33 protein-coding genes (1 of these 33 cut by a window edge) are annotated in these 57,671 nt (G+C 62.1%); 10 read left to right on the forward strand and 23 right to left on the reverse strand.

Translation table 11 applies throughout. The features are described from left to right. The 5 genes in view from CGA22_RS13285 to CGA22_RS13305 are tightly spaced (at most 52 nt apart) and all read right to left on the reverse strand, a layout consistent with a single transcriptional unit that may run on beyond the window. Window positions 1–75, reverse strand: the 5' portion of a protein-coding gene (locus tag CGA22_RS13285; RefSeq protein ID WP_041021498.1) for an aspartyl beta-hydroxylase. Its footprint begins 867 nt before the window's first position; the window shows 75 of its 942 coding nt (coding positions 1–75); the start codon lies at window positions 73–75; its stop codon lies beyond the left edge, outside the window. Beyond that, complete coding sequence (locus CGA22_RS13290) at window positions 63–848, reverse strand: aspartyl/asparaginyl beta-hydroxylase domain-containing protein (protein ID WP_041021497.1); 786 nt, start codon at window positions 846–848, stop codon at window positions 63–65. The genes CGA22_RS13285 and CGA22_RS13290 overlap by 13 nt, the downstream gene beginning before the upstream one ends. Window positions 849–860: 12 nt before the next feature. Continuing rightward, the gene (locus CGA22_RS13295; RefSeq protein ID WP_041021496.1) at window positions 861–2,372 is read right to left on the reverse strand and encodes a TolC family protein; all 1,512 of its coding nucleotides are present in this window, start codon (window positions 2,370–2,372) and stop codon (window positions 861–863) included. Window positions 2,373–2,417: 45 nt separating this feature from the next. Continuing rightward, complete coding sequence (locus CGA22_RS13300; RefSeq protein WP_188258610.1) at window positions 2,418–8,738, reverse strand: Ig-like domain-containing protein; 6,321 nt, start codon at window positions 8,736–8,738, stop codon at window positions 2,418–2,420. A gap of 52 nt (window positions 8,739–8,790) precedes the next feature. Beyond that, a complete protein-coding gene (locus CGA22_RS13305) occupies window positions 8,791–9,627 on the reverse strand; it encodes a sulfotransferase (RefSeq protein ID WP_041020327.1) in 837 nt (278 codons plus the stop codon). Window positions 9,628–9,916: 289 nt separating this feature from the next. Between CGA22_RS13305 and CGA22_RS13310 the strand changes: the two genes are divergently transcribed. The 3 genes from CGA22_RS13310 to CGA22_RS13320 all read left to right on the forward strand — a co-directional run bounded on the left by CGA22_RS13310 (window position 9,917) and on the right by CGA22_RS13320 (window position 11,731). Beyond that, window positions 9,917–10,504, forward strand: a complete 588-nt coding sequence (locus tag CGA22_RS13310) for a phage tail protein (RefSeq protein WP_041020326.1) — start codon at window positions 9,917–9,919, stop codon at window positions 10,502–10,504. Window positions 10,505–10,550: 46 nt separating this feature from the next. Beyond that, complete coding sequence (locus CGA22_RS13315; protein ID WP_041020325.1) at window positions 10,551–10,862, forward strand: DUF6916 family protein; 312 nt, start codon at window positions 10,551–10,553, stop codon at window positions 10,860–10,862. Between the two features lie 281 nt (window positions 10,863–11,143). Further along, window positions 11,144–11,731: a phage tail protein gene (locus tag CGA22_RS13320; RefSeq protein ID WP_041020324.1), complete on the forward strand. Its 588-nt coding sequence runs from the start codon at window positions 11,144–11,146 to the stop codon at window positions 11,729–11,731. Window positions 11,732–11,813: 82 nt separating this feature from the next. Here the strand turns inward: CGA22_RS13320 and CGA22_RS13325 are convergent, their stop codons facing one another. The 14 genes from CGA22_RS13325 to CGA22_RS13390 all read right to left on the reverse strand — a co-directional run bounded on the left by CGA22_RS13325 (window position 11,814) and on the right by CGA22_RS13390 (window position 30,317). After that, the gene (locus CGA22_RS13325) at window positions 11,814–12,305 is read right to left on the reverse strand and encodes a GNAT family N-acetyltransferase (RefSeq protein ID WP_041020323.1); all 492 of its coding nucleotides are present in this window, start codon (window positions 12,303–12,305) and stop codon (window positions 11,814–11,816) included. A gap of 9 nt (window positions 12,306–12,314) precedes the next feature. Further along, window positions 12,315–14,411 (reverse strand): efflux RND transporter periplasmic adaptor subunit, encoded by a 2,097-nt coding sequence (locus CGA22_RS13330; protein WP_041020322.1) that lies wholly within the window; start codon window positions 14,409–14,411, stop codon window positions 12,315–12,317. Window position 14,412: 1 nt separating this feature from the next. Further along, complete coding sequence (locus CGA22_RS13335) at window positions 14,413–15,732, reverse strand: efflux RND transporter periplasmic adaptor subunit (RefSeq protein ID WP_041020321.1); 1,320 nt, start codon at window positions 15,730–15,732, stop codon at window positions 14,413–14,415. Further along, entirely contained in the window at window positions 15,729–16,508 is a 780-nt protein-coding gene (locus CGA22_RS13340) for an efflux RND transporter periplasmic adaptor subunit (protein WP_041020320.1), read from the reverse strand. Before CGA22_RS13340 ends, CGA22_RS13335 begins: the two co-directional genes overlap by 4 nt. Window positions 16,509–16,880: 372 nt before the next feature. Beyond that, the gene (locus CGA22_RS13345; RefSeq protein WP_188258611.1) at window positions 16,881–19,316 is read right to left on the reverse strand and encodes an alpha/beta fold hydrolase; all 2,436 of its coding nucleotides are present in this window, start codon (window positions 19,314–19,316) and stop codon (window positions 16,881–16,883) included. Window positions 19,317–19,325: 9 nt separating this feature from the next. Next, a complete protein-coding gene (locus tag CGA22_RS13350; RefSeq protein WP_041022869.1) occupies window positions 19,326–20,768 on the reverse strand; it encodes a TIGR01777 family oxidoreductase in 1,443 nt (480 codons plus the stop codon). Beyond that, entirely contained in the window at window positions 20,761–21,249 is a 489-nt protein-coding gene (locus tag CGA22_RS13355; RefSeq protein WP_041022868.1) for a hypothetical protein, read from the reverse strand. The genes CGA22_RS13350 and CGA22_RS13355 overlap by 8 nt, the downstream gene beginning before the upstream one ends. Before the next feature lie 227 nt (window positions 21,250–21,476). Then, window positions 21,477–22,343, reverse strand: coding sequence for an ABC transporter permease (locus CGA22_RS13360; protein WP_041022867.1), 867 nt, complete (start codon window positions 22,341–22,343; stop codon window positions 21,477–21,479). 10 nt (window positions 22,344–22,353) lie between these two features. Continuing rightward, window positions 22,354–23,214 (reverse strand): ABC transporter ATP-binding protein, encoded by an 861-nt coding sequence (locus tag CGA22_RS13365; protein ID WP_041022866.1) that lies wholly within the window; start codon window positions 23,212–23,214, stop codon window positions 22,354–22,356. A 5-nt stretch (window positions 23,215–23,219) separates the two neighbouring features. Next, window positions 23,220–24,245 (reverse strand): ABC transporter substrate-binding protein, encoded by a 1,026-nt coding sequence (locus CGA22_RS13370; protein WP_188258612.1) that lies wholly within the window; start codon window positions 24,243–24,245, stop codon window positions 23,220–23,222. Window positions 24,246–24,281: 36 nt separating this feature from the next. Beyond that, window positions 24,282–25,187, reverse strand: coding sequence for a TauD/TfdA dioxygenase family protein (locus tag CGA22_RS13375; protein ID WP_041021443.1), 906 nt, complete (start codon window positions 25,185–25,187; stop codon window positions 24,282–24,284). Window positions 25,188–25,416: 229 nt separating this feature from the next. After that, the gene (locus tag CGA22_RS13380) at window positions 25,417–26,784 is read right to left on the reverse strand and encodes an HlyD family type I secretion periplasmic adaptor subunit (RefSeq protein WP_041021442.1); all 1,368 of its coding nucleotides are present in this window, start codon (window positions 26,782–26,784) and stop codon (window positions 25,417–25,419) included. Then, window positions 26,774–28,930 (reverse strand): type I secretion system permease/ATPase, encoded by a 2,157-nt coding sequence (locus CGA22_RS13385; protein WP_188258613.1) that lies wholly within the window; start codon window positions 28,928–28,930, stop codon window positions 26,774–26,776. Before CGA22_RS13385 ends, CGA22_RS13380 begins: the two co-directional genes overlap by 11 nt. Before the next feature lie 37 nt (window positions 28,931–28,967). Further along, window positions 28,968–30,317: a TolC family outer membrane protein gene (locus CGA22_RS13390; RefSeq protein ID WP_041022773.1), complete on the reverse strand. Its 1,350-nt coding sequence runs from the start codon at window positions 30,315–30,317 to the stop codon at window positions 28,968–28,970. Between the two features lie 361 nt (window positions 30,318–30,678). Here CGA22_RS13390 and CGA22_RS13395 point away from each other — a divergent pair, with 361 nt between their 5' ends. Then, window positions 30,679–43,311 carry a retention module-containing protein gene (locus tag CGA22_RS13395; protein ID WP_188258614.1) on the forward strand — a complete coding sequence of 4,211 codons (12,633 nt, stop codon included), beginning with the start codon at window positions 30,679–30,681 and terminating at the stop codon, window positions 43,309–43,311. Window positions 43,312–43,493: 182 nt separating this feature from the next. Then, entirely contained in the window at window positions 43,494–43,832 is a 339-nt protein-coding gene (locus CGA22_RS13400) for a hypothetical protein (RefSeq protein WP_041021529.1), read from the forward strand. A 400-nt stretch (window positions 43,833–44,232) separates the two neighbouring features. Here the strand turns inward: CGA22_RS13400 and lapD are convergent, their stop codons facing one another. Continuing rightward, entirely contained in the window at window positions 44,233–46,179 is a 1,947-nt protein-coding gene (lapD, locus tag CGA22_RS13405; protein WP_041024526.1) for a cyclic di-GMP receptor LapD, read from the reverse strand. A gap of 14 nt (window positions 46,180–46,193) precedes the next feature. Next, the gene (lapG, locus tag CGA22_RS13410; RefSeq protein WP_265067677.1) at window positions 46,194–46,817 is read right to left on the reverse strand and encodes a cysteine protease LapG; all 624 of its coding nucleotides are present in this window, start codon (window positions 46,815–46,817) and stop codon (window positions 46,194–46,196) included. Between the two features lie 264 nt (window positions 46,818–47,081). On the opposite strand from lapG, the gene CGA22_RS13415 reads away from it, so the two are divergent. The 5 genes from CGA22_RS13415 to CGA22_RS13435 all read left to right on the forward strand — a co-directional run bounded on the left by CGA22_RS13415 (window position 47,082) and on the right by CGA22_RS13435 (window position 54,207). Then, window positions 47,082–47,771: a GntR family transcriptional regulator gene (locus tag CGA22_RS13415; protein ID WP_041024524.1), complete on the forward strand. Its 690-nt coding sequence runs from the start codon at window positions 47,082–47,084 to the stop codon at window positions 47,769–47,771. A gap of 687 nt (window positions 47,772–48,458) precedes the next feature. Beyond that, window positions 48,459–49,235 carry a DUF3050 domain-containing protein gene (locus tag CGA22_RS13420; protein ID WP_041024523.1) on the forward strand — a complete coding sequence of 259 codons (777 nt, stop codon included), beginning with the start codon at window positions 48,459–48,461 and terminating at the stop codon, window positions 49,233–49,235. Beyond that, complete coding sequence (locus CGA22_RS13425; RefSeq protein ID WP_041024522.1) at window positions 49,232–50,164, forward strand: diiron oxygenase; 933 nt, start codon at window positions 49,232–49,234, stop codon at window positions 50,162–50,164. The genes CGA22_RS13420 and CGA22_RS13425 overlap by 4 nt, the downstream gene beginning before the upstream one ends. A 10-nt stretch (window positions 50,165–50,174) precedes the next feature. Then, on the forward strand, window positions 50,175–53,711 hold the full coding sequence (locus CGA22_RS13430) for a non-ribosomal peptide synthetase (RefSeq protein ID WP_041024521.1): 3,537 nt from the start codon (window positions 50,175–50,177) through the stop codon (window positions 53,709–53,711). Window positions 53,712–53,742: 31 nt separating this feature from the next. After that, window positions 53,743–54,207 (forward strand): SRPBCC family protein, encoded by a 465-nt coding sequence (locus CGA22_RS13435; RefSeq protein ID WP_041024520.1) that lies wholly within the window; start codon window positions 53,743–53,745, stop codon window positions 54,205–54,207. Window positions 54,208–54,296: 89 nt separating this feature from the next. On the opposite strand, the gene CGA22_RS13440 is transcribed toward CGA22_RS13435, so the two are convergent. Beyond that, window positions 54,297–56,177, reverse strand: a complete 1,881-nt coding sequence (locus tag CGA22_RS13440; RefSeq protein WP_041024519.1) for a methyl-accepting chemotaxis protein — start codon at window positions 56,175–56,177, stop codon at window positions 54,297–54,299. A gap of 324 nt (window positions 56,178–56,501) precedes the next feature. Continuing rightward, window positions 56,502–57,575: a fatty acid desaturase gene (locus tag CGA22_RS13445; protein WP_188258615.1), complete on the reverse strand. Its 1,074-nt coding sequence runs from the start codon at window positions 57,573–57,575 to the stop codon at window positions 56,502–56,504. Window positions 57,576–57,671 lie beyond the last annotated feature (96 nt).

The following is a 57,671-nucleotide window of genomic DNA, read 5'->3' on the forward strand; positions in this document are numbered from 1 at the left end:
CCAATCGACCCGCCACTGCCCCGCCTCTTGCCACACGCGGATCGGCAGCCAGCCTTGCAGGTTCAGGCCTTCCATTGGTCGCTCCACTGCCGACGACCGTTGCGCATGGCCGCCCGCAATTCCTCCCGGCGCACCTGCAGCCCTTGCCGGGCAGCCAACGTCATGGCGCATTCGATGAAAGCGTCCGGGTCTGTCAGGCCCTGCAGGGTCCGGGTGAGTTGCGGATCGTTTGCCACCATCTGCTGAAAGCGCAGGAAGTCGCCGCCTTCGTCGCCGGCCGCTGGGGTGGTGGGCAGTCCATCGACAATCTGTTGCTCCAGCCATGGGCCAGGTCGACAGTCGAGCACCAGATGGACCCGTGGCGACCGGTCCCGATTGTCGACACGATGAGGCCGTGACAGGTCGAGGAACCAGCACTCACCGGCCTTCATCGGAATACGCTGCCCCTCCAGCCAGAAATCCACCTCGGGCGGGCTGAGCAACGGGACATGCAGGCGCAGATCGGTGTCCGGCCCGCCCAGGTCGTAGTCACGGTGTTCGTGGATCTGTCCACCGGGACCAAGCCGCAGCAGCCGGGCCGAAACGATTTCCAGGGACCAGTCGCGCAACCCCTGGTGCCAGCGATCATCGTTTGACCAGGGCGCCCGATGCAAAGGCTGACCCTGTCCGGGCGACAATTCGGTCAGCGCGTCGGCCGCCGAAATCAGCGCCACACCGCTCCAGTCGCCGTGGTAATAGGCACTGTTGAAATGCCCCTGCCAGCGATCCTCCTCAATGGCTGCCAGCGCTTGCAACAGTAGGGGCAGATTCACCGTTACCGGCAACCGGGAAAACGCCGGACGCGTCATGCTTGCGCCCGGTTATGGCTTCACCGCTGCCTTCGGTACCGTGATATCGCCCTGGGCCCAGGCCGCTTCGCGATTGGCCAATGCCGTGGCAATCGACTGCACCTGAGTCGATTGCACTTCGTCGGGCATCGGGTCGAGACCGGCGCTGGCGAAGATCTGGCCGTAGGCATTGCGCAGGTCGGCATAGGACAGATCTCGCCGCAGGTCGGCCTGCAAGGTATTGAGCTCACCCTGGATCAGGTCCAGCTCACCGATGCCGGCGGCCTGATGACGGCTACGCAACTGGCCGACGATTTGCCCGTCGATGTCCGATAGTTGCTGGTTGGTCTTGAACTGGCGCAGCGCATCACGGTAGTTGGCATTGGCGACGTACAGCTGGGCCAGTACGGCAATCGACATTGCCTGACGCCGCGCCGCCGCCACTTCTTCACCGGCCTTGGCCACGTCGATGGCCGCCGGGGCGGAGATCACGTTGAACAGGTTCCAGGTGACTTTCACGCCATAGTCCGCCCAGCCCTGCTCCACCAGGAACGAGTTGCTGTCGTAGTGCCCGCCGGCGGAGAACTCCAGGCCCGGCAACAGCCGCAGCATGGCCTTGCGGGTTTCGGCGGCCGTGATGCGTGTCTGGTAATCCTGCTCGCGCAGTTCGGGGCGGCTGGTCAGGGCTTCGTGCTCGAGACGGGCCATGTCGACCTTGAGTTCCGGGATCTCGTACTCATCCGGGGTCGCAAGGGTCAACTCCGTGCCCAGGGGCAGGTTGATCAAGGTGGCCAGTTCGGTCTTGGCCAGGGACAGCGCGCGCCGCTGCTCTTCGAGCTGGCGGGTGGCCTGGATCAACGAGCGCTGGTAACCCAGGGCCTGCACCGGGTCACCGATGCGCTGCTCGCTCATGCTCTGGCTGTTGTTGCGCGCCGCCTCGACCCGGGCCATCAGGCTATCGATCTGCTTGAGCAGGCGTTCGGCGGCCATGGCTCGCCAGTAGGCCGAACGCACATCCTGGACGATGGTGTTGATCACCTTGCGCCGGCGTTCCTGGACGATCAACCGCTGATCACCGGCCTGCTTGGCGCTGATGTAGCTCACGCCGAAGTCGAGCACGTTCCAGACCATGGTGAGGTCGGCCACTTCACGGTCACGGTCCTGAGAGGTAGACGGTTCCAGAGACTGGGTGCCGGTCTCCACGCTCTGGCTGCTGGAAGCGTTGACGTTGTTGCGGCCCACGTAACCGGCGTCCAGCGCCATCCGTGGCAGCATGTCGAAACTGGCCAGGTCCAGCTGCCGCTTGGCCAGGGCCTCTTCCATGATTTTCAGGCGCCCTTCCAGGTTGTACTTCACGGCCCGGGCCATGGCCTGGTGCAGGGTCAGTGGGCCGCTGAGGGGCTCCTGACCCTTGTACATGTTCTGCAGATCGGTTTGGGCGCGCTGTTCGCTGACGCTACGATCGATCGGTTCACTGGTGACTGCACACCCGCTGACCACCACTGCCAGCAGACTCATACCGAATAACTTCTGACTTCTATTCATTCCCTGGAATGCCCCTGGTTGCCGCAAATTTTCTTATTGAATGCTTCAGGCCTGTGCCTGGCTGACGCCCACCTGTTGTAGCGCCATCGCCAGGCTGTCGACTTGACGCTGCTCAGTGTCCTTGAGGTGTTGCAGTTGCTGGCCCAAGGTCGGCGCGCCAAACATCCCGCGTATCCCCTGGGAAACATCGCCCCCCTGCATCGACGAGTTGCCAAAGACATCCATCGACTCGCTTTCGGCGCCGGAATCATGGTTGAACAGGGTCGAAATGGTGCTACTGCCGAACACCCCGCCGTCGCCGCCCCCAAAGCCGAGGAACCCTTGACCCGAGCCATCGCCGGCGGCATCAGTGCTGAATACCTGGGCGATATAGCTGGGTGCCAGTTCGCCACGGTTGATGAAAATATCGCCTATTGGCCGCAGACCGCCGCCCACATCCCGTTGCTCGAACAGCGGTGGGAAGCCCAACGGCGAACCCAGGTCGCCCGTCGGCGGCGTGAAGACGATCGGCTGCAATGGCACATCGGACGGCGGAACGACCGTGACGGGGTCCGACGTCAAGAACTCCGGCGGTGGCTTCACATCGTTGGGCACCACCGTGTCGATTGCGTAATTGTTGGACACCGCCACGCTGGCCCCAGCGTTGCCGGCCCCATCGCTGACGTTACTGGTGTCCAGGGCGATGAAGTTGCTCGGGTCGGTGAGATTCGCCGTGGGGGTAAAGGTCGCTGTCCAGGTCTTGCCACCATCACTGCTGGTCAGATTGGTCAGTTCGCCGTTGGTGACGCTCAGGTCCGACAGGTCGAAACCGGCCACGGCTTCGCTGAAGGTGATGGTCACCTGGGTCGTCTCACCCACAGTCAGGTTTGAATCGGCGACCACGATCGTCGCGCTCGGCCGGGTGGCATCGAGTACGTAGTTGCTGGAAATCGCGATACCCGCGCCGGCGTTGCCGGCAATGTCCTGCACGGTACTGGCGTCGAGCAGGATCAGGTTGGTGGCGTCGTTGACACCCGCCGTAGGCGTCAGGGTCGCCGTCCAGGTCAGGCCGCCGTCACTGCTGGCGAGGTTGGACAGCACACCATTGGCGACACTGAGGTCCGACAGGTCGAAACCGGTGACTGCCTCGGTAAAGCTGATGGTCACGGTGGTCGTCTGGCCGATGCCCAGGCTGGTATCGCCCACCACGATGGTGGCGCCCGGGCGCACGGTATCGACCGCGTAGTTGTTGGAGTTCACTACGCCGGCACCACTGTTGCCGGAAACGTTGACCACGCCGCTGGTGTCCAGGCTGATCAGGTTGCTGGTGTCGGAAATGCCGGTGCTGGGGGTGAACGTCGCCGTCCAGGTCACGCCACCGTCCGAAGACGACACATTGCTCAACGTGCCGTTGCTCACGCTCAGGTCGGCATTGTCGAAGCCGCTGACCGCTTCCGAGAAGGTAATGGTCACCAGCGAGGTTTCCCCCACCGTGAGTGAATTGTCCGCCACCACGACGGTGGCGGTCGGCACCTGTGTCTCGACCGCGTAGTTGGCCGAGTTGGTGGTCCCTGTCCCGGCGTTGCCGGCCGCATCGCTTACGCCGGTGTTGTCCAGGACGATGAGGTTGGTGGCATCGCTCACGCCCACGGTCGGCGTGAACGTGGCGGTCCAGGTCAGGCCGCCGTCGCTGCTGCTGACCGCGCTCAGGCTGCCATTGGCAACGCTCAGGTCGGCGTTGGTGAAACCGGTCACGGCCTCGGAGAAGGTGATGGTCACCAGCGCGGTTTCCCCCGGCCGCAGCGTTGAATCGTTCAGCACAATGGTGGCGGTCGGACGCTGGGTGTCGATGGCATAGTTGTTGGAATCGGTGGTGCCGGTGCCGATGTTGCCCGCCAGGTCGGCGATACCGCCGTTGGTGAGGGTGATGACGTTGCTGGTGTCGTTGATGCCGGCACTCGGCGTGAACGTCGCGGTCCAGGTGATACCGCCGTCACTGCTGCTCAAGCCGGTGACCGTACCGTTGGCGACCGTCAGGTCGGCAGCGGTGAAAGCAGTCACCGCCTCGCTGAAGGTGATGGTCACCAGCGAAGTCTCGCCAGCACCAATGGCGGTGTCGGCCACGACGACCGTCGCGGTGGGGCGCACGGTATCGACGGCATAGTTGTTGGAGTCGGTGGTGCCGACCCCGGCGTTGCTCGCACCGTTGCGCACGCCGGTGTTGTCCAGCGTGATCAGGTTGCTGGTATCGGAAACGCCGACGCTCGGGGTAAAGGTGGCCGTCCAGGTCACGCCGCCATCGCTGCTGCTGACGTTGGTCAGGGTGCCGTTGCTGATCGTCAGGTCACTGTTGTCGAACCCGTTCACCGCTTCGTTGAAGGTGATGGTCACCAGCGAGGTTTCGCCGATACTCAACGACGAGTCGGCGACCACGATAGTGGCCGTCGGCACGTTGGTGTCGACCTGGTAGTTGTTCGAACTGGTCGTGCCGGTGCCGGTGTTGCCCGCCGCATCACTGAAGCCGGTATTGCTCAGCACGATGACGTTCGTGGTGTCGACGATCCCGAGGTTCGGCGTGAGGGTGGCGGTCCAGGTGATGCCACCATCGCTGCTGCTGACCGCGCTCAGCGTGCCGTTGGCTACGCTCAGGTCCGAGTTGTCGAAGCCGCTGACCGCCTCGCTGAAGGTGATGGTCACCAGCGAGGTTTCGCCGACGCTCAGCGCGTTATCGGCCACGACGATGGTGGCGGTCGGGCGCTGCGTATCGACAATGTAGTTGTTGGAATCGGTGGTGCCGGTGCCGGCATTGCCCACACCGTCCACCACGCCGGTGTTATCGAGGGTGATCAGGTTACTGGTGTCATTGACGCCGACGCTCGGGGTGAAGGTGGCGGTGTAGGTGATGTTGTCGCTGGTGCTCAGCCCGCTCAGGCTGCCGTTGGCAGCGGTCAGGTCGGCCAGGGTGAAACCGGTCACCGCCTCACTGAAGGTGATGGTCACCAGTGAGGTTTCGCCAGCGGCAAGTGCCGTATCGGCAATCACCACGGTGGCGGTAGGACGTACATTGTCGATGGCGTAGTTGTTGGAGTCGGTGGTGCCACTGCCGGCATTACCCGCCGCATCGCTTACCCCGGTGTTGTCCAGGGTAATGAGATTGGTCGCGTCGGTGGTACTGGCACTCGGAGTGAACGTTCCGGTCCAGGTAATGCCGCCGTCGCCGCTGCTCAGCCCGGTGACGGTACCGTTGGCGACCGTCAGGTCGGCGGTGGTGAAGCCCGTGACCGCTTCGCTGAAGGTGATGGTCACCAACGAGGTTTCACCGACACTCAACGTGGTATCGGCAACGACGATGCTGGCGGTCGGACGCTGTGTGTCGATGGCATAGTTGTTGGAGTTGGTGGTACCGGTACCGGCGTTGCCGGCCGCATCCTGTATGCCGGTGTTGGCCAAGACGATCAGGTTGCTGGCGTCGGTGACGCTGGCGCTTGGCGTCAGCGTCGCGGTCCAGGTGATGCCGCCGTCCGCACTGCTCAAGCCGCTCAAGGAGCCGTTGGCCACCGTCAGGTCGGCCAGGGTGAACCCGCTTACGGCCTCGCTGAACGTGATGGTCACCAGCGAAGTTTCACCCACACTCAGCGCGGTGTCGGCCACCACGATCGTCGCGGTGGGGCGCAGCGTGTCGATGGCATAGTTGTTCGAGTCGGTAGTGCCCGTGCCGGCGTTGCCGGACAGATCGGCAACGCCGCTGTTGGCCAGTGTGATCAGGTTCGAGGTGTCACTGATGCTCGCGGTCGGGGTGAGTGTCCCGGTCCAGGTGATGCCGCCATCGCTGCTGCTCAGCCCGGTGACGGTACCGTTGGCCACCGTCAGGTCGGCGGTGGTGAAGCCGGTCACCGCCTCGTTGAAGGTGATGGTCACCAGGGAAGTTTCGCCAACGCTCAGTGCGGTGTCGGCCACCACGATGGTAGCGGTCGGGCGCAGGGTATCGATGGCGTAGTTGTTCGAGTTGGTGGTGCCCACGCCGGCGTTGCCGGACAGGTCCGCGACGCCAGTCTTGTCCAGGACCACCAGGTTGGTGGTGTCGGTCACATCGGCATCCGGGGTCAGGGTCGCGGTCCAGGTGATGCCGCCGTCGCTGCTGCTCAGCCCGGTGACGATACCGTTGGCCACCGTCAGGTCAGCGGTGGTGAAGCCCGTCACCGCCTCGGAGAAGGTGATGGTGACGGCCGAGGTTTCACCGCTTTTGAGCGCGGTATCGGCCACCACAATGGTCGCCGTCGGCGCCACGGTGTCGTTGACCACGTAGTTGTTCGAGTTGGTGGTGCCCACGCCAGCGTTACCCGCCAGGTCGACAACACCGGTGTTGTCCAGGGTGATGACGTTGGTGGTGTCGGCGATGTTGCTGGCCGCTGTCAGCGTGCCGGTCCAGGTGATACCGCCATCAGCGCTGCTGAAGGCGCCCACGGTGCCGTTCTGCACCGTCAGGTCGGCTGAGGTAAACCCCGTCACGGCTTCGGAGAAGGTGACGGTCACCAGGGACGTACCGCCGGAGTTCAGACTGGTATTGGCCACCACGACAGTCGCGGTAGGCGGGGTCAAGTCCGGCACATAGTTGGTGTTGATGGTCCCGCCGTCACCGTAGACGTTGGCGACAGAGGCCGGCGACGTGCCCGAGGTGCCCGCACTGCCGCCCCCGGTACCGCTGCCGCCGACGTTACCTGACAGGGCCGCGAAGTTGGCGGCGGTGATCAGGATCGTACCCTTGTTCCAGATGGCACCAACGCCGACGCCGCCCGCACCGCCGGTATGGGTGTAGCCACCGCCAGCGCCACCGCCGCCACCACCGCCACCGGCGCCGATGTTGTTGGAAATCACCGAATTGCCGATGATGCGCAGGGTCGCGCCGGTGTCATTGTAGATACCGCCGACCGCGCCACCACCGGCGCCGCCGACCGCGTTGTAGCCGTCACCGCCACCACCACCGCCGATGGACAAGCCAGCGCTGGCCGCCGTGCCGCCGGCCGAGCCGGTGCTATAGCCCGGGTAAGCGGCGCCGCCTGCGCCACCGGTGGAGTTGCCACCCCGCCCGCCCATGTTGAAGAAACCACCGCCGGCACCGCCTTGTCCGGTCGAGCCGACGGAGCCCGTGGCATTGATCGTGTCGCCGCCCCGGCCGCCCGTCCCGCTGCCGACCGCGCCGCCACCACCACCGCCGCCACCGGCATATTGCGGCGTCACGCCGCCACCGCCACCACCACCCGATGCGGCGTTCGCGGTGATCGTGACGTTCTTCAGGGTCAAGGTCCCGGCATTGTAGATACCGCCGGCCTTGGCGACAGCAGCGTCAACGCCACCATTGCCACCGTCACCCGCCACCATGCCACGGGTAATCACCAGGCCATCGAGGGTCGCCGTCGTACCGGACGTCACGTTGAGGACCTGGGTGCGGAATTGCCCATCGAGGGTGACATCGGCGACGTTGTCGTTATTGAGGTCACCATCGATCGTGACGTTCTTGTTGACCACCAGCACCTGGGTCAGCGCAACGGTCATGCCGCTGCTGAAGGTCACGATGTCGCCGTTCTGCGCAGAGGCCAGGGCCGCACGCAATGAGCCAATGCCGGTGTTGGCGTTATTGGTGGCGGTCCAGGTGGCGAGTCCCCATTGGTAGTCGCTCATTGCATGGGCAGACAACACGTTGGCGCTTTCGATGTTGCCGGTGGCGATTTCCAGGTCCCAGTCGCCCCCCAGGCCGGTACGGTCGTTGGACGCGGCCACATCGCGGCCGGTCAGTTGCGCCAGCGAATCGACCAACTCCAGGCCACGCTCGCCTTGGGCGGTGTAACAGCCGTAGATCAGGATGTCGCCGCCGGCGTTCATGTCCTGGCCGATCTGCGCCAGCACTTCGCTGCGGGCCTGGACGTTTTCCGCCGACAGATAGGCGTTGCCCAGCCACAGATCACCAGCGTTGCCGTGGGCGATGATCTGCACCGAGCTGACACCCTGGTGGGTGTCCAGGTAATCGGCGATCTGCTGCAAGCCGTCCTTGGTGGCATCCAGTTGCACGACCTGGGTACCGGGCGCCACACCCTCGAGCAGGCTGGCGGCGTCCTTGACCCGGGAATCGACGAATACCACCGACTTGCCCGGAACGGCGGCCTCGGTGGCGTCGGTCTGGCCCTGGGCCGCGTGGGTATCGGTGGCCTGATCGGCGGTGGGCGTCTTGGCCGCGTCGGCGGTGGGATGGGCGTCCGGCTGCGCGGCATCGGCCACGGTCGCGGCAACGGCGCCGTCGAACAGCATCCGCGGTTCCAGGGACATGATCATTGGCGATGCCAGGGCCTGTGCGCCCTCGGTTACCCGCGATTTACCTTTGCTCCACCACATGACGTTCACCCGGACTCGAACTGCTTGAACACGTAAATGAAATAAACCGCGATCAGCTGAGCGCGGCGTCGGTTTTCATACGAATGACATTGGCGGCGCTGGCAGACCCATCGCGCCAGAACGACAACTCGGCATACTTTTCGAACAGATCCGGCGGCAGCAGGGTCCGTCGCGCTTGCGGCGCGACCCTTGGCTTGACCTTGTGCAGGCCGGCAACGCCCAGGGCCAGGTCGAAGGCCGGTGCGTCGTAGGTCAAGTGATTGAAATCGTGTTCGAACCAGGGCTCGTCGATGAACTCGTAGACCAGCCGCATCACCCGCTCGGGCGCCTGGCTCAACAGGTCGTAGTCGACGATCAGCAATGACTCGGCGTTTTCGCCGTAATAGGCTTCCTTGAGCGCCGTCCAGGCATACCCCACCAGGCGGTTGCGCTGGGCCAGGGTTTCGCAACGGCTGTAGACGGTGTTGCGCTCGTCATCGTCGTTGAACAACTTGGTGTTCTCGAACGGATTGGCGCGGTAGAGCCGCTCCAGACTGTCGAGCACCCAGGCGACGTTGCGCACACAGGCGATGGTCTTGGCTTGGGGAAACAGATCCTGCAGCGCCGGTAAACGAGCGCACCACTGGCGGTTGGTATCGAAAATGACGGGCTTGTCGGCCTTGTCGGCATAGTACGAGTCGAACAACCCGCGCAGCAGGCGACGGCGCAGGTCGGTGTCGATCACCGAACCGAATTCGCTGCCAGCACTGCATTGCTGCAACACGCTGCTGAACAGCGTACCGACGGGACTGGTCATGCCGGCGTGAAAGCGCGGGTTCTGCAAAAGAATCGCAGAAAGCAGGGTCGAACCTGAGCGCGGCAGACCGGAAATAAAGTGAAACTTTGACAATCCCTATCACCGTTTGTAGTCCCTTGGTGTCCGAAGCGTAGACGAGGAAATAAACCTCGACTAGTACTAATTTGATATCAAACGCATCTGAACCTGTAAAAAAGATGGACGGTACAGGGCCCTCCTCGACCTGAATCGATTAAGCAAGGCGGCCGTCATTTTCAGCCCATGGGCAGAATGAAATAACCCCGTCTACGCTCAGCCATGCGTGACCAGGCCAGGTGATCCCATCTTTGCCCGTTGTATCCGCCAGGTACCGCAGACCAACAACCTGAAGGATGAGGATTCTATGGAAGTATTTATCGGGACTATCCAGCCGTTCGCGTTCAACTTTGCACCCAGGGACTGGGCCTTGTGCAACGGGCAGACCCTGAGTCTTGCCCAATACCAGACGTTGTTTGCCCTGATCGGCGTGACTTACGGGGGCGACGGCCAGACCACCTTTCTGCTCCCCAATCTGCAAGGCCGGCTGCCCATGGGCCAGGGCAATGGCCTGGGACTGACCCCTCGGGTGATCGGCACCGTCTCCGGCACCGAAAACGTCACGCCGACACTGAACAACCTGCCCAACCACACTCACGCCCTTACCGGTATAACCGCTGCGACCACCCTGCAACTGGCGAACCCGGCCAGCAACCCGGTGAATACGCCAACGGCCACCAACTCCTTCATCGGCACCTCGGGCACCGGGCCGGGTGCGGCGAATATCTATTCCGACCAGCTCGGTGCTTCGCCGGTACCGCTGCAGGGTGTAACCACGACGGTCAGCGGCACGGTGGCCCCTACGGGTAACGGACTGCCGATGGCCATCATGAACCCATTCCTGGCGATCAACTTCAGCATTGCCCTGCAAGGCTACTTCCCGTCCCGTAACTGATGATCCACCGGAGGACCACGGCCCTCCGGCCTGTTGGAGTATCGACATGTTGCAAGCGGTTCATAGTCACCACTTCCAACCACTGCTGGGCCAGACCAGCAACCTGACCTTGCCCGACGGCAGTTGCTTGCCCGTGCGGATCGAAACCCTCGAACAAGCGCCTCGGGCGAAAATGCCCAATGCGGAGCGCATGCCCTTCAGCGTCGAATTCAATAGTTTGCAGGCCACTGATTTCGTGGACGGCTTGTGCACATTGGAAGTGCCCGAACTGGGCAAGCTTGAAGGGGTGTTCGTGTCGCGGATACCGCCCATGGGACGGGATCCGACGGTGGGGTATTTCTATATCGCGTTCAACTAGTGAGGGCCATCCGAGTGACCCTGTGGGAGCGAGCCCGCTCGCGATGATGGCGGCACATTCGACAAGCATGGGACTGACCCACCGCTTTCGCGAGCAGGCTCGCTCCCACAAGGGATTTGTGATGCACACAGACCTGGTGGTCGATCCGCGAATCCCACCCGGCAAAACGCGACAACCGCGTCTACGCTCAGCCGTGCGTGACCAGGCCAGGGACGGAGTCGGGCTGAACGCAATTTTCGCCCTGGCGATACCAGAACGATAACCTGAAGGACGAGGAATCTATGGAAGTATTCATGGGCACTATCCAGTCATTTGCCTTTAATTTCGCACCCAGCGGCTGGGCGCTGTGTAGCGGGCAGACGCTTGGCGTTTCGCAATATCAGGCACTGTTTTCACTGATCGGCACCTACTACGGAGGCAATGGCCAGACCAACTTCATGCTCCCCAACCTGCAAGGCCGACAGCCCTTGGGCCAGGGCAACGGCCTGGGCCTGACCCCACGCGTCATCGGCGAGACTTCCGGTACAGAAAACGTCACGGCGACACTGAACAACCTGCCCAATCACACCCACACCCTTACGGGCATCACTGCCGCAACCACCCTGCAGTTGGCGAACCCGGCCAGCAACCCACTGAACACGCCAACGGCCACCAACTCCTTCATCGGCACCTCGGGCACCGGCCCGGGAGCGGCGAATATCTATTCAGACCAGATCGGCGCCTCTCCGGTGCCGCTGAAAGGCGTGACCACGACGGTCAGTGGCACGGTGGCCCCCACGGGCAACGGGCTGCCGATGGCAATCATGAACCCGTTCCTGGTCATCAACTTCAGCATTGCCCTGAACGGTCTGTTTCCATCCCGTAACTGATTTTCCAATCGCCGGGCAGCGGCCCTGTGGCAGCAAGCTTTGCTCCCACAGAAACCTCCCCCACGCCAAGGATATTGAGCGGTCAGCTTCCTTTCGGATACCAGACCAACCGCTCCGCCGCCGGGTTGCGCTCCTGGACTTCGAAACCCAGCGCCAGGTAATGCCGACGTGCGTGAGGGTTGCTGGTCCAGACCACGGTCGCCACCGGGCAGCGGATCTGTTGCGCGGCTTTCTGCACGCCTTGCAACACCGTCCGGCCATAACCCTGTCCACGCGCCTGGGGAATGAAGGCCAGGTACAACACGCGAATTTCATTGGGACCGAAATCGGTGCTCAAGGCGCCGATGGCGGTGCCGAGTTTTTCCACGACGTAATGCATGGCATTGGGGAAGTTGTCCCCCAGCCCCTGCTCTTGCACCTGGAACTGCTGGGCGATCACCTGCTGCACTTGCTCGTGCTCGCCATCGATCCATTGCAGATCCGGTCGCGCCGCCTGATAAAGACTCTGCAAGAACGGACCGTCGCTGACCCGCGACGGCCGTACCACCAGCCCCTCTGCCGCTACTGACTCCATGTGCGCTCCTTAGAATCCGCTTTCCCTCACACCCAACGCCGCCAACCGACGCCAGGCCGCTCCCAGTATCGATTCGCCCTGCCCCTGCAGCACCACGACCCCACGTAGCGGTTGCAGCGGTGCAGCTTCGTCATCGATGGCGCTCAGGCGCACACCATATTGCGCCTGCACGGGCTCGGCCCGCTGTTGCGAATCGCGGCGCACGGCAATCGGCCCATGATGATCGGACGTCAACGCCTGTTGTTCGACCCAGACGGCGCCATTGGTGTCGACTTCATTCAGTTGCACGGCAATCGAAGGGTGCATCGGATCATCGGCGATGAATCGCCCCGTGGCACCGGGTCCGACCCGCCAAAGCTCGGCCTCGGTGAGATAGCCGCGCAAGCGGGAATCGCCCTGCACCACCCGCACCAACGGTTGGGTGGGGGACAACCAACGGCCCACCGCCAATTGCGGCAGCAGGTCACGTACCTGGCCGGCATGGGGGGCACGCAGCAGCAGGCGCTCACGTTGGGCGACCAGGCCGCGGTACTCCGCGACGGCTTCGGCCAGTTGCTGCTCGACAATGCCCGCGTCGGCGGCGGTTTCGCTACGGCCGGCCCGGCGGCGCATCTGCAATTGCTGGATCTCGATTTCCCGGCGCACGATGCTCAGGCGAGACGCCATGTCCGGCGACTCCAATTCGATCAACACATCGCCCTGGGCCACCACCTGCCCATCGTGCACATTCACTTGTTTGACCCGCGCCGCCACCGGCGCGTACAAGGCACTGGCGCGTCCGGCCTCCAGCATCGCCGGCACCTCCACGGCGCTGCGCCAGGGCAAGAGCAAGGCCAGGACCAGCGCCAGCAAGACCAGTCCGGTCAGCAACGCCCGCGGCCCATGAGCTTGCTCGCGACGCTGCCACCATTGTCGCCACTCATTCACGATAGGCATGAAAATGAACCAGACCAATTCCACCATCATCAGGAAAATGCCCAGCACCTTGAAGAACAGGTGATAGACCGCCAGGGCGATGCCGAAAAACAACGCCGCCCGCCACAACCACGAACCATATCCCCATACGAGCAAGCGGCGGCGCATTTTCGGCGACCAGGGTTCCGGCGCTGCCACGCCATAACCGAACAAGGCTTCGCGCAAACGCCAGCGACACAGGGCAAACGCCCGACCTTGAAGGTTATCCACCGCCCAGAAATCGCTGAGCAGGAAGTACCCGTCGAAGCGCATGAAGGGATTCAGGTTGATAATCAGCGTGGTGATCCACGTGGCGCTGGCCAGCATGAACGCGGCAGTGCGGGCCGGCCCGTCGGGCAGCAGCGACCAGGCCAGCAGGGCGATGCATGCCAGTAGCAGTTCCGCCAGCACGCCGCCGGCGCCAATCAGCAACCGGGCCCGTCGATCATTGATCCGCCAGGCGTCGCTGACATCGGTATAAAACATCGGCAACAGCACCATGAACGCCACACCCATGCTTTGCACCCGGCACCCGGCGCGCTTGGCCATGAAGGCATGGCCAAACTCATGACACAGCTTGGCGAAAAACAACGCCACCCCGAACGCAAGCGCACCGCCCAGGCTGAACAGGTGTGGAAAAGTCGCCAGGAACCGCTGCCAATCCCGTGACACCAGGAAAATCCCGACACCCAGGGTCAGCGGCAATCCATAGCGCAGGATCTTGGGCCCGAACCGTGCCAGCCAGGGCCAGGCGCGGTTGAGAAAGGCGTCCGGACGCCACAGCGGAATCCGGAAAAACAGGTATTGATGCAACAGGATCTGCCACAGGCTCTGGCGCCGGGCGGCCGTCTTGAATTGATAGCTGTCACGCTGTTGCGGGTCCATTGCGCTGATCAGATCGTGGCCGCGCAGAAAGTCCAGCAACTGTTCCAGGGACTCGCCATTGAGGGGCAGGCCCGGTTCACGGTTCGCGGCTTGCAGGACCCGTTCCGGGTCGCCCAGGGACCAATGTCGCAGCATGCGCATCGCCGCCGCGCCAAGCTTGAAATAACGCCCCCGCACCGGATCGGCCAGGGTCCACTGAGGCGAACCATCAGGGTCCGGTGCCGCTGGGGACAGCTGCAGGTCCGGCCGCAGGCTCGGCAGCGCCATGCTACAGACCTACGCTCTGGCGCAGGCCAGCCAGTGGCCGACGCAACAGGTACAGCGCCAGCGGCGCACGGTCACCGAATATTTTTGCCGTGCCGCGCAGGCCGATGCGCGGTGCCGCGGCGTCGAAGCGCGCATCCAATCGATAAGCGAGCTGACCGGCGGCGGTGGGTTGCGCCTCGTAGGCCGAACGCTCGAGCCAGGCCACATGCCGCTGCAATGGATCGCTGTCGAGAAACAATGCGACTTGCGCACCGGGGGCCAGGGTTATCGCGTCGCCGACCGCCAGTTCGATGCGCAGCTCAGCCTGGCTGGGATCGGCAATTTCCATCAATCGCTCGCCGGTCTGCACCGGCTTGCCGAGCCAGCGCTCGACATCGGCAAACACCGCGATGCCATCCCGTTCGGCGCGGACTTCACTGCGCTTGAGCAACTCGAGGGCATAGTTGCGCTCGGCACGTTTCTGCTCGACCCGAGCGGCCAGGAGGTCGATCTTGGAGCTCGATTCAGCGTCGGCAAATGAGCGTTGGGAGTTGGCCTTGAGCTCCGCCTCGGCCACATCCAACGCGCGCTCGGCCACATCGGCCTGGGCCTTGAGGCTGGTGCTTTCGAAGCGCAGCAACAGGTCGCCGTTCTTGACGACCTGGTTGGGCTTGACCATGAATTCGGCGATCACGCCGTCCAGCGGCGCCGCCACCACCTGCCCCCCCAGCGGTACCACTTCGGCCGGGGCCAGCACCGACTGGCGCACCGGCACCAGCAAGCCCAGCAACAGCACCGCCACCAGCGCGACCTGGCGCTTGCGCGTCCAGCGCAGGCGCCACGGTTTGCGTGGTTGCAACGCCAGCCATGCATGGCTGTAGGTGTCGCCCAGTTGCGACAGCAGCACTTGCTCGGCCGGCGTCCAGGGCTGGTCACGAGCCAGCCACAGACCACCAAAGACCAAGCCCTTGTGATCGATCAACGGCAGCCAGAATACCTGCGCGGCGGACAGGCTTCGCCAGTCCGCCTGAACAGCTTCGCTCACCCCATCGACGGCAATCACCCGGGCCTGGTTCAGCACGCCTTGCTTGAACAACTGCGCCACCGCCTGCTCGACAAACGCCACGAAAGGCGCATTCGGTTCCACGGCACTGACGCCAGTCACCGCCTGCACCTTGCCGGCGATCAACAGCGCGGCGTGGCGAAACCCGAACAGGGCCTGACCATCGTTGACCAGGCTGTAGCTCAGTTGCGCCGGGTTACGCGCGGCCCGCGTCTGACGCTCCAGATCGAGGAAACGGGCAAATACCTGCTCGGCGCTGCCCATGACCGGCGCGTTCACTTGGACTCCGCGAAACGCGCCGTGCCGCTCATGCCGGACAGCAAGCCACTGGCGTCAGGCAGGCTCGCTACCAGCAGCAAGGTCTGGCTGCCCTCATCGATACGCGCGCCGAGGCGCTTGACCGTCGCTTGCAGCGGCCGGCCGGTTTCGTCGGGAATGAACGTAAAGGACTGACCGGGTTTGAGTCTGCCCATCCAGCGCGACGGCACCAGTAGATGGATCTCCAGGGTGCGGTTGTCGACCACATCCAGCAACGGCGCACCGGCCGCCACGCTCTCGTAACGCTGAACCTTGCGCGCCACCACCTGCCCATCGAACGGCGCGATCACACTGCAGCGCTTGACCTGAACCTGATACACCTGGGATTGCGCCTGGGCCTCGCTGACCCGGGCCTCGGCCCGAGAAACCTCGAAACGCCCGACGGATTTCAATGCCTCCAGTTGCCGGTTATGCGCCAACTCTTCACTGGCACCCCGACTCGCCGCCTGGGCGGCATTGAGCTGGGCCTGATAAGCCGAGCAATCGAAACGCGCGAGGGTATCGCCCTTCTTGAACGACTCGCCCTCACTGAACGGCAATTCGACGATACGGCCGGCCAACTCACTGGCCAGCACCGCCTGGTCCCGCGCCCTAAGTATTCCCCGCGCCTCGCTACCACCTGCCGCCCCGGCCGTCGCATTGCTCTCGAGCAACGGATCGTCCGCGACAGGCGTCTGCGCTTGGACGGCGCACGTTACAAAGGCCAACCCCATAACCCAACTGCGAAAACGCTGCATGACCGCTACTCCCTGACGGATGGTCGGAGTCTACGACAGCGGTGGGGAGCGTCAAGGGAGATCCCGTCAGGCTTGGGAAATCTCTTGTTTCAAAAAGGTTGAAAAAGCGCCGAAAGATGCTTGGTTTTTTGCTGACGTTGGCCAGTCATTCACGGTTGATGCAGGATCATCCCAGGACTAGGATTTGCCCACTGCTCAACCCCGTACGCAGAGATTAAGTTCTCTGGCCGTTGGGGTGAAAACATCGGCTTAGGCCGGTTTTTTCGTTTCTGGGGATTGAGTTTGTGCGCACCGCATTTGAATCGCTGTAACTGCTTCACAACGCCCGAGTCGGGCGTATTCCTTGTGGCTGGCGACCACCCCAGCCATACCCTACTCCACCAACGTCAACTTCCCATCCCGATACAGCACCTCGCGCCCCAGCCAGGCCGCATTCACCTGCGGCAGCACCGCCGAGGGTTTGCGCAGTTCGCGTAGCAGGGTCGACCCATGGGACAAGCGTCCGCCCATGCGCGCAATCACCGCCCGGGCGTTCTGATAGTGTGCGTGGCGACCCGGGTCCAGGGTCTCTTCAAGCAGAATGTCGTCGCCCAGGATGCCTTGCACCTGTCCTGGATAAATAAGGAATCCACTCGCTTGCTCGGTGCCCTCGCGACCATCCTGCCAGAAGCTGCCCTCGCGGCTGCGAATGTCCGGATGCGGTGCGAACCAATGGGCCCGTTCGGCCACCGGCATGGCGTGATGCAGGCGAAAGAAAATCCGCATCAGGTTGTCGCGATACCACTCGCGCACTTGCAGGTAGTAACCACGCAGCCCCGGTAGACCGCCCGAATGGGCCAGGCGAACCGCCAAGGACCATTGGGGAAACGCCTGCAGCGGCAATTCGGTCGGAGCCGGACGCGACGTAGCCGGGTCGGTTTCCCAGGGCAGCCGATGCGGGGCGGACTCCAGGTTTTCATAAGCGGTCGGAGGCCGGCCCAGCCAGTCGCCACCGCTGCTGGCCAATGCGGTGGCGATGCACAGGTTGCCCTGGACGACGAATACGTAGAAGCGGGTGAACCAGTCGGCCAATTGCTGCCCATCGGCCCCCTGTCCGGTCAGTTCGAGCAGCTCCCGATCGAAGCGCCGCAACCCTCTTTCCAACGTCGGCAGATGCCCACGAGCGATGCGCTGCATGCGCAGGAACAACGGCAGCGAACGGATCAAGCGCAGCGGTCGCCAAGGCAGATGCGGTGTGGCGCCGCCGACCTCACCCGCGTAGTTGCTGGCGCTGATGCCCCAGTCCGCCAGGCGCGCGAGAAACAGGTCGTTGTTGATGTACGAAGCACCGCCGAATACCGCGGTAAAGGGCTCGTTGTCCTGCAATATCCGCGAGTCCCAGCGCGCCATGATCGCGGGAATGCTTGCCGCAGCACGGCGCTGGGCATATTCCACCAGGACACTGGGCTGCGGCGGCAGGATCTCGGCGATGTTGGCGGCAGTCAGGTGTCGACGCCAGCCGTAATCGCTGATCGGCCGGTACTGCAGCAGCCAGAGTTGTTTGCCGTCCCAGGCCCATTCGACATCGCCGGGCACATAGTGGAAAACCCGCAGCACGCTTTGCAGGAAGCGCCACAACTGATCGGCGGTCAGGCCATGGGATGGCTTGAACGTGTCGCTGTTCCACGCGTCCCCCAGCCGGGAAATGATCGCGCGCTCGGGGCTCACCTGACCGTCGGCCAACGACTCGAGATGACCTTCGACCCACTCCAGTTCGACGGCCAGATGACGGACGAAGGCGATCCCGGACAGCCGCGGCGTGATGAATCGCTGCACCACCACTTCCTCGACACCTGTTGCACTCAGCTCGGCAACGCGCGCCGGCACATCCTGCGTCGATACACGCAAGAAGGTGGTGCTCAGGCCCGCGTTCGCCGCATCGGCCTGATCTTCGCCATAACTGGAGGAACGCACCGCCCAGAGGGCGTCCGATTGGCCGTCAAGGAACGCCGGCAGGCGCGGATCGTGGCAGTCGTTGAGCGACAGCGCCGCAGGCACTGCTTGCCCGGCCAGCGCCGCCAGGCGCAAGCGTCCACCCTTGGTATGGGCGACGAACCCTCGCTCGCCCGACTCCAGCCATGCGGCGAATTCGGCCGGCGCGTCAATCCACGGATAGTGCCCCCAGCCGGGTTTCAGGCTGATGGTCAGATCGGCGCGGGCGAGGATGGCTGACCACGCCGCGGCCTGCTCGATGCCCAGCACCTTGTCCTGATCGCCCCAGACCAGTTCGACCGGGTCGGTGATCCATTCCAGCAGCGGCAGCGCGGTGTCCGCGCGCACCAGATCCCAGTGCGGCACAAAAGCGCGACAGCGGGCGTACCCGGCGCCCATGCGCCGGTACTGCGCAGGTGTCCAGGTCTGGTTGGAAAACTTGCGGGCAAACAGCGTCGGTCGGTTTGCCAGCAGCCAATGGATGGTTTTGCGCAGCGGCAGCGGCGACATCAATGCCGGCAGGCGGCGCTGCCATAAAAACGCGCCGACCGGCGCCAACAATACACTGCGACAGAAGTGCCCTGGCTGACGCTGCAAGGCATGCAACACCAGCAGCGCATTCACTCCCACCGCGGCGATCGCGCTGCCCTTGACCGTCATCTCCAGCAAAGCCTGGGCGTAGGCAGCCAGGTCTTCGCAAGGCGCCTGGGGATGATTGCCGAAGCCGGGCAACTCCAGCGGCACCACTTCGTAGCGCTCGAAGTGCGGCAATGCATCATCCCACCAATCGGCGGCGCTGCCGTTACCGGCCAGCAGGTACATCAAAGGCTTGCTCATGAACGGTCCTCAGGCCAGATCGCGCAAAGCAGCGTCGAGGGTCGGGTAATGGAACTGGTACCCGGCGTCAGCGAGACGGCTTGGCACCACACGTTGGCCGTCGAAAAACAACTGGGCCATCTCCCCTGCCAGGGCTCGCACCGGTGCGGCAGGGATGTGAAACCATACCGGGCGCTTGAGCGCTTTACCGACGCGCTCGGCAAACGTCCCCTGGCTGACCGTCTCCGGCGCCACCAGGTTGTAAGTGCCGCTCAGGCTCTCATCGTCGAAGGCCCTGGCAATCACCTGAATCACATCATCGCGGTGTATCCAGCTCATGATCTGCCGGCCATCGCCCATCCGCCCACCGAACCCCAGGCGAAATGGAATCAGCAAAGGCAGCAGGGCACCGCCCGGACCAAAGACCACGCCCAGCCGCATCACCACCTGACGCAAACCCAATTCGACGGCAGGCCGCGCCGACGCTTCCCAGCGGGCACAGAGCTCGGCCATGAACCCATCGCCCTTGGCAGCTTGCTCATCCAGGCTCTCACTGGCATCACGCACGCCATAAAAGCCGATGGCCGAGGCCTGGATCCACAGCGTCGGCTTGTTCCGGACGTTCTTCAGCCAACTGATCAACGCTTCGGTGGTATTGACCCGACTGGCGATCAGTTGCGCCTGACGCCGGGGGCTCCAGCGCGGACCGGCCACCGGCGCGCCCGCCAGGTTGATCACCACATCGAAGATTTCATCATGGCCCAGTTTGCTCAGCGAACGCAGGCAACGGGCACGGCCGTCGAACAGATAGGCCGCTTTCAGCGGGTCGCGGGCCAACACACTGACGGTGTGTCCGGCATCGAGCAATTGATTGACCAGCGTCTCCCCGATAAACCCGGTACCACCGGTCACCAATACGCGCTTATGGGCGCCGCCCGCGAACGGATTGCCCGATCTGCCCCGGCGCTGCATGCGCAGCGCCGCCAGCCCATCACGGATACCCGAGGCGCTGACACCGATAGCAAACAGCGTCAGCAACCAGCCGCGCCAGCCGAGATCGAGCGCGCCCAGGCCGGTAGGCAAACTCGCCCATTGCGCCAGTTGCACCCCGTACAGCGCGAAGAACGCCCCGCCGTTGACCGCCAGCACGGTGTGCATGATGCGCTCGATGGCCGGCAGCTTGCGGCTGCGGTCCTCGACCACGAAATCCCAGAGCGTCAGGCCTATCTCCAGGGCGAACAGCAACCCGATGACAATCGCCCATATTCCCTGGAAAGCCAGGTGGGCGATGCCCAGGAACAGGATCCCGTAGAAGCACGACCGCAAGGCGTGGATCGACAGCTCCAATCGGGCGCTGTGGCGATAGGGCAGCGCGACGGTCAGCTCATGGTGATAGAGGGTATCCAGCGCACCCAGGACAGCCTGGGCAATCAACAAGGTGATCGCCCAGTCGAGGAGAGAGAAATCAGGCATGGTTTGGCTTACTCAGCGAGTGGTCGACGAGGGGATTGCAGCGATCATGACGGTAGAGCCAGAACAGCGGCGGCAGCAATGCAAACAGCGCAAGGCTGTCGAACCACAGGTGCGACCAGACCTGTGCCTGGGCGGAAAGCAGCATGTCCTGGGGCGCCCAGAGCACGACGCCGGCGATCAACCATCCCCAGGGCAGCGCGCTTCTCAACCGATTGCCGATATGGACAAGGGCCAGCATGTACAGCGAATAACTTTGCAACGTGGCACCGAACAGCGCCAGCCACCAGACCTGCTGCGCCCGGGCAGCCGAAGGCACCGCAGCGCCGGACCAGAAAGCCTGTTCGATCGTTTGCAGATAGCCGTCGAGCAATCCCGAATGCCCTGCCCAGGTCAGCGCGAGGCTGACGAGCAGATGCATGAGGGCAGCGGCGTATAGCCAAGCGACCAGGGCTTTGCGAAGGGGGTTGGGAGGGGCTGGCATTCCGTGTCCTGAAGGCTTGCTTGGGAGCCGCAAGTCTAAAGGAAAAGAAAGCGGCTTTACCTGGCTATTTGGGGTGGGTTGAAGTCCGCCATCGCGAGCAGGCTCGCTCCCACAGGGGATGGGTATGGCCGCAGATATCACAGTCATCACCGGCCCATGTGGGAGCGAGCCTGCTCGCGATGGCGCCCGCCCAGACAACCGCTTACCTGAACATCATGGCGCCCCCATCAACGCTGCATCCCCCAACGCTTCACCGTCACCCGCTCCAGGTTGTCGAACACCAGGTTCTCCACCAGCAAGCCGATCAGGATCACCACCGCCAACCCGGCAAAGACTTTGTCGGTGTACAGCTCGTTACGGTTCTGAAAGATGTACCAACCCAGGCCGCCCTTGCCGCTGGTGGCGCCGAACACCAGTTCAGCGGCGATCAACGTACGCCAGGCAAAGGCCCAACCGATTTTCAGCCCGGCGAGGATCGACGGCAGCGCTGCGGGAATCAGGATGAACAGCACGAAGCGCAGACCCTTGAGCCCATAATTGCGCCCAGCCATGCGCAAGGTTTCGGACACGCCGAGAAAGCCCGCATACATGTTCAGCGCCAACGCCCACAACACCGAATGCACCAATACGAAAATCAGGCTGTTCTGCCCCAGGCCGAACCACAGCAATGCCAGCGGCAACAGGGCGATGGCCGGTAGCGGATTGAACATCGATGTAAGGGTGCTGAGCAGGTCGCGCCCCAACCGCGTCGACACCGCCAGGGTCGTCAGGCCAAACGCCAGGGCGATACCCAGCAGATATCCCTTGAGCAGCACCGCCAGGGAAATCCAGACCTTGCCCAACAGTTCGCCGCTGCGCAGCCCTTCGTACAAAGCGCTGGCGGTTTGCAGGAACCCTGGCAGCAACAGGTCATTGTTCTGGTAGCAGGCCACCGCCTCCCACAACAGCGCCAGCAGCACAAGGATCAGACTCTTGCGCAACCAACCCTGCTGCCAGAGACGCTGGCCCAGAGGCAACTCCCGTTCCAGCGGTACGTGGGTCAAGGGCTGCAGGTCAACTTCATATTCTTCGCGCACAGGCGATAAACGGCTCATGGGTTGCCCCTCAATACGCGATACGGATGTCGGCAAAATCCAGCTCCCGTTCGGTTTCAGGCCCTGGGCCTTGCTCGAACAGCAGCCGATGAATCCGCCGGGCAGTCTGCTGGAATGCCACGCCACCCAGGCTGTGCAGGTCGAATTGATGGCTGTGGATCTCCGCCCTTACCCGCCCCGGGTGCGGTGAGAGCAGCAGGATACGATTACCCACCACCAACGCTTCTTCGATGGAGTGGGTGACGAACAGCAGCGTGAAGCGCACCTCTTCCCAGAGCAGCAACAACTCCTCCTGCATCTTGCGCCGGGTCAAGGCATCGAGGGCGGCAAAGGGCTCGTCCATCAAGAGGATTTTCGGTTGCATCGCGAGTGCCCGGGCGATGGCGACACGGGCCTTCATGCCACCCGACAACGTGTGGGGGTAGGCATCGGCAAAGGCCCCCAAACCGACCTTGTCCAGGTAATGCAGCGCCCGCTCTTCGGCCTCGGCGCGCTTGAGGGTGCGGGAAGCCAGGAGTGCGAACATCACATTCTGCTTGACGGTTTTCCAGGGCGGCAGTTGATCGAACTCCTGGAACACCACGACCCGGTCGGGCCCTGGTGCATTGACGACTTCTCCTTGCAGGCGGATCTCGCCCTCCTGCGGTGCGATGAAACCGCCGACGGCCTTGAGCAACGTAGACTTGCCGCAGCCCGACGGGCCGAGCAGCACGAAGCGGTCCGCCGGATCGACGTCGAAACTGACTCGATGGGTGGCCCGCACCACGCGCTGGGAGATGTGGTACTCCAGGCTGACGTTATCCACGGACAACAACGGGGTGTCGGTGCGAGCAGGGCTGCTGGCCGCGTGGCCTGGCAATGGCGCGTTCATGGCGATCAACTCCCCTGCAATGGCCTGGTGTCCTGGAAGAAATAATCCTCCCAGGAGGCCGGCTTGTTCTTGATCGCGCCGACGCGGTACAGGAATTCGGCCAGCGGGTAGGTGTTCTTCGGCGTGACGGTGAATTCGATCTGCGGGTTCTCGATGATTTTCAGCAGCGTCGCCCGGTCGATCCTGGCCTGGGTCACCCGCAGGTAGGTATCCGCCGCCGCGCCTTTGTCGTTCTGGGCAAACTCGGCCGCTTCGGTCAACGCCTCGACGAAGGCCTTGTAGGTTTTCGGGTTCTCATCGCGAAATTTCTCGGTGGCGAACAACACTGTGGGGGAGTTCGGCCCCAATACATCATAGGAATTGAGCACCACATGAACGCCCGGGGTTTGCAGCGCCTGGTCCTGGAACGGCGGGTTGGAGAAATGTCCGGTCAACTCCGTGCCACCGGCGATCAAAGCCGCCGTCGCGTCCGGGTGTGGAACGGCCAGGGTGTACTTGTCCAGGCGATTGAATTCCTTGTCGCCCCACTGCTTCGCGGCGGCGTACTGCAGGAAACGTGACTGCACCGAAACACCCACCGCCGGCACCGCGATACGGTCCTGCTCGGTGAAGTCGGCAATGGTCTTGACCTTGGGGTTGTTGCTCAACAGGTAATAAGGAAAGTTGCCCAGAGAAGCCACCGCCTTGACGTTCTGCTTGCCGCGGGTGCGGTCCCAGATGGTCAGCAATGGACCGACCCCGGCGCCGGCAATGTCGATGGAGCCCGACAGCAACGCATCGTTGACCGCCGCGCCGCCGGACAACTGGGTCCAGTCGACCTTGATGTCGATGCCTTCCTGCTTGCCGTGTTTCTCGATCAACTGTTGGTCACGGACCACGTTCAGCAGCAGATACACGATGCCGAACTGCTCGGCGATACGAATCTCACCCTCGGCGCGGGCGCTGGAGGGTGCCACCAGGCTACCGGCCAACAGGCTGAATCCCAGGCCGATGGCAGCGGCCAGCGGTGCAAAAGCAATGCGTTTGGACATGTTGATTCTCCGGGCGCTATGCGCGTGGGCAGCCAATCAGAAAGGGGCATCGCCCTGGATGGTGGTGCGATACAGTTTGCGACGCAGATGACTCGGGCAACCGGCAGCCAGATGGATCAGCGAGCGGTTGTCCCAGAACACCAGGTCGTGGGGCTGCCATTGATGGCGATAGATGTTCCGGGGCAACACGCTGTGTGCGTACAACTCGGCCAGCAGCGCTTTGCTTTCGTCCTCCGGCAAACCGACGATGCGGGTGGTGAAGCCTTCACTGACGAACAGCGCCTTGCGCCCGGTTTCCGGGTGGGTGCGCACGATCGGGTGAACGACCTCGGCGACCTGGGCCAGTTGTTCCGGTGTCAGCGTTGGTCGCCAGTTGCCTTCGAATTTGTTTTCGCTGTAGCGCGCGGTATAGGAGTGCGCCGCCGAACGGCCCTCCACCGCTTTACGCAATGCCTCGGGCAAGTCATCCCAGGCCTTGTGCATGTCGGCGAACAGGGTGTCGCCACCTTCGCTCGGCAACTCCTGGGCGTGGAGCATCGATCCCAGGCTGGGCAGTTGTTTATAGGAAAGGTCGGAATGCCAGAACTTCCCGGCATCGCCCAGGCCGATGGACTGGCCGTTCTCGATGATGTTGGAAACGATGAGAATTTCCGGATGCCCGGCCAACAGGAACTGTTTGAGCACGTGAATCTGCAGTACGCCAAAACGGCGGCTGAAAGCGATGTGCTGTTCGGGGGTGATGCGCTGATCACGGAACACCACGACGTGATGCTCCAGGTGCGCCCGATGGATACGGGCGAAATCTTGGTCATTGAGTGGTCGGGACAGGTCCAGGCCAAGGATCTCGGCGCCAACGGCGTCGTTGAACGGGCGGATTTCGAACTTTTGCGGCGCGACATTCTCGACGCTTGGAATGTCCGAGGAATAAGAAACGGCTGGCATACATCACTCCCACGCACAGCGCGCTTCATGGGCGCGCCTCGATCAAAAACTCACGGCATGGCCGTATGGGTTCGTGTCGTGCGGCGCGCCGATTGGTCGGCAGGTACGCAGAGGTATGACTTTATCGGTATAAGAATTTAAATTTAAATACCTTTAATGAATAACGATATGGCTTGGAGTTTTCATCGCCCCTGTGGCGAGGGGACTGGACGGCCTCAATTGCTCGTCTCTACCGCTCGTGCAACGCCTCGGCCCGGGCCTTGATGATGGGCTTGAGCAGGTAGCTGAGCACGGTTTTCTTGCCGGTGATGATGTCCACCGAGGCCACCATGCCCGGGATGATCAGCAGCGGTTTGTCATCGGTGCCCAGGTGGCTGCGCTCGGTGCGCAGCTTGATGATGTAGTAGGTGGTTTTCTTGTCCTCGTCGGTGATGGTGTCGGCACCGATCTGTTCCAGCTTGGCCTTCAGCCCACCGTAGATGGTGTAGTCATACGCGGTGAACTTCACCGTGGCGTCCTGACCAGGGTGCAGGAAGGCGATGTCCTGGGGACGGATTTTCGCTTCCACCAGGATGGTATCGTCCAGCGGCACGATCTCCACCAGGTCACTGCCAGGCTGGATCACGCCACCGATGGTGTTCACCAGCATTTTGTTGACGATACCCCGCACGGGCGACGTCACCAGGGTGCGGCTTACGCGGTCCTCCAGGGCCTTGCCGGTCGCCTGGGCCTTGTTCAGGTCGGTGCGCGCCTCGTTGAGCTGGGTCAGCGCTTCGCTGCGGAATTTGCCGCGGGTCTCGTCGATCTTGCGTTGCACTTCCTTGATCGCCGATTCGGCGCGAGGAATCGCCAGGGTCGTGGCATCCAGTTGTCCGCGGGTCTCGACTTCAGCGCGCTTGAGCCGCAGCACTTCCACCGGCGACACCGCGCCTTGAGCCACCAATGGTTCGGACATGTTGATTTCCTGGCGTTGCAACGCCAGGCCGGAACGGTATTGCGCCTGCTTCGAAATGAACTCGCGCAACTCCTGCTGGCGCTGCACCAGTTGCTCCTGCAACCCGCCGATTTCATCATGCAACTGCTGACGACGACTGATGTACAGCGACTCTTCACTGGCGGCCTGACCCGGCACTGCCTTGAGTACATCGGTCGGGAAGTTCAGCGGTCGGTCGTCGACCTCGGCACTCAATCGTTCGACCCGCAACAGCATGGACAGGCGATCCGCCTCGGTTTCGCCCACATTCGAGACAAACCGTGTGTCGTCCAGGCGAATCAAAGGCGCACCAGCCTCGACGATCTGCCCTTCCTTGACGAACAGCTCCGCGACAATGCCGCCTTCCAGGTTCTGGATCTTCTGGATCTTGGAGGACGGAATCGCCTTGCCGTCGCCCTTGGTCACTTCGTCGACCACGGCGAAGTTAGCCCACAGCACCAGGAACACGAAGAACGCGATGATGCCCCAGATCGTCAGGCGCACCACGCGCGGGGCGTCTTCGATCAGGGCCTTGTTGACCTCCGGCAGCGGCTGGCCGTGCAACGAAGCGGAGCCTTTGAAATAGCGGCCCACGGAATCCTTGAAACCCGACTTAAGCAACACTGATCTGCCCCTTCTTCAACGCTTCCATCACGGCAGCTTTCGGGCCGTCGGCCAGGATCTGTCCACGGTCGATCACCAACAGGCGATCCACCAGCGACAGCAAGGATGCCCGGTGCGTCACCAACAGCACGGTCTTGTTTTCCACCACGGCAGCCAGGCGCTGCTTCAGGCGCTCCTCACCGGTGTTGTCCATGGCGCTGGTGGGCTCGTCCAGCAGCAGGATCGGAGGGTTGAGCAGCAGCGCACGGGCCAGGGCAACGTTCTGGCGCTGGCCGCCGGACAGGTTCTGTCCGCGCTCGCCGACCTGCAACTCATAGCCCTGGGGATGCAGACGCGCGAACTCATGCACGCCCGCCAATTCGGCGGCCTGGAGCACCAGCTCGTCTTCGACATAGCGGGCGCCCGAGGTCAGGTTGTCCCGCAGGGTGCCGGCCAGCAGTTGGATGTCCTGGGGGACGTAGCCGATGTTGTAGCGCAACTCGCTGACATCGATCTGGCGAATGTCCACGCCGTCCACCAGCAAGGCACCATCGTCCGGCTGGTAGAGGCCCACCAGCAGCTTGGCCAGGGAGCTTTTGCCCGAACCGCTGCGGCCGATGATGCCGATTTTCTCACCGGGCTTGATCACCAGGTTGATGTTCTTCAGCGCGGCGTTCTGCTGGTTCGGATAAGTGAAGCTCAACTGCCGGCATTCGATGGCGCCCTGCAGGACCTTGCGGCTCAGCGGGCGCTCTTCGAAATTGCGCTCCTGGGGCAACTCCATCATCTGGTCGACGGACGTCATGGTCACCCGCGCCTGCTGGTAGCGGGTCAGCAGGCCCGACAGCGACGCCAACGGGCTGAGGGCACGACCACTGAGCATGTAGCAGGCAACCAGCCCCCCCATACTCAAATTACCGGCGATGATCATGTAGACACCGAAGACGATCATGATCACGCCAGCCAACTGCTGGATCAGCAAGGTAATGTTCATCGCCAACCCGGACAGCATTTTTACCCGCAGCTCGAGACGGCTGAGGGTGCCGATGGTCTGTTCCCACTGATATTGACGCTCGCTCTCGGCGTTATTGACCTTCACCGCATCCAGGCCGGCCAGGGTCTCGATCAGGCTCGACTGGCGCTCGGCACCCAGGGCCATGGTTCGCTCCATGGTCGCTACCAGGGGCTTTTGCAATGCATAGCCGATCAACAGCGCAATCGGGAACGCCAGCACCGGAATCCACACCAGGTGTCCGCCAATAATCGCGATGACCATGAAGATCAGCAGGGTGAACGGCAAGTCGATCAAACTGGTCAGGGTCAGCGAGGCGAGGAAGTCTCGCAGGCTCTGGAACTCATGGATGTTCTGGGCAAAGCTGCCGACCCGCGCCGGACGGTACTTCATCGCCATGCCAACGATACGCTCGAACAGCGTGGCGGAAATGATCAGGTCGGTTTTCTTGCCCGCCAGGTCCAGGCACAGGCTGCGCAACATCTTCAGGATCAGATCGAACAGGTAGGCACCGGTGATGCCGATGGCCAACACCCAAAGGGTCGACTCGGCCTGGTTCGGCACGACTCGGTCGTAGACGTTCATCACGAACAGCGGCGCGGCCATGGCGATGATGTTGATCAGCAGGCTGGCGGCAATTGCATCGGCGTACAACCAGCGAGAACGCTTGAGGGTGTCGCGAAACCAGGAGCGCGCCCGGGGAATGAGCGTGCCGTGGTTCACATCGAATTTGTGCTGGGGTTGGGCAAAGAAAACCTTGCCGCTGTAGTCGTCGGCCAGCAGTTCACGACTGACCGTCACTTCTCCGCCGTCGCTTTCGCTGAGCAGCAGCCGCGCCTGGTCGTCGCCGACCCAGCCCAGCAACACCGCACTGCGACCGTCCTTGAGCAGCAACAGGGCCGGCATGGCAATGGTCGGGATCTGCTCGAGCCGGCGTTGCAGCACCCGGCCCTGTAAACCGGCCCGGGCCGCCGCGCGCGACAATAATTCGACGCTCAACCGCTGCTTGGGCAGCGGCAGGCCGGTGGTGAGCATCGCCGCACTGGCCGGTTTCTGATGCAGCATGCAGAGCGCCAGCAACCCGTCCAGCAACGGGTCGTCGTGCAGCGTGCGCGGATCATGGACTAGTTCGACTCGACTGACTTCTGATTCCACGCTCTGCACTCTTTACTGATCAAACTGGATGGATGAATCAATTCATCCCAGGTAACTGGACCTTGGGTTTCACGTCATTCTGCACAACGGATGCCAACGGCGCGACGACCCCCTGACTTTTGAGCAATTCGCCCATGGTTGCCTTGATCCGGTATTGGGTGAACAGCTGCACATTCTTGATTTCCGCCAACCGCCGGGAGGCACTGAACAGCTCGTTTTCGCTGTCGAGCAAGTCGAGCAGGGTGCGCTCGCCGAGGCTGAACTGCTTCTGGTAGGCGTTACGCACGCTGGCACTGCGGTCCACGTATTGCTGGGCAATCGGTACCTGGGCATTGGCGTTGTTGAGGGCGTTCCAGGCCAAACCCAGTTCTTCAGTCAATTGGCGCAAGGCATTGTTACGGATGTCCAGGGCCTGGTTGGACAGGTAGGACTTGGACTCCAGATCCGCCTTGTTGCTGCCGCCGGCATACAGGTTGAAACGCATGCGCAGCATGGCCTGCCATTCATTGTTGTGACCGTCCTGGCCGTCCAGGTCGTTGTCAGCGGTGCGGCCCAGCTCGGCGTCGAAGCGTGGGTAGAAACTCGACTTGGCAGCTTCGTACTGTTTCTCGGTGGCAACGATGTCCGCCTCGGCCGAACGCAGTACCGGGCTGTTTTCCAGCATCTGGGCACGAGCTTCCGTCAGGTTGGCCGGCAGCAGCGCCATAAAATCGGCGGGGCGCTCCAGTTGGTCGGGCAACTGGCCCACGGCACTGAGGTAGTTGGTCTCGGCGTCGGCCAGATTGGTCTGCTCGGTGATCAGGTTGTTGCGGGCCTGGGCCACGCGTGCTTCGGCCTGATCGTGGTCGGCACGGTTGCCCACGCCGCGCTCGGTGCGCAATTTGATCTGATCGAAGATACGCTCGTGGCTCTTGAGGTTCTCTTCGGCCAGGCGCACGAACTCACGCCGGGTCAGTACATCCAGATAAACCTGGGCCACGGTCAGGCCGGTGCGCTCGGAAGTATCGAGCAGTGAATAAGCGCGGGCATTAACGGTGGCTTGTTGACGCCCCACTTCGCTGGACGTCGCAAAACCGTCAAAAACCATTTGGGTCACACGCAGGCTCGACTCGCCGCGATTCAGGGTTTCCCAATGATTGTTATTACCCGACCGGGTGGTGACGCTGTCGGTGCCTTCGCGACCATAGCCGGCTGCCACATCTACCCGAGGCAGATAACCGCCCTTCGCCGCCTTGAGTTGATAATCCGCCGCCAGGCGACTGTTCACTCCGGCCTGGATTTCAGGGTGTACGTCCAGCGCCTGTTGCATCGCCTGCGGCAAGGTTTGTGCTTGTACGAAGCTGGCGGCAAGAGCAAAGGGTAAAGCCATGAACAATTGCGAACGCATGGTGTTTTTTCTTCCTGAAACGCGTGTCTTGGATCACAGCGAAGCGAGGCGCTGCATCGGATGATGGCAACCGGAATTACCGTATGTCGGAAAGTTCGAAACAGGTACTGAAACTTGCACCGAAAGAACAGGTCGCCGCTTAAATATCAATGTGACATGACCGACACAATTGTTTAGGATGCCCGAGATAAGGTCAATAGTTTGGCGAAAACAAAAAATGATGGAAATAACAGCCAATATATTGACACATTGCAGCGTCAAAAATAACCCTACTAAGTAAAGCCAAAACGTCCAGACCGCTGCTGTACACAGCTCGCGGGCCCATGGAAGTTTACTGAACGTGGCATCCGGAGAGTCATCAATGAGCAGCGTTATTGCCGTCGTCAAAAGTATTGTCGGTCAGGTTTTCGCCGTATCCCCGGAGGGTATCCGGCGCGTACTCATTGAAGGGGATCGCCTGTTTACGGGCGATCAGTTGGACACCGGCCCTGCCGGCTCCGTTACCTTGGACCTGGCCGATGGCCGCACCCTCGACCTGGGCCGAGACACCCAGTGGAGCGCCAACGCCCCGGACTCTTCCACTGACCTCGCGCAGGCCACTGCCCAGGCCGCGCCATCGGTAGAAGAACTGCAGCAGGCCATCGCAGCCGGTGTCGACCCGACCACAGCCCTCGAAGCCACCGCCGCCGGAGCTGGCGAGACGAGTACCGGTGGTTCCGCCGGTGGCGGCCACAGCGTTGTCGTGCTGGATGCCACGGCCGGCAGCGTCGACCCGACTGTCGGTTTCCCGACTGAAGGCCTGGGCGCGACCAACGCCGCTAATAACAACATCACCGGCCTGGCCACCAATGCCAACGCCAATGCCACCGCCAACACCCTGATCAATTCAACGTTGACGCTGAGCGCCACCCCGACCCTGACCGAGGCCGGTGGCGTGCTGGTCTATACTGCGACCGTTACTCAGGCGCCCCTGACCGACCTGACGGTAACGCTGTCCAATGGCTCGGTGATCGTGATTTCCGCCGGACAAACCACCGGCAGCGTCAACGTCCCGCTGGCGCCGAACGACACCGTCTACAACGACCCAAGCCAGATCAGCGTGACCGTGACCGGCACCACCGGTGGCAGCGGCATCGCCGTGACCCTGCCCACCACGCCAGCCGTGACCCAGATTACCGACACCATCGACACCACCAATGTCACCCTGACCGCAGGCGAGACGGTGACTGAAGGGGGGCAGATCACCTACACCGCGACATTGACCAACCCGGCACAGACCCCAGTGACCGTGACCTTGAGCAATGGCTCGGTCATCACCATCGCGGCGGGCCAGACCACCGGCACCGTTGCCGTCGACACCCCGACCAACGACGTCTACAACAATGGCAGCACCGTCAGCACCACCATCACCGGTGCAACCGGCGGCAATTTCGAAAACCTGGTACCAAGCACCACACCTGCGGTCACCACGATCACTGATTCGGTAGACACTACTGGCCTGACCCTGAGCGCCACCAACAACATCACCGAAGGCGGCCAGATCACCTACACCGCCACGCTGACCAATCCGGCCCAGACCCCAGTCACTGTAACCTTGAGCAATGGCTCGGTTATCAGCATCGCTGCCGGTCAGACTACGGGTACCGTCAATGTCGAGACGCCAGCCAACGACGTCTACAACAACGGCAGCACCGTCAGCACCACAATCACCGGTGCCACCGGCGGCAATTTCGAAAACCTGGTGCCGAGCACCACGCCTGCGGTCACCACGATCACTGATTCGGTAGACACCACTGGCTTGACCCTGAGTGCTAGCGAAAGCGTCACTGAAGGCGGCCAGATCACCTACACCGCCACGCTGACCAACGCCGCGCAAACTCCAGTGACCGTGACGTTGAGCAATGGCTCCGTCATCACGATTGCGGCCGGCGAAACCACCGGTACCGTCGCGATCAATACGCCAGCCAACGACGTCTATAACAACGGCAGCACCGTCAGCACCACCATCACCGGTGCCACCGGCGGCAATTTTGAAAACCTGGTACCGAGCACCACGCCTGCCGTCACCACCATTACTGATTCGGTGGACACCACCGGCCTGACGCTGAGTGCCAGCGAAACCATCACTGAAGGTGGTTCGATTGTTTACACCGCAACGCTGACCAACGCGGCGCAGACGCCAGTGACCGTGACCCTGAGCAACGGCTCCGTCATCACCATCGCGGCCGGCGAAACCACCGGCACCGTCGCGGTGAATACCCCTGCGAATGACGTCTACAACAACAGCAGCACGGTCAGCACCACCATCACCGGTGCCACCGGTGGCAATTTCGAAAACCTGGTACCAAGCACCACGCCAGCGGTCACCACGATCACTGACTCGGTGGATAGCACTGACCTGACCTTGAGCGCCAGCGAGACCATCACTGAAGGCGGCCAGATCACCTACACCGCGACCTTGACCAACGCGGCGCAGACTCCGGTGACCGTCACCCTGAGCAACGGCTCCGTCATCACCATCGCTGCGGGCGAAACCACCGGCACGGTCAATGTTCAGACCCCGGCCAACGACGTCTACAACAACAGCAGCACCGTCAGCACCACCATCACCGGTGCCACCGGCGGCAATTTCGAAAACCTGGTACCAAGCACCACGCCTGCCGTCACCACCATTACCGACTCGGTGGATACGACTGGCCTGACGCTGAGTGCCAGCGAGAGCATCACCGAAGGTGGTTCGATTGTTTACACCGCCACGCTGACCAACGCAGCGCAGACCCCGGTGACCGTGACGCTGAGCAACGGCTCCGTCATCACCATCGCTGCGGGCGAAACCACCGGTTCTATTGCCGTCGAGACATCGCCCAACGACGTCTACAACAACGGCAGCACCGTCAGCGCCACCATCGCCGGTGCCACCGGTGGCAACTTCGAAAATCTGGTACCAAGCACCACGCCTGCGGTTACCACGATCACTGATTCGGTGGACACCACTGGCCTGACCTTGAGCGCCAGCGAGACCATTACCGAAGGCGGACAGATCACCTACACCGCAACGCTAACCAACGCGGCGCAGACGCCAGTGACCGTGACCCTGAGCAATGGCTCGGTGATCACCATCGCTGCCGGCGAAACCACCGGCACCGTTGCGGTGAATACACCGACCAACGACGTCTACAACAACGGCAGCACCGTCAGTACCACCATCACCGGTGCCACCGGTGGCAATTTCGAAAACCTGGTGCCGAGCACCACGCCTGCCATCACCACCATTACCGATTCGGTAGACACCACTGGCCTGACCTTGAGCGCCAGCGAGACCATTACCGAAGGCGGACAGATCACCTACACCGCTACCTTGACCAATGCCGCTCAAACACCGGTGACCGTCACATTGAGCAACGGCTCGGTGATCACCATCGCGGCCGGCGAGACCACTGGCACCGTTGCGGTGAATACACCTGCGAATGACGTTTACAACAACGGCAGCACCGTTAGCACCACCATCACCGGTGCCACCGGCGGCAACTTCGAAAACCTGGTGCCGAGCACCACGCCTGCCGTCACCACGATCACTGATTCGGTGGATACGACTGGCCTGACCCTGAGCGCCAGCGAAACCATCACTGAAGGTGGTCAGATCACCTACACCGCTACCTTGACCAATGCCGCTCAAACACCGGTGACCGTCACTTTGAGCAATGGCTCGGTGATTACCATCGCTGCCGGCGAAACCACCGGTACCATCGCGGTCAATACGCCTGCCAATGACGTCTATAACAACGGCAGCACCGTCAGCACCACCATCACCGGCGCCACCGGCGGCAATTTTGAAAACCTGGTGCCAAGCACCACACCAGCCGTTACCACGATCACCGATTCGGTGGACAACACTGGCTTGACTCTGAGCGCCAGCGAAACCATCACTGAAGGTGGTTCGATTGTTTATACCGCGACGCTGACTAACGCCGCTCAGACGCCTGTGACCGTGACCCTGAGCAATGGCTCGGTCATTACCATCGCTGCGGGCGAAACCACCGGTACCCTTGCCGTCGAAACATCGCCCAACGACGTCTACAACAACGGCAGCACCATCAGCACCACCATCACCGGTGCAACCGGTGGCAACTTCGAGAATCTGGTGCCAGACACCACACCGGCCGTGACCACCATAACCGACTCGGTAGACACCACTGGCCTGACCTTGAGCGCCAGCGAAACCATCACCGAAGGCGGTCAGATCACCTACACCGCGACCCTGACCAATGCCGCGCAGACGCCAGTGACCGTCACCCTGAGCAATGGCTCGGTGATTACCATCGCTGCCGGCGAAACCACTGGCACCGTAGCGGTGAATACACCGGCCAACGATGTCTACAACAACGGCAGCACGGTCAGCACCACCATCACCGGCGCCACCGGCGGCAATTTTGAAAACCTGGTGCCAAGCACCACACCAGCCGTTACCACGATCACCGATTCGGTGGACAACACTGGCTTGACTCTGAGCGCCAGCGAGACCATTACCGAAGGCGGTTCGATTGTTTATACCGCGACCCTGACCAACGCCGCGCAGACGCCAGTGACCGTGACCCTGAGCAATGGCTCGGTCATCACGATTGCGGCTGGCGAAACCACCGGTACCGTCGCGGTCAATACGCCAGCCAACGACGTCTATAACAACGGCAGCACCGTCAGCACCACCATTACCGGCGCCACCGGTGGCAACTTCGAGAACCTGGTGCCGAGCACCACGCCTGCGGTTACCACGATCATCGATTCGGTGGATACGACTGGCCTGACGCTGAGCGCCAGCGAAACCATCACCGAAGGCGGTCAGATCACCTACACCGCGACCCTGACCAACGCCGCGCAAACGCCGGTGACCGTCACCCTGAGCAATGGCTCGGTGATCACCATCGCTGCCGGCGAAACCACTGGCACCGTTGCGGTGAATACACCGGCCAACGACGTCTATAACAACGGCAGCACCGTCAGCACCACCATCACCGGCGCCACCGGCGGCAATTTCGAAAACCTGGTACCAAGCACCACGCCTGCCGTCACCACGATCACTGACTCGGTGGACACCACCGGCCTGACTTTGAGTGCCAGCGAGAGCATCACCGAAGGTGGTTCGATTGTTTACACCGCGACGCTGACCAACGCTGCTCAAACGCCGGTGACCGTGACACTGAGCAATGGCTCCGTCATCAACATCGCGGCCGGCGAAACCACTGGCACCGTCGCGGTGAATACACCAGCCAACGACGTCTACAACAACGGCAGTACCGTCAGCACCACCATTGCCGGTGCCACCGGTGGCAACTTCGAAAACCTGGTGCCGAGCACCACGCCTGCGGTTACCACGATCACCGATTCGGTGGATACGACTGGCCTGACCCTGAGTGCCAGCGAAACCATTACCGAAGGCGGCCAGATCACCTACACCGCGACCTTGACCAACGCCGCTCAGACTCCGGTGACCGTCACCCTGAGCAATGGCTCCGTCATCACGATTGCTGCTGGCGAAACCACCGGCACCGTTGCCGTCGACACCCCGACCAACGACGTCTACAACAACGGCAGCACTGTCAGCACCACCATCACCAGTGCAACCGGCGGCAATTTCGAAAACCTGGTACCAAGCACCACGCCTGCCGTCACCACTATTACCGACTCGGTGGACACGACCGGCCTGACGCTGAGTGCCAGCGAGAGCATCACCGAAGGTGGTTCGATTGTTTACACCGCGACGCTGACCAACGCTGCTCAAACGCCAGTGACCGTGACCCTGAGCAATGGCTCCGTCATCACCATCGCTGCGGGCGAAACCACCGGCACGGTCAATGTTCAGACCCCGGCCAACGACGTCTACAACAACAGCAGCACCGTCAGCACCACCATCGCCGGTGCCACCGGCGGCAACTTCGAAAACCTGGTACCAAGCACCACGCCTGCGGTTACCACGATCACTGATTCGGTGGACACTACCGGTCTGACGCTGAGCGCCAGCGAGACGATCACCGAAGGTGGCCAAATCACCTATACCGCGACGCTGACCAACGCGGCGCAGACGCCAGTGACCGTGACCCTGAGCAATGGCTCGGTGATTACCATCGCCGCCGGCGAAACCACCGGGACCATCAACGTCCAGACCCCGGCCAACGACGTCTACAACAACGGCAGTACCGTCAGCACCACCATCACCGGCGCCACCGGCGGCAATTTCGAAAACCTGATGCCGAGCACCACGCCTGCGGTCACCACGATCACAGACTCGGTGGACACCACCGGCCTGACGCTGAGCGCCAGCGAGACGATCACCGAAGGCGGCCAGATCACCTACACCGCGACCCTGACCAATGCCGCGCAGACGCCAGTGACCGTGACCCTGAGCAACGGTTCGGTGATTACTATCGCCGCCGGCGAAACCACCGGGACCATCAACGTCCAGACCCCGGCCAACGACGTCTACAACAACGGCAGCACCGTCAGCACCACCATCGCCGGTGCCACCGGCGGCAACTTCGAAAATCTGGTACCAAGCACCACGCCTGCGGTCACCACGATCACAGACTCGGTGGACACCACTGGCCTGACGCTGAGCGCTAGCGAAACCATTACCGAAGGTGGCCAGATCACCTACACCGCGACCCTGACCAATGCCGCGCAGACGCCAGTGACCGTGACCCTGAGCAACGGCTCGGTGATTACCATCGCCGCCGGCGAAACCACCGGGACCATCAACGTCCAGACCCCGGCCAACGACGTCTACAACAACGGCAGCACCGTCAGCACCACCATTACCGGCGCCACCGGTGGCAACTTCGAGAACCTGGTGCCGAGCACCACGCCTGCGGTCACCACGATCACAGACTCGGTGGACACCACTGGCCTGACGCTGAGCGCTAGCGAAACCATTACCGAAGGCGGCCAGATCACCTACATCGCGACCCTGACCAATGCCGCGCAGACGCCAGTGACCGTGACCCTGAGCAACGGCTCGGTGATTACCATCGCTGCCGGCGAAACCACCGGCACCGTTGCGGTGAATACACCGGCCAACGACGTCTACAACAACGGCAGTACCGTCAGCACTACCATCACCGGTGCCACCGGCGGCAACTTCGAGAACCTGGTGCCGAGCACCGCGCCAGCGGTCACCACGATCACCGATTCGGTGGACACCACTGGCCTGACCTTGAGCGCCAGCGAGACCATCACCGAAGGTGGTTCGATTGTTTATACCGCCACTCTGAGCAACGCGGCGCAGACTCCGGTCACCGTCACCTTGAGCAACGGCTCGGTGATTAATATCGCTGCTGGCGAAACCACCGGTTCCATTGCCGTCGAGACATCGCCTAACGACGTCTACAACAACGGCAGCACCGTCAGCACCACCATCGCCGGTGCCACCGGCGGCAACTTCGAAAATCTGGTACCAAGCACCACGCCTGCGGTTACCACGATCACCGACTCGGTGGACACCACTGGCCTGACCTTGAGCGCCAGCGAGACCATTACCGAAGGCGGACAGATCACCTACACCGCAACGCTGACCAACGCGGCGCAGACGCCAGTGACCGTGACCCTGAGCAATGGCTCGGTGATCACCATCGCTGCCGGCGAAACCACCGGCACCGTTGCGGTGAATACACCGGCCAACGACGTCTACAACAACGGCAGCACCGTCAGCACCACCATCACCGGTGCCACTGGCGGCAACTTCGAGAACCTGGTGCCAAGCACCACGCCTGCAGTCACCACGATCACCGATTCGGTGGACACCACTGGCCTGACCTTGAGCGCCAGCGAAACCATCACCGAAGGTGGCCAGATCACCTACACCGCGACCTTGACCAACGCCGCTCAGACGCCAGTGACCGTGACCCTGAGCAACGGCTCGGTGATTACCATCGCCGCCGGCGAAACCACCGGGACCATCAACGTCCAGACCCCGGCCAACGACGTTTACAACAACGGCAGCACGGTCAGCACCACCATCACCGGTGCCACCGGCGGCAATTTCGAAAACCTGGTGCCGAGCACCACGCCAGCGGTCACCACAATCACCGACACTATCGACACCAGCACCGTTTCGCTCAGTGCTACGTCGACCGTCGCTGAAGGCGGCACCGTTGTCTACACCGCGTCCGTCAACGCGCCGGTGACAGATGCTCCGCTGGTTGTCACCCTGTCGAACGGCCAGACCATCACCATCCCGGTCGGTGCGAGCAGCGCCAGTGTGAATTTCGTCACGCCAAACGACGCCCTCGCTGGCGGCAACAACCTCAGCGTCAAGATCGACGACGCCAAGGGCGGCAACTACGAAAAACTCGACATCGACGGCAAGCCGGCCAACACCGCGGTCACCGATGTCCAGGACGACACCGACCTGAGCCTGAGCGCCACCGACACCGTTGCCGAGGGTGGCCAGATCACCTATACCGCGACCCTGACCAATGCCGCCGGCACGCCGGTCACCGTGACCTTGAGCAATGGCGCCGTCATCACCATCGACGCCGGCAAGACCACCGGCACCGTCACCGTTGATGCGCCGAAAGACGACGTCTACAAAGACGCCGGCAAAGTCGAAGTCAGCATCGACCACGCCACCGGAGGCAATTTCGAACACTTGGTGCCAAGCACCGCCCCGGCCGTCACCACCGTGACCGACACCCTCGACACCAGCACCGTTTCGCTGAGCGCCACGTCGACCATCGCGGAAGGCGGCACCGTCGTCTATACCGCGTCGGTCAACGCACCGGTGACCGATGCTCCGCTGGTTGTCACCCTGTCGAACGGCCAGACCATCACCATCCCGGTCGGCGCGAGCTCCGGCTCGGTGAACTTCATCGCACCGAATGATGCCCTCGCTGGCGGCAATAGCCTCAGCGTCAAGATCGACGACGCCAAGGGCGGCAACTACGAAAAACTCGACATCGACGGCAAGCCGGCCAATACCGCGGTCACCGATGTCCAGGACGACACCGGCCTGAGCCTGAGCGCCACCGGCACGGTTGCCGAGGGTGGTCAGATCACCTACACCGCGACCCTGACCCATGCCGCCGGCACACCGGTTACCGTGACCTTGAGCAACGGCGCGATCATTAATATCGATGCCGGTAAGACCACCGGTACTGTCACCGTCGACGCACCTAAGGACGATGTCTATCAGGATGCCGGCAATGTCCAGGCGACGATCCAGTCCGCCACCGGCGGCAACTTCGAGCACCTGGTGCCGAGCACCGCGCCAGCGGTGACCGCCGTCACCGACACGGTCGATGACACCACCGTCAGCATCAGTGGCAGCACGTCGGTCACCGAAGGCCAGGCCGCCACCTACACCGTCAGCCTGACCAACCCGGCGCAGACCGAGGTGACCCTCAAGCTCGTCTATAGCGGCACCGCCGCCGACGGCACGGATTTCACTGGCGTCTACACCGTCAAGATCCCGGCCAACGCCACCAGCGCGACCTTCAACGTGGCGACGCTGGACGACAAGATCACCGAAGGCACGGAAAACTTCGTGGTCAAGATCGATTCCGCGACCGGTGGCAACTTCGAGCACCTGGCGATCAGCAACACCAATGGCAGCGTCAGCACCTCGATCATCGACAACGATGCGCCACCGGTGCTCGACCTGGACGCCAACAATTCCAGCGGCAAGACCGGAGCCGATTATCAGGTCACCTTCACCGAAGGCACCGCGGGCCCGGGCGTGTCGATTGGCGATACCGACCTGAAGATCACCGACCCGGACAGCACCATGCTGACCGGCGCCACCGTCGTGCTGACCAACCGTCAGCCGGGCGATGCGCTGAACCTGGGCAACAGCGTCAACGGCATCAGTATCAATGCCAACAGCACCAACGGTACCGTCACGCTGACGATGTCGGGCAACGCGACACTGGCCGACTACATGCAGCAGATCAAGAACATCACCTTCATCAACAACAGCGACGACCCGAGCAGTGTGCCGCGCATCATCACCGTGACAGTGACGGATGGCAGCAACTACTCCAACACCGCCACCACCACCGTGAACGTGGTCGGGGTCAACGATGCGCCGGTTGCCACCGGTGGCGCGGTGACCGGTACCGAGGACACTTCGCTGGTCCTCGGCTGGTCGACCTTTGGCGTCAGCGACGTGGACAGTGCCGCCGCCAGCCAGGGCGTGAAGATCACCGGCCTGCCAGGCGACGGCAAATTGCAGTACCTGGACGGCACGACCTGGAAGGACGTGACCACCAACCAGACCTTCACCAAGGCTGACATCGACGGCGGCAAGCTGCGCTTCACACCGGACACCAACGAATCCGGCGCAAACGGCAATCCGACCGGCGTGGGTGATCAGAAGTCCGATTACGCACAGATCCAGTTCCAGCCAACCGACGGCCAGGCACTGGGCAACACCGGCACCGTGAAGATCGACATCACCCCGGTGGCGGATGCGCCGAGCCTGAGCGTGGCCGGCAACAACGTGACCTCCACCGGCCTGATCAAGGAAGTCTGGACCGGCCTGTCGGGCCTGGGCACCGACGGTAGCGGCGCGCCGTCCGGCACGCTCAAGTCGGTGATCGATGCCGCTGGCACACCGAACAGCAGCAGCACCGTGACCAACGTGCAGTCCGACAGCAACGTGAACCCCGGCACGGCGTCGAAGACATCGGGCCTGATCTACCTCGAAGCGGGCAAGACCTACACCTTCAGCGGCACCGGCGACGACAGTTTGCTGGTCACCGTCGGCGGCAAGGACGTGGCAGCCATCACCTGGGGCGCGGGCGGCAAGTTGAACGGCTCATTCACGCCAACCACCAGCGGCTACTACACCCTGGACATCTACCACCACAACCAGACCGGCCCGGGCAGCTATGACGTCAACCTGTCGGTCAATGGCGGCACGCCTGTCGACCTGAGCGGCGCGGGCGTACCGCTGTACACCAGCGTGACCGATCTGACCAACGCCGGCGTGACCGTCTCCGACCTGCATGGCACCAATGGCGAAGGCTACTACGACGGCTACAAGCTCAACGAAGGCGCCGAAGGCACCAGCGTGCATCTGTCGAAGATCACCACCGCGTTGACCGACACCGACGGCTCCGAGAAGCTGAGCGTGAAGATCGGCGGCATGCCGGAGGGCAGCGTGCTGACCGACGGCGCGGGCCACACCGCGACCGTGGGCAACAACGGCGAAGCCACGGTCAGCGGCTGGAACCTGGGCAGCCTGACCCTGACACCGCCGGCCTACTACAACGGTCACCTGGACCTGACCGTAACCTCCACGTCCACGGAAGCCCTCGGCGGGTCGGCGGTGACCACCGCACACATCCCCGTCACCGTGTACCCGGCGGTCTACAACGCCATAACCGCGACCTCGGGCAGTGACAACGTCACCGGCACCGATGGCAACGACATCATGGTTGCCGACATTGGCGGGCTGACCGTCGTGCCGGGCGTCAACTACAACATCGCATTCATGGTCGACAGCTCCGGCAGCATGAGTTCGTCGTCCATTACCGCAGCCAAGAACTCGTTGACCCAGGTATTCAATACCCTCAAACAGAGCCTGGGCAGCAACTCCGGGACCGTGAACATCTTCCTGGCGGACTTCGACAACCAGGTGAACAAGAACGTTGCGGTGAACCTCAATGACCCGAACGCGCTGACGCTGCTCAAGAGCGTCATCGATTCGATGGTCTCCGGCGGCGGTACCAACTACGAAGACGTGTTCAAGACCACAGCGAACTTCTTCAACAGCACCCAGGCCCTGAACAATACCGGCGCGAAGAACCTGACGTACTTCATCACCGACGGCCAGCCGACGCTCTACCAGTCCGGCGAACAGACGAACCCGACACTGTACGGCAACGTCAAGCTCGATGACGTCTTGAGTGCGGCCAACTACTCCATTGGCAAGTACTACACCCAGACGATCGATAGCACGCACAAATACACCATCTACGAAAACGGCGACATGTACCTGTCGACCAAGAACGGCAGGAACTGGAACGACAACTATGTCGGTACGGTGCACGCCGAGGGCAACGGCACCTTCGAGTTCTCCTACGTGGATGGCACCGGTTACGCCGACTCCTGGGCCGCGACGGGCTCAAGCGCCAGCTTCACCCTGCTCAAAGGCCTGAGCAACGTCGAAGCCATCGGGCTGAACAACGGTGTGACCCTGAACGACCTCAAGCCGTACGACTCGGATGGCACACCACAGACCAACATCGACCCAAGCAACCTGGCCAACTCGATCATCGGCCACACCGAAGCGACCCTGCCGGGTGCCGACACGGTCAACGGTGGCGAAGGCAACGACATCCTCTTCGGCGACCTGGTGAGCTTCAACGGCGTCACCGGCGAAGGCTACCAGGCCATCCAGGCGTTCGTGGCCCAGCAGAGCGGCGTGGATGTCAGCAAAGTCACCACCAGCAACGTGCACCAGTACATCACCGAGCACTACACCGCGTTCGACGTGTCCGGTGCCCACGATGGCAACGACACGCTGCTGGGTGGCGGCGGCAACGATATTCTCTTCGGCCAGGGCGGCAACGACTCGCTCAACGGCGGCAAGGGCAATGACATCCTGCTCGGCGGTACTGGCAACGACACGCTGATCGGCGGTCAGGGTCATGACACGCTGATCGGTGGCCTGGGCGGCGATACCTTTGTCTGGAAGGCCGGTGACACCGGCAACGACGTGATCAAGGACTTCAAGGCTGCCGATGGCGACCGGATCGACCTGCGGGATCTGTTGCAAGGCGAATCCGGCAGCACCATCGACCACTTCCTGCAGATCAGCACAGTCGATGGCGTGTCGTCGTTGCAGGTCAGCACCACCGGCCAGTTCAACGGGGCCAACGGTGCATCGGCCGCGCCGGACGTGACGATCAAACTGGAAGGCAACAACTGGTCGAACGTCAACCTGAACACGTTGATCGCCGGCAGTGACCCGACCATCAAGGTCGATCACAACAACAGCTGAAGCTGACACACGAACCGTGGCGAGGGAGCTTGCTCCCGCCGGGTTGCTAAGCGGCCCCCAAAAAACAGGGCCGCTTCGCGCCCCAGCGGGAGCAAGCTCCCTCGCCACATAAGTGTTCATACTCGCGCACAGTTGGCCTATGCTGCTCGGCATGACGCTGCTTAATCCATGAGGGATGCCCGATGTTTTATGTGCAACGCGATGCACAAGGCCTGCTGGTGCGCGTAGAAGCCATCGCCTATGCCGAAGCCACCGAAACCCTGCCGGCCGACAACCACGAGATCCAGGACTGGTTCGCCAACCAAGCCGTGGAAAACAGCCTCAAGCAACTCAAGCAAAGCGACCTGGAAATGATCCGGGTACTCGACGACCTGATCCAGGTACTGACCAGCAAAGGCGTCATCCGCGTCACCGACCTGCCCCCGGCCGCCCAGGCCAAGCTGATGGACCGCAACCAGGCCCGGGAAGCCTTGGGCGGACTGAGCCGGTTGATCGATGATGATGAAAAGGGATTGATCTAGGCGCCTGGACTGACGCCATCGCGAGCAGGCTCGCTCCCACAGTGGATCGGGGTAAGGCCGGAGAGACAGGTCGGCTGTAAGGCCGCCTCGCCTTGCTTTTGCTTTGCTTTGCTTTTGATCTGAAGGCCCCGTTAACCACGCTGGCCGAACGCAGGCATTGCGTAGTGGGCAACCCGGCATGGATGCCGGGTTAGCCGCGCTGGGCCATGGATGGCCCTTCGCGGCGGGCCCACGGAGCAATGCCGGAGTGAGGGAACACCTCGCCTTGGCGAGGTGCCGAGTGGTGGGGCAAAGACCTTTTGGTTACTTTTGGGGCGTTTGCCAAAAGTAACCCGCCGTAAGGGCGGAACCGCCAGCAGCCGCTACCGCAGCAACGGATATGCACTCAAATCCCAAAACCTCACCCCCAACGCCGCGGCCCCCCCACCAACTGCCCCTGCACCCCAAACAACCCCATCTCCCGAATCACCGCCAACTCCCCCTCCGTCTCCACCCGCTCGGCAATCAACGGCAAATCAATACTGTGGGCAGCACGCTGAATAGCCTCGATAAACAGACGCTTATCACTCTCCTGATCAATAGCCCGGATGTAACTGCCATCGATTTTCAAATAGGCCAACCCCAACCGCGACAAATTGCCGATCATGCTGAAACGCCCACCAAAACGCTGCAGGCTCAGGGCGAAACCAAGCTCACGCAGACGCCGGGTCAATTGCTCCAGCACCGCTTGCTCAGGCAATTGCTCTTCGCCGATTTCCAGGGTCAGGCGCGACCCGAGGTCGGAATGGGCACGCAGGATCTCAAAGACCTTGTTCAGCGCCTGCGGGTCGGCCAGGGTGGCGGAGGATAGATTCAGCGCCAGGGCCTCTTCGTGCCCGCCCATTTGCCGCAGCACCTGCTCGAGCATCAGCCGGTCCAGGCGCGCCGTCCAGCCGAAGCGCTCCAGCCAAGGCAGGAAACGCCCGGCGGGAATGGTCTGGCCCTGGTCGTCGAGTAACCGGGAAAGGACTTTGTAATGCAGCACCAGTTGAGTGTCCTGGGCGGCCACCACCGGCTGGAAGTAGAGCTCGAACTGCTGATTGTCCAACGCCCGGTCAAGCAGCGTATGCCAGGCATGATGATCGTCACCGACACTGGCCGACGCGCTGTGCTCCAGACAGGCCCAACCCGGCTCACCCTGGCTTTCGGCCTGGGCCAGGGCCTGGTCGCCAAGCTGCAACACCGCTTGCGGCGAGTCACCATGGACAAATGGTGCCAACCCGATAGCGGCCACCGATGCCACGTCGGTCGCACCGGTGGTATGCAGGCTCGCCAGTGCGGTTTCGAGATTCTGCGCCAATTGCAGCGCTTCCTCGCGCACCAGCCCCGGCGCCAGCACCGCGAATTCCCCGCCGCGGATACGTGTCACCAGATTCTGGGTTTCCGGGTATCGGGCACACTCGCGCAACAACTGCTCACCCACGGCCTTGAGCAATTGGTCGGTACGCTGCCCACCCAAGCGCTGGTTCAAACCGGCCAGGTCCCTGACCCGCAGCAACAACAGATAGCCGGAACTGGCTTGCTCCGGGTTGCTCACCCGGGCATTGAGCTGCATTTCGAAATAACGCCGGTTGGCCAGGCCCGTGAGGTTGTCCTGGTAGGACTCGACCCGCAGCTTTTCACTGCGCTCGGCCTGCTCCTGGAACAACGCCTTGAGCTTCTCGACCATCTGGTTCATCGCCTGCACCACGCGGCGCAGTTCAGGGGTTCGCGGCAGCTCCGGCAAGCTCAGGAATTCGCGCCGGGCGATGGCGTGGGACTGGTGCACCATGTAATCCAATGGCTTGAGCTGACGACGCAGCAGCAAGGCCCCCAGCACCGCGCTCACGGCGCCGCACAGCAGCAACCAGCCCAGGCTGCCCAGTGCGCTCTGCCACAGCTTGGCAAGCGCGAACATCGGGTGGCTGACCACTTCGACCCGCGCCGCCTGTTCCCAACCACGGCTGACAATCGCATCGCCACCGGCCGGCTCCAGGCCGATGAGCTTGACGAACCACTGCGGCACGCTGCCGGCGTCCGGCGTGCCGGTGCGCTCGACCAGGGTCTTGTCGGTGGCCACGTCGACCACGCGGATACTGGCGTAGTAGCCGCTGTCGAAGATGGAGCTGACCAGCAGCTCCACCATCGCCGGGTCGTCGATGTTCGGCGTCAGGGACAACGCCAGTGCCGTGGCCGCGTCCTGGGCATGGGATCGCAGTTGATTGACATACTGGGCCCGCGAGCTCTCCAGGCTGACCATGAAGCTGCCGCTGAAGGCAACCACCAGGAACAGACAGATAGCGATCAACAGTTGTTTGAACAAAGACATCTGAGCGCGTGCTCCTAGTTAGTCGTTTCGACCGGAAAACCTTCGGCCTGCATTTTCTTCAACACGTCCTGCCACCGGGACAGGCGCTTGGTGTCACTGACTTTCTTGTTACCCTTGGTGCCCGGCAGCCACAGCCCTTCGGCATTGAAAGAGTAGACCGGCAACAGGTCGGTTCGCTGGCTGGCCGGCTGGATAGCGTCAATCAGACTGTCGAGTACCAGCGGCATCGCCTCGGGCGTGGCGTAATAGGTGAGCACCATGTGCGCACGGTTCTGTCGCAACGCCTTGACGTAAGTGATGCGCAACTTGTCACTGGACACCCCGAGATGCCGCAGGCTGAAGTACTTGGCGATGGCGTAATCCTCACAATCGCCCGCGCCCTTCCATAAAGCCTGGATCGGGGTTTCCCAGTAATCGACCTCATGCCACAGGTCGATGTCTTCCACGTAGCGCACCTGTTTGTTGAAGAACAGGTTCACCACCTTGAGCTGCTCCAGCTCAGGCGTCTGCTTCTCGGTCGCCAGCAAGTGCTGCCAGGCATCGATCCGTTGCTGCCCTTCGCCCAGCGGCCCATACAAGGCCTGCGCCCGTCGGCTGATCTGCGCAAAATCCCAGTCGGCCTGCAGGCCACCCAGCATGAGGCCGGCCAGCAACAATGCCGAACACAGCCAGCGCAGGGACCTGAGGACAGGAGAAGGTGCAGCCAAGGGAATGCGTCCAGAAAAGACCGTTGAGGATGCGTGGGATGGTGAAGGCTGGCCCGGCAAAAGACAATGGCAGGGTGCGATCACTTCAGGCACGCTAAACTTTAGTTCAGGAAGGCCGGCCACGAGACTTTGACGGGCTGGTAATCTGTCACTAATGTTGGCATGGATCCAATTCTTCATTCAGGATGCGTGGTCGTGACAAAGAAGCCCAAGCCGTTAAGCACTATCCAGGTCAACGGACCCATCCCCGCCGCCCAGGCCCGTTCGATCATCGAGGGCGCCCTGCGCGAGGCCATCCTCGATGGACGCCTGCCCTGCGGCACGGCCTTGCGCCAGCAGGAGCTGGCCGACCTGTTCGGCGTGAGTCGCATGCCCGTGCGCGAGGCGCTGCGCCAGCTCGAAGCGCAATCGCTGCTCAATGTGGTTCAACACAAAGGCGCCGTGGTCGCCCCGCTGATCACCAACAACGCCATCGAAACCTACGCGCTACGCGCGGTGCTGGAATCGTTCGCCTTGCGCCTGTCTGTACCCTTGCTCGATGCCGACGACCTGGCGCTGGCCGCCCACTACATCGAACAGTTGGAAGCACAAACCGATCATGCCGAGATCGGCAAGCTCAATCGGCTGTTCCACATGTCGCTTTATCACAAGGCCCCCAACAGCAAGCTGTTGGACCTGATCGAACGCGAGCTCAATGAAGAGGAACGCTTCCTGCGCTTTCATATGTCGTCCATGGGGCTGGGCAAACTGACCCAGGATGATCATCGCGCGCTGCTCGAGGCCGTGAGTGCCAGAGACATCGATACCGCAGTGGCCCTGCTGGAGCGTCATCTGGAAAAAGCCTGCGTCACTATTCGACGCTATCTGGAACAGTCATCCGACTGATCGTTCGCCGGCCACCTGGCCGGTGTATCACTTTCTTACACATCGTTCCCACCCGCCTGCCCGCCCGCCTGACGCGGCTTGACCGTGTCTGCGACCCGCCGCCACATCAGTTCAATGGCACTGCCGTCGATTTGGGCTCACTCTTGCGTCTGTCGATTCAAAAAAAGACCTGAAGAAGTCAGCGCCTGGCTATAAGCCAGGCGAATCGAAGCCACCACGCAAGGAGCGTCGCCCACCGGCGGGAGAATCGAATGTCCGACCGACGTCCCGCCCATAAAACACGAACTTCTTTATTCCCTGTTCCCTGAAGTGCTCCGGGTGAGGCATTCACTCGAACTATTTATTCTGATCGTTATAAATCGGAAGGAGCAACTTCGCCTCAATAAAACTTATTGAATAAGTTTTATAATCCCTCTTCATGCCCAATAAAATCCCAACTTAAAATAATAAAAAAATTACTTGCCGATGACTTGTTTCATGCATTAGTTTTTTCTACGCCGAGTTGTTATCGACGACTTAAATTTTCACCAACCACTTACAATTCAAGGCTTTCAGGCCTGGAAACCGAAACAGCAGCACACACTTGCATAACTTGGGTAATTCATGGATTCCGGTTCAGGCACCCGCTCGCCCCGTTAAATAAAACGAGCGCCTTACCGGACAAACATCATTGATGAGGACGTTCAAATGAAGCCAACAAAAGAACAACTTTTTTTGAAAAAACGCGAACTTGGCCAACACCCTGTTTTTTCCGAAATAACATCAATCGACCTGTTACGCCGCTTTATGGAAAGCCACGTTTTTGCCGTGTGGGACTTCATGTCGCTGACCAAGCGGCTGCAACGGGAGCTGACCTGCATTCATCTGCCCTGGCTGCCACCGTCCGACCCGCATGCGGCACGCCTGATCAATGAAATCGTGCTGGGGGAAGAGTCCGACGATCGCCCCGGCGCCGGGTATTGCAGCCATTTCGAATTGTATCTGGACGCCATGCGGGAGGTCGGCGCGGACACCCGGGCGATTGAACAATTCATCACCCTGCAACAGGAAGGCGTTAGCCCCGAAACCGCCCTGGATAGCGTCGAGGTTGAACCCGCGGCGGCCCGCTTCGTTCGCCAGACCCTGCACACCGCCTTGCATGCCCCAGCCCATAGCGTAGCCGCCGCGTTCGTGCACGGTCGCGAGAGCGTCATCCCGCAGATGTTCCAACGCATGCTGGATGCCTGGGGCATCGGCCTGGATCAGGCGCCGACGTTCCGGTACTACCTGCAACGGCACATCGAAGTCGACTCCGAAGACCATGGCCCTGCTGCGGAAAAACTGCTGGCCCGCTTGATCGACGGCGACCCGCAGCGCGAGAACGAGGTGCTGTCCGCCGCGCTCGCCGCCGTCCACAGTCGAGCGGCTCTGTGGGATGGACTGCGCCAGAGCATGACCCAACCGGTCGCGCAGGTGACGCCATGAATGCCATCCAGTACCAGTCCTTCGCCGACAGCTGGGAAAGCCGCGCCACGATCCGTACCCGGCCACGGCGCCGGGTCGAAAATGACGACAAGCTGATCTTTCCCATGAGCCGGCAGCCCCTGGTGCATAGCCAGACCTTTCTCAGCCATTGCCCGCAACTGCGCGATTACGCGCTGGTGCAGAGCCTCTACAAGTTCATCAACGACGTCGTGATCTTCGAGACCGAACTGGTGGATCACACCGCCCGGCGCATCGCCAAGAATCGCTTCGGCATCCAGTTCCCATTCGCCTGCCGCTACGACGCGATGACCGTGGTGGTGGACGAGGATTACCACGCGCTGGTGGCGATGGATTTCATGCAGCAGACCATCGACATGACCGGCATCGAGCCGATTCCGTTGCCGCCCCAGATCGAACTCAGCCGCGCGATACCGGCGACGCTGGCCCAGGCGCCGGAGCACCTGCAAAGCGCCGTGGAGCTGATCTGCATCGCGATCGCCGAAAACACCGTCACCAACGAAGTCGCCGCGTTCGCCCGGGACGACTCCGTCAAGGCCTCGATCAAGGGACTGATGGCCGATCATCTGATGGACGAGGGACGGCACTCGGGCTTCTGGACGCGGCTGGTGCAGATGTACTGGCGCGCAGCCCCCGAAGAAGACCACCAAGCGATTGCCCGGTTGATGCCCGGCTTCATCGTCCAATACCTGGCGAGCGATCTGCAGCAGGCCTTCGATTTCGAGCTGATCGCTCATCTGCCCGTCGACGAATCGGTGCGCCAGTCGCTGCGCGAAGAAGCCAGTGCGCTGGCCTATCCCATCAATCGCTTCCATCCATTGGTGGGCAACATCACCCGTTTTTTCCGCAGCAGTTCGATGCTCGCTTCCCCCTGCGTGCGCGATGCCCTGGCCGATTACCTGACCCCATAAGGAACTGCCGATGAGACGCCTCGAAATTGCAGTGCCTGGCACCAGCCAGGCCATGGCCGAACTGGCCCAGGAACTTGAACTGCACGGCCATGGTGTCGTGACGACTCAATCCCAGGCGATCGATCTGTTGATCGACGACGGTACGGCACCGTGCGCACTTGAAGCCCGCTCACGCCTCGAAGTGCGCGTAGCGTTGCGGACGGTGCCCGGCGAAGCATTGCCGCAACCGGTCATTGTGTTTCGCGACGGTGTGCAGCGGTTGCTATGCCAGGAGGCGATAGTTCCGGAAAACGGCAACGGTCAGTCCTTGCGGCGGCAGGCCCTGGCGGTGGTGGTTGAGATCGGTGCGCGGCTGGTCAGCCAATTATCCCGGGACGACACCGGCCTGGATCACTGGCCGACGGTGCAGGCCGACGCGGTCGAATGCCCTTTACAAGGGCTCGATGCGCTGGACTCGCTGGCCTTCGAGCATGGCCTCAACCGGCCGTCGGTGCCCTGGCTGTTGGCCGCCGCCGAAGTACCGGTGATGCTCGGTATCGAACAGCGCATGCTCGATGATGCGGTACAACCGGCGCTGTGGGTCGAAGGCCGGCTCATCGACTACAAAACCTTGCGCAGCCAGGCGCTGAGGTTGCAGCAGGCGATGCTGGAACGGCTGGGACAAGCAGAGTCTGTGGAAGCAAAACCTGTGGAGACAAGGCTTGCCCGCGATACAGACACAGCGGTACCCAACCAGACCGAGTCATCGTTCATCGCGGGCAAGCCTTGCTCCCACAGGCCTTGCACCCACAAGCCTAGCTCTCAAATGGTGATTGCGGTGTGTCTGTCTAAATCCGCGCCGTTATATGCAGCGATCCTGGCGGTGCTGGGCTGTGGCGCCGTGTACCTGCCACTGGACCCGCAACACCCTGTGCAACGTCGACGCTTCATTCTGGAGAACGCCAAGGCCGACCTGCTGCTGCACGACGGCGACAGCGACCTGGGCGATCTGCCCGTGCCCGCGCTGAACGTGCATCGGCTGCCAGCGCTCAAGCCGGGCATCCCCGTCTCGCTGATCCGCCGTCCGGTGGACATCGACGAACCGGCCGTGGCGATCTACACCTCCGGCACCACCGGCCAACCCAAAGGCGTGCTGCTCAGCCATCGCAACCTCAGCCATTTTTGTGCTTGGTACAGCGACTATGTCGGGTTGCAGCGCGACAGCCGGGCGTTGCAGTTCTCCACCATCAACTTCGATGCGTCGCTGCTGGATATCCTCCCAACCTTCATCCAGGGGGCATTGCTGGTAGTGCCCAGCGAAGACCAGCGCCGCGACCCGCAGCAACTGGTGGCGTTGATTCACGCGCAGCGTGTCACCCACGCCTTTCTACCGCCCGCGCTACTGAGCGTGATGCCGCTGGAGGCCCCCCTGGGCCTGGCGCACCTGATCACCGGTGGGGATGTCTGCGAGCCGTTCGTGATCGAGCAGCTCGCGCCCCAATGCCGCTTCCACAACATCTATGGCCCGACTGAAACCACCGTGCTTGCCACCACGCGGCAGTTTGGCGTGGGTGATAACAACCGCAACCTCGGTATACCCATCGCCAACAGCCGGGTGCTGATCCTCGATGAACAGCTGCAACCGGTGTCCCAAGGCGTACCCGGCGAGCTCTACATCGCCGGGCCGGGCGTCGGCCTGGGGTATCTCCACGACCCGACCCTGACCGCCTCGCGGTATCTCGACCTGGCCTTGCCCGGCGGGCAGAGTCTGAAAGTCTATCGCACCGGCGATATCGCCCAGTGGAGCGACAACGGCATCGAACTGTGTGGTCGGCGCGACAACCAAGTGAAGGTCCGGGGCTTTCGGGTCGAACCCGAGGAAATCGAACATTGCCTGCGGGAAAGCCAGTTGTACCGTCAGGTGGCCGTGGGTGTGGATGAGCGTCGACGGATCCTGGCGTTCCTGGTTCATCCTCGGGAGGATCGGCCCGGTGCCGCCCTCCAGGCATTGCGCGAGCATGTGCAGGAGACGTTGCCCAGCTACATGCACCCTGGCGCCTACATCGAACTGCCCAGCCTGCCCTACACCAGCAACGGCAAGGTCGACCGCCGCGCCTTGCTCGCCCTGTCGGTGCAGGTTCAGGTCAGTGGCCAACGACGCCAGCCGCAGAATCCGCTGGAAACCCAGTTGCAGCAAGTGTGGGCCGAGCTGCTGGAGCTGCCGGCCGAAGACATTGCCACCGATGAGAGTTTCTTCAACCTGGGCGGGCATTCGATCCTGCTGTCGCAACTGTTGCTGAGCATTCGCCAGACCTTCGGTCGCAGCCTGTCGATCAATCGCTTCATCGAGGCGCCGACGCTGATGACCTTGGCGAAACTGCTCGGCAGCCCTGAACAGAGCGATACATCGGTACTCAGTCCCCAGGCCTTCATCGATGCCGAGGCCGAACTCAACATCAATCCATTGCCCATCAGCCAATGCGGTGACGTGCATAAGGTAGTGGTGACCGGCGCCAACAGCTTTCTCGGGGTGCACATTGTCGAGGCGCTGCTGGCCTGGGGCGCCACCGAAGTCGCCTGCCTGGTGCGCGCGTCCGCCGGACAAAGCGCGGCAGAACGCTTTTCCCAAGCCCTGCAGGACAACCGCCTGACGCATCTGGACCTGAGCCGGGTCAGTGTCTATGCCGCCGACATCACCCAACCGCAGTTGGGTTTGCCGGACGATGTCTACGCTCGTATCGACCGTACCTTTGGCGCCCTGGTGCACAACGCCGCCCACGTCAATCACGTGCTCGACTACGAGTCCCTGGCGCGGGACAACGTGGAGCCGATCTTCGAATGCCTGCGCCTGTGTGAAGGCCGCAGCAAGAAGATCTTCAATTTCGTCTCCACGCTTTCGGCCTCCAGTGCCCTGGGCGCCGACGGCCAGGTATTGGAACAGCCCGCCGCACCGACGCCACCGATCTACATCAAGAACGGCTACAACCTGTCCAAATGGGTCGGCGAACGGATCCTGCAGCGGGCGCGGGATCGCGGGGTGTGGGTCAACCTGTTCCGCCCGGGCAACATCAGCTTCAACAGCCTGACCGGGGTCTGCCAGCCCCACAAGAATCGCTTGATGCTCATGCTCAAGGGCTCGATCCAGCTGGGCCAGGTACCGGATCTGTCGCTCAATTTCGACCTGATGCCGGTGGACTTCCTGGCCCGCTTCATCGCCTTCCACGCCAGCCGCTACCAGCCGACGCAAGCGGTGTTCAACCTGCACAACCCCGAGCCTTTGAGCTGGGACGCCTACGTGGCGTCGTTCCGCGACAGCGGCCGGGAGTTTTCCCTGGTGAGCGTCGCGGACTGGCAGCGACAACTGAGCCGGGTCGATGCCGACAACGCGCTGTTCGGCGTGCTGGGGTTCTACCTCAACGGCTTCGAAGAAGACATCGGCGACATCTCGATGATCCGCCATGACAACGCCCGGACCGGGGTACGGCAGATGGGCGCCCACTACCCGGAAAAATCCCCGGCTCTGCTGCGACGCGGCGCCGACTACCTCAAAGCCATCGACTTCATCTGAAGCCATCCAACCCGAAGCAAGGAGCAAGACCATGAATGCATTTCAACCCGACACCCTGATCAGGAACCCTCACGCCTGCCAAGTCGAAACCTCAGTGGAGGTGGCGGCCGACGCGGCAAAGGTGTGGGAACTGGTGGGCGATTTTGGCGGTTTCAACCGTTTCATTCCCGCGCTTGAGCGCATCGAAATGACCGGCGAGGGGGTGAGATCCCTGCGCAAGAAGTTCTTTGTCGATGGGCAGAACCTGGTGGTGGAACAACTCAACAGCCGTGACGACCAGGCCATGCACATGACCTGGACACTGATCTACAACACCCTGGGCATCGATAACCTGTGGGCCGCCATGCGTGTCGAGCCAGTGGCGAACAACCGCTGCCGCGCCACCTGGACCATCATCGCCGACCACACCGACGCCCACTCACCGTCGGGGTTCAGGGATTTCCTGCAAGGCTTTGCCGATGAGGCCATGGGGAATGTGCAGAAGATGTTCGCCTAGGTAATGCCCCTGTGGGAGCAGGCTTGCTCCCACAGGGGTTCCTGGGTGGCCGCAAAATGCGAATTCACCCCCGCGTCCACCGTACTGGATCAGATCTTGAAGCTGTCCACCAACTGCTTCAGCCGATTGGCCTGTTGGGACAAGGCATCGCAGTCCTTCAGGGTTTCATTGAGGTTGGCCACGCTTTGCTGGTTCAGCAGGTTGATATGGCTGACGTCCATGTTGAGGGTCTCCACCACGGCAGTCTGTTCTTCGGTCGCGGCGGCCACCGACTGGTTCATGCCATCGATTTCCCCGATACGCTGCGTCACGCTGACCAGCCGCAGACCGGCCTGGTTGGCCACTTCCACGCTTTCTTCACTGGAAACCTGGCTGGCGTTCATCGTCGTGACCGCTTCACGGGAGCCGACCTGGAGCGAGGTGATCATCTTGTGGATTTCTTCCGCCGACTCCTGGGTGCGGTGCGCCAGGTTGCGCACTTCATCGGCCACCACCGCAAAACCACGTCCGGCTTCACCGGCACGGGCCGCTTCGATGGCAGCGTTCAAGGCCAGCAGGTTGGTTTGCTGGGAAATGCCCTTGATCACGTCCAGGATGTGCCCGATGTTGTCGGTGCTGGCGTTCAGGGTTTCGATCTGGGTGCACGAAAGGCTGATTTTCTGCGACAGCTCGGTCATGGCCTGAATGGTTTTTTCCACCACCTGACGACCGTCATCGGCCTGTTCGCTGGCACCACTGGCCTGTTGCGATGCGTCGGCGGCATTGCGGGCGATTTCCTGAGTCGCGGCGCCCAACTGGTTGATGGCTGCCGCCACGCTGTTGGTGCGGGCGCTCTGCTCATCCGAACCGACAAGCGAAGCGTTGGACGAACTCATCACCCGCTGCGACAGGTCATGCACCTGGCGGGTGGCGGAAGACACTTCGGAAATCGAGGCGTGGATCCGCTCGACGAACTGGTTGAACGAGCCACCCAACACCGCGAACTCATCCTTGCCTTGCACGGCCAGACGCCGGGTCAGGTCGCCTTCGCCCTGGGCAATGTCGTGCATGGCACGGCCCATGGTAGTCAGCGGACGCATCAACACCTGAATCAGCAGGCTCAGCAGCAGTGCGATGGCCGCGACCGCAACGAACATCGCAATCAGCGCGGAGGTACGGAACTGGCTCAGCGGCGCATAGGCCTTGGCCTTGTCGATCGACAGGCCGATGTACCACTCGGCGCCCGGCAGGCCGGTCACCGGGGTGAACGACAGAATACGGTCCTGCCCGTTCAACTCGACGTCCTGGATACCTTTGCCAATGCGCACAGGCGTGCCGGGATAAATGTCCTTGAGGTTTTTCATCACCTGGTCCTTGTCCGGGCTGACGATCACCTGACCGTCACCGCTGACCAGGAAGGCATGGCCGATGCCACCGAAATCCACCGAGTTGATGATTTTCACCAGTGTATCGAGGCTCAGGTCACCGCCCACCACACCCAGTAATTCGCCGCTTTTCTTCACCGGCAGGGCAATGGTCACTACCAGCCCGCCGACGGCGGCCGAATAAGGCGGGGTCAGCATGGTTTTATCGGCGGTCACCGCCTGTTTGTACCAGGGGCGCTGACGCGGGTCGTAGCCGTCGGGCATTTTTGCGTCGGGGCGCTGGGTGAAGACACCATTGGCCTGGCCCACGTAGGTGAACTGGAAATTCGACGTCAGCGCCGGCTGGTCGACCAGGCCCGCCAGATCAGCGGTAGCCCCTTGGTGCGCGATGTTCTGCGCCAGGTTTTCCAGCACCAGGATGCGACCGCTCATCCAGTTCTGGACGCTGCTGGCCGTCAGATCACCAGATTGCTCGATGGAAGACTCAAGGCTGCGGCCAATGGTGTTGCGCTGCAGATAGTCGTTGTAGAGGGTGAACAGGGCAAAAGCCAGAACTACCACACCAGAGGCGGCTAGAAGGATTTTATGGCTGAATTTCAAATTCATCGAGGAGGCTTCTTATGCAGGGAGTGGGGGTGCATTCCGGTTGCAACGTTCACGTAACCACGCGAGCAGGACTTGTGGTCTGCTCCACTTTGGTGCACGCATATCAATCTGTCGGCAAGCCTCCGGAAAAAATTAGGTTTTTTTGGGACGGGCCGACGAGAGGATGAGCTTAGTCGTTATGCACCCGCCTGTTACGGCTGCCGCATGGCTAACGCGCGCGACCTCGGGGGCGGTGGGAAGTTGTTCCGACGAATCGGCGTGGCGAGGGAATTGCTCCCTCGCCACTGATTATGGATCTATCGACGACGTGTGAAAAAAGCCCCCTCAACCCCGAACAGTAATCACCGCTTGCTGCCTCGGTTTATCCTCGCCCACAAACCGGTTCGCCCGGCCAAAGGTGCCGAAATCATTGAACCGCACGCCCATCTCGCGCATCACCTTGTGTGCCACTGGCACCGTCAGCTGACGGATGTAGAACGGCTCCTTCACCACAAAATGATGAATCCCGTGGCTGCTGCCGAAGTTGAAGCAGAACGCCTGCAACGGCCACAGCCACCACGGGTTGAGCACCTGGGTTTGCTGGATGACATTGCCCGGCTCGACGTCGCCGTAGTAATGCATGTTGGAGCTGATGAAATGCAGGCAAAAGGTGCGCAGCACGTTTGGACCGATGATCACCACCGCCGCGATATCGATCACGTGCATCATCGCCAGGGTGTCCGCCGACCAGTCAATCGATGCACCAAACAGGCTCGCGACGCCATTGGCCCCATGGAAGCCGAGAAACACGTACCAGGCCCCCCAATGCAGCAACGCCAGCGGGAAATACACCTTCAGCGTGCGCTTGAGGATGCTGCGCTTGTGCGCCCAGGTCCCGGCCCGCAGCAGGCGGATGAGAGCCGACATCACGTTGTCACCGACCATCAGCAAGCGCGCCAGTCCCCAGGGCTCGCCGTTGGTGATGGCCCGTTCTTCCAGGTCGGCCTCGGTGCCGGACATCTTGTGGTGATTGAGGTGCAGGTGACGGCGGATCCAGGGGTTGATGGTGCTCGGCCGCGCCAGCCACACCAACCCCATCATCAGGTTGTGGGGCAGGCGCTGCTTGCGGAAATACATGCTGTGGATCAGGTCGTGCTCCAACTCGTGGGTCAACGAGGCGAAAAAAGCGTTGAACAGCAGGCACACCCAACCAGCCAGGTGCCCGTCGATGTAAAGCAGCGCCGATCCGATCATCCCCGCCAGGGCGAACGCCAGAATGCCCGCACCCAAGGCATCCTGATGGAGCAGGATCGGGTAGCGTCGGCGCAACGCTTCGCCATGGGCCAATACCACCTGGCGAATATGGGCGGATCGCTGGTGTGCATTCAATCGCTCGGGACTTGCGCTACGGCCATGCATGGCTTAAATCCTCTGTTAAAGATGTGCTCATCCTGACGAGCCTTGCGCCGTCGGGAGATAGCCGTAGACGCCAACCTGTTGACCGCAAGCGCCAAT

The organism is Pseudomonas sp. PSB18 (assembly GCF_014596565.1).
In the GTDB taxonomy this organism is placed as follows: domain Bacteria; phylum Pseudomonadota; class Gammaproteobacteria; order Pseudomonadales; family Pseudomonadaceae; genus Aquipseudomonas.

Excerpts from the sequence above, each read along its gene's own strand:
- CGA22_RS13440 (WP_041024519.1), bottom strand. The coding sequence starts at position 56,177 with ATGAATTTGAAATTCAGCCATAAAATCCTTCTAGCCGCCTCTGGTGTG.
- CGA22_RS13355 (WP_041022868.1), bottom strand. The coding sequence starts at position 21,249 with ATGCCAGCCCCTCCCAACCCCCTTCGCAAAGCCCTGGTCGCTTGGCTA.
- CGA22_RS13365 (WP_041022866.1), bottom strand. The coding sequence starts at position 23,214 with ATGAACGCGCCATTGCCAGGCCACGCGGCCAGCAGCCCTGCTCGCACC.
- CGA22_RS13310 (WP_041020326.1), top strand. The coding sequence starts at position 9,917 with ATGGAAGTATTTATCGGGACTATCCAGCCGTTCGCGTTCAACTTTGCA.
- CGA22_RS13370 (WP_188258612.1), bottom strand. The coding sequence starts at position 24,245 with ATGTCCAAACGCATTGCTTTTGCACCGCTGGCCGCTGCCATCGGCCTG.
- CGA22_RS13395 (WP_188258614.1), top strand. The coding sequence starts at position 30,679 with ATGAGCAGCGTTATTGCCGTCGTCAAAAGTATTGTCGGTCAGGTTTTC.
- CGA22_RS13325 (WP_041020323.1), bottom strand. The coding sequence starts at position 12,305 with ATGGAGTCAGTAGCGGCAGAGGGGCTGGTGGTACGGCCGTCGCGGGTC.
- lapG (WP_265067677.1), bottom strand. The coding sequence starts at position 46,817 with ATGCTGGGTGGCCTGCAGGCCGACTGGGATTTTGCGCAGATCAGCCGA.
- CGA22_RS13320 (WP_041020324.1), top strand. The coding sequence starts at position 11,144 with ATGGAAGTATTCATGGGCACTATCCAGTCATTTGCCTTTAATTTCGCA.
- CGA22_RS13300 (WP_188258610.1), bottom strand. The coding sequence starts at position 8,738 with ATGTGGTGGAGCAAAGGTAAATCGCGGGTAACCGAGGGCGCACAGGCC.
- CGA22_RS13315 (WP_041020325.1), top strand. The coding sequence starts at position 10,551 with ATGTTGCAAGCGGTTCATAGTCACCACTTCCAACCACTGCTGGGCCAG.
- CGA22_RS13420 (WP_041024523.1), top strand. The coding sequence starts at position 48,459 with ATGAAGCCAACAAAAGAACAACTTTTTTTGAAAAAACGCGAACTTGGC.
- CGA22_RS13445 (WP_188258615.1), bottom strand. The coding sequence starts at position 57,575 with ATGCATGGCCGTAGCGCAAGTCCCGAGCGATTGAATGCACACCAGCGA.
- CGA22_RS13340 (WP_041020320.1), bottom strand. The coding sequence starts at position 16,508 with ATGCAGCGTTTTCGCAGTTGGGTTATGGGGTTGGCCTTTGTAACGTGC.
- CGA22_RS13425 (WP_041024522.1), top strand. The coding sequence starts at position 49,232 with ATGAATGCCATCCAGTACCAGTCCTTCGCCGACAGCTGGGAAAGCCGC.
- CGA22_RS13290 (WP_041021497.1), bottom strand. The coding sequence starts at position 848 with ATGACGCGTCCGGCGTTTTCCCGGTTGCCGGTAACGGTGAATCTGCCC.
- CGA22_RS13330 (WP_041020322.1), bottom strand. The coding sequence starts at position 14,411 with ATGGCGCTGCCGAGCCTGCGGCCGGACCTGCAGCTGTCCCCAGCGGCA.
- CGA22_RS13360 (WP_041022867.1), bottom strand. The coding sequence starts at position 22,343 with ATGAGCCGTTTATCGCCTGTGCGCGAAGAATATGAAGTTGACCTGCAG.
- CGA22_RS13295 (WP_041021496.1), bottom strand. The coding sequence starts at position 2,372 with ATGAATAGAAGTCAGAAGTTATTCGGTATGAGTCTGCTGGCAGTGGTG.
- CGA22_RS13345 (WP_188258611.1), bottom strand. The coding sequence starts at position 19,316 with ATGAGCAAGCCTTTGATGTACCTGCTGGCCGGTAACGGCAGCGCCGCC.
- CGA22_RS13435 (WP_041024520.1), top strand. The coding sequence starts at position 53,743 with ATGAATGCATTTCAACCCGACACCCTGATCAGGAACCCTCACGCCTGC.
- CGA22_RS13350 (WP_041022869.1), bottom strand. The coding sequence starts at position 20,768 with ATGCCTGATTTCTCTCTCCTCGACTGGGCGATCACCTTGTTGATTGCC.
- CGA22_RS13375 (WP_041021443.1), bottom strand. The coding sequence starts at position 25,187 with ATGCCAGCCGTTTCTTATTCCTCGGACATTCCAAGCGTCGAGAATGTC.
- lapD (WP_041024526.1), bottom strand. The coding sequence starts at position 46,179 with ATGTCTTTGTTCAAACAACTGTTGATCGCTATCTGTCTGTTCCTGGTG.
- CGA22_RS13390 (WP_041022773.1), bottom strand. The coding sequence starts at position 30,317 with ATGCGTTCGCAATTGTTCATGGCTTTACCCTTTGCTCTTGCCGCCAGC.
- CGA22_RS13400 (WP_041021529.1), top strand. The coding sequence starts at position 43,494 with ATGTTTTATGTGCAACGCGATGCACAAGGCCTGCTGGTGCGCGTAGAA.
- CGA22_RS13430 (WP_041024521.1), top strand. The coding sequence starts at position 50,175 with ATGAGACGCCTCGAAATTGCAGTGCCTGGCACCAGCCAGGCCATGGCC.